This window comes from Burkholderia sp. ABCPW 111, from assembly GCF_000773065.1.
GTDB classification, from domain to species: domain Bacteria; phylum Pseudomonadota; class Gammaproteobacteria; order Burkholderiales; family Burkholderiaceae; genus Burkholderia; species Burkholderia savannae.
The window spans coordinates 56,336-113,580 of sequence record NZ_JPWT01000002.1 but is presented as its reverse complement, the minus strand read 5'-3'; the positions used below and the strand labels follow the sequence as shown (position 1 = coordinate 113,580).

Annotated in this window: 53 protein-coding genes and 1 pseudogene (2 of these 54 running past the window's edge); 14 read left to right on the top strand and 40 right to left on the bottom strand. The window is 66.8% G+C overall.

Features of this window, described 5'->3' with window-relative positions; all coding sequences use genetic code 11:
- Both X946_RS02090 and asd read right to left on the bottom strand, forming a co-directional pair.
- On the bottom strand, positions 1–756 hold the 5' portion of the coding sequence (locus X946_RS02090; RefSeq protein ID WP_038743543.1) for a FimV/HubP family polar landmark protein. 1,944 nt of this gene lie to the left of the window's left edge; 756 of the gene's 2,700 nt are visible here — the first part of the coding sequence; it begins with the start codon at positions 754–756; its stop codon lies off the left edge, out of view.
- A 135-nt stretch (positions 757–891) separates the two neighbouring features.
- Positions 892–2,013, bottom strand: a complete 1,122-nt coding sequence (gene asd, locus X946_RS02085; protein ID WP_038743541.1) for an aspartate-semialdehyde dehydrogenase — start codon at positions 2,011–2,013, stop codon at positions 892–894.
- Here asd and X946_RS02080 point away from each other — a divergent pair.
- Positions 2,012–2,170, top strand: a complete 159-nt coding sequence (locus tag X946_RS02080; protein WP_038743539.1) for a hypothetical protein — start codon at positions 2,012–2,014, stop codon at positions 2,168–2,170. The two genes, asd and X946_RS02080, sit on opposite strands and share 2 nt — an antisense overlap.
- A gap of 171 nt (positions 2,171–2,341) precedes the next feature.
- Here the strand turns inward: X946_RS02080 and leuB are convergent, their stop codons facing one another.
- The 5 genes from leuB to X946_RS02055 form a co-directional block, all read right to left on the bottom strand.
- Positions 2,342–3,409 (bottom strand): 3-isopropylmalate dehydrogenase, encoded by a 1,068-nt coding sequence (gene leuB / locus X946_RS02075; RefSeq protein WP_038743537.1) that lies wholly within the window; start codon positions 3,407–3,409, stop codon positions 2,342–2,344.
- Positions 3,410–3,500: 91 nt separating this feature from the next.
- On the bottom strand, positions 3,501–4,151 hold the full coding sequence (gene leuD / locus X946_RS02070; RefSeq protein WP_038743535.1) for a 3-isopropylmalate dehydratase small subunit: 651 nt from the start codon (positions 4,149–4,151) through the stop codon (positions 3,501–3,503).
- A gap of 77 nt (positions 4,152–4,228) precedes the next feature.
- Positions 4,229–4,378 (bottom strand): entericidin A/B family lipoprotein, encoded by a 150-nt coding sequence (locus tag X946_RS02065; RefSeq protein ID WP_198170049.1) that lies wholly within the window; start codon positions 4,376–4,378, stop codon positions 4,229–4,231.
- Positions 4,375–5,784: a 3-isopropylmalate dehydratase large subunit gene (leuC, locus tag X946_RS02060; protein ID WP_038743530.1), complete on the bottom strand. Its 1,410-nt coding sequence runs from the start codon at positions 5,782–5,784 to the stop codon at positions 4,375–4,377. Before leuC ends, X946_RS02065 begins: the two co-directional genes overlap by 4 nt.
- A 203-nt stretch (positions 5,785–5,987) precedes the next feature.
- Positions 5,988–6,515, bottom strand: coding sequence for an Lrp/AsnC family transcriptional regulator (locus X946_RS02055; RefSeq protein WP_038743528.1), 528 nt, complete (start codon positions 6,513–6,515; stop codon positions 5,988–5,990).
- 161 nt (positions 6,516–6,676) lie between these two features.
- Here X946_RS02055 and mdeB point away from each other — a divergent pair, with 161 nt between their 5' ends.
- Complete coding sequence (gene mdeB, locus X946_RS02050; protein WP_038743525.1) at positions 6,677–9,397, top strand: alpha-ketoglutarate dehydrogenase; 2,721 nt, start codon at positions 6,677–6,679, stop codon at positions 9,395–9,397.
- Between the two features lie 121 nt (positions 9,398–9,518).
- On the opposite strand, the gene X946_RS02045 is transcribed toward mdeB, so the two are convergent.
- From X946_RS02045 to X946_RS02035, 3 genes are all read right to left on the bottom strand, one after another.
- A complete protein-coding gene (locus tag X946_RS02045) occupies positions 9,519–10,763 on the bottom strand; it encodes a DUF1479 domain-containing protein (RefSeq protein ID WP_038743523.1) in 1,245 nt (414 codons plus the stop codon).
- 294 nt (positions 10,764–11,057) lie between these two features.
- Positions 11,058–11,375, bottom strand: a complete 318-nt coding sequence (locus X946_RS32980; protein ID WP_235363979.1) for a hypothetical protein — start codon at positions 11,373–11,375, stop codon at positions 11,058–11,060.
- Positions 11,376–11,595: 220 nt separating this feature from the next.
- A complete protein-coding gene (locus X946_RS02035) occupies positions 11,596–11,985 on the bottom strand; it encodes a VOC family protein (protein ID WP_038743521.1) in 390 nt (129 codons plus the stop codon).
- 75 nt (positions 11,986–12,060) lie between these two features.
- Here X946_RS02035 and X946_RS02030 point away from each other — a divergent pair, with 75 nt between their 5' ends.
- Entirely contained in the window at positions 12,061–13,032 is a 972-nt protein-coding gene (locus X946_RS02030) for a helix-turn-helix domain-containing protein (protein WP_038743519.1), read from the top strand.
- Positions 13,033–13,114: 82 nt separating this feature from the next.
- Here the strand turns inward: X946_RS02030 and gltA are convergent, their stop codons facing one another.
- The 7 genes from gltA to X946_RS01995 all read right to left on the bottom strand — a co-directional run bounded on the left by gltA (position 13,115) and on the right by X946_RS01995 (position 19,034).
- Positions 13,115–14,416, bottom strand: a complete 1,302-nt coding sequence (gene gltA / locus X946_RS02025) for a citrate synthase (RefSeq protein ID WP_038743515.1) — start codon at positions 14,414–14,416, stop codon at positions 13,115–13,117.
- A gap of 52 nt (positions 14,417–14,468) precedes the next feature.
- Complete coding sequence (locus tag X946_RS02020) at positions 14,469–14,741, bottom strand: FAD assembly factor SdhE (RefSeq protein WP_004528990.1); 273 nt, start codon at positions 14,739–14,741, stop codon at positions 14,469–14,471.
- 1 nt (position 14,742) lies between these two features.
- On the bottom strand, positions 14,743–15,444 hold the full coding sequence (locus X946_RS02015; RefSeq protein ID WP_038743513.1) for a succinate dehydrogenase iron-sulfur subunit: 702 nt from the start codon (positions 15,442–15,444) through the stop codon (positions 14,743–14,745).
- Between the two features lie 21 nt (positions 15,445–15,465).
- Complete coding sequence (gene sdhA, locus X946_RS02010) at positions 15,466–17,241, bottom strand: succinate dehydrogenase flavoprotein subunit (RefSeq protein WP_038743511.1); 1,776 nt, start codon at positions 17,239–17,241, stop codon at positions 15,466–15,468.
- 3 nt (positions 17,242–17,244) lie between these two features.
- Positions 17,245–17,613 (bottom strand): succinate dehydrogenase, hydrophobic membrane anchor protein, encoded by a 369-nt coding sequence (gene sdhD, locus X946_RS02005; RefSeq protein WP_038743509.1) that lies wholly within the window; start codon positions 17,611–17,613, stop codon positions 17,245–17,247.
- Positions 17,614–17,617: 4 nt separating this feature from the next.
- Positions 17,618–18,034, bottom strand: a complete 417-nt coding sequence (gene sdhC / locus X946_RS02000) for a succinate dehydrogenase, cytochrome b556 subunit (protein ID WP_038743506.1) — start codon at positions 18,032–18,034, stop codon at positions 17,618–17,620.
- Positions 18,035–18,233: 199 nt separating this feature from the next.
- Complete coding sequence (locus X946_RS01995; protein ID WP_081989283.1) at positions 18,234–19,034, bottom strand: GntR family transcriptional regulator; 801 nt, start codon at positions 19,032–19,034, stop codon at positions 18,234–18,236.
- 298 nt (positions 19,035–19,332) lie between these two features.
- Here X946_RS01995 and X946_RS01990 point away from each other — a divergent pair, with 298 nt between their 5' ends.
- From X946_RS01990 to acnA, 5 genes are all read left to right on the top strand, one after another.
- Entirely contained in the window at positions 19,333–20,316 is a 984-nt protein-coding gene (locus X946_RS01990) for a malate dehydrogenase (protein WP_038743502.1), read from the top strand.
- Positions 20,317–20,516: 200 nt separating this feature from the next.
- The gene (locus X946_RS01985; RefSeq protein WP_038743500.1) at positions 20,517–21,536 is read left to right on the top strand and encodes an HpcH/HpaI aldolase/citrate lyase family protein; all 1,020 of its coding nucleotides are present in this window, start codon (positions 20,517–20,519) and stop codon (positions 21,534–21,536) included.
- Between the two features lie 148 nt (positions 21,537–21,684).
- Positions 21,685–22,194, top strand: a complete 510-nt coding sequence (locus tag X946_RS01980) for a hypothetical protein (protein WP_038743498.1) — start codon at positions 21,685–21,687, stop codon at positions 22,192–22,194.
- Between the two features lie 78 nt (positions 22,195–22,272).
- Positions 22,273–23,724, top strand: a complete 1,452-nt coding sequence (locus X946_RS01975; protein ID WP_038743496.1) for a bifunctional 2-methylcitrate dehydratase/aconitate hydratase — start codon at positions 22,273–22,275, stop codon at positions 23,722–23,724.
- Between the two features lie 47 nt (positions 23,725–23,771).
- Positions 23,772–26,489 (top strand): aconitate hydratase AcnA, encoded by a 2,718-nt coding sequence (gene acnA / locus X946_RS01970; RefSeq protein WP_038743494.1) that lies wholly within the window; start codon positions 23,772–23,774, stop codon positions 26,487–26,489.
- A gap of 236 nt (positions 26,490–26,725) precedes the next feature.
- On the opposite strand, the gene X946_RS01965 is transcribed toward acnA, so the two are convergent.
- The 7 genes from X946_RS01965 to X946_RS01935 form a co-directional block, all read right to left on the bottom strand.
- A complete protein-coding gene (locus X946_RS01965; RefSeq protein ID WP_052144975.1) occupies positions 26,726–27,121 on the bottom strand; it encodes a hypothetical protein in 396 nt (131 codons plus the stop codon).
- 102 nt (positions 27,122–27,223) lie between these two features.
- Entirely contained in the window at positions 27,224–27,724 is a 501-nt protein-coding gene (locus tag X946_RS01960) for an inclusion body family protein (RefSeq protein ID WP_038743491.1), read from the bottom strand.
- A gap of 294 nt (positions 27,725–28,018) precedes the next feature.
- On the bottom strand, positions 28,019–28,393 hold the full coding sequence (locus X946_RS01955; protein WP_038743862.1) for a DUF2784 domain-containing protein: 375 nt from the start codon (positions 28,391–28,393) through the stop codon (positions 28,019–28,021).
- A 481-nt stretch (positions 28,394–28,874) separates the two neighbouring features.
- Positions 28,875–29,309 carry a hypothetical protein gene (locus X946_RS01950; RefSeq protein ID WP_038743489.1) on the bottom strand — a complete coding sequence of 145 codons (435 nt, stop codon included), beginning with the start codon at positions 29,307–29,309 and terminating at the stop codon, positions 28,875–28,877.
- 122 nt (positions 29,310–29,431) lie between these two features.
- Positions 29,432–31,051 carry a tyrosinase family protein gene (locus X946_RS01945; RefSeq protein ID WP_038743487.1) on the bottom strand — a complete coding sequence of 540 codons (1,620 nt, stop codon included), beginning with the start codon at positions 31,049–31,051 and terminating at the stop codon, positions 29,432–29,434.
- Between the two features lie 51 nt (positions 31,052–31,102).
- Positions 31,103–31,852, bottom strand: a complete 750-nt coding sequence (locus X946_RS01940; protein ID WP_038743485.1) for a DJ-1/PfpI family protein — start codon at positions 31,850–31,852, stop codon at positions 31,103–31,105.
- Entirely contained in the window at positions 31,839–32,534 is a 696-nt protein-coding gene (locus X946_RS01935) for a hypothetical protein (protein WP_038743482.1), read from the bottom strand. Before X946_RS01935 ends, X946_RS01940 begins: the two co-directional genes overlap by 14 nt.
- Positions 32,535–33,373: 839 nt before the next feature.
- Between X946_RS01935 and X946_RS36525 the strand changes: the two genes are divergently transcribed.
- Together X946_RS36525 and X946_RS01925 are read left to right on the top strand one after the other, a co-directional pair.
- The gene (locus tag X946_RS36525; protein ID WP_038743480.1) at positions 33,374–33,508 is read left to right on the top strand and encodes a hypothetical protein; all 135 of its coding nucleotides are present in this window, start codon (positions 33,374–33,376) and stop codon (positions 33,506–33,508) included.
- A gap of 360 nt (positions 33,509–33,868) precedes the next feature.
- Positions 33,869–35,617, top strand: a complete 1,749-nt coding sequence (locus X946_RS01925) for a S53 family peptidase (RefSeq protein WP_038743478.1) — start codon at positions 33,869–33,871, stop codon at positions 35,615–35,617.
- 126 nt (positions 35,618–35,743) lie between these two features.
- Here the strand turns inward: X946_RS01925 and X946_RS01920 are convergent, their stop codons facing one another.
- The 4 genes from X946_RS01920 to X946_RS01905 form a co-directional block, all read right to left on the bottom strand.
- Positions 35,744–36,583 carry an ABC transporter permease gene (locus X946_RS01920; protein WP_038743860.1) on the bottom strand — a complete coding sequence of 280 codons (840 nt, stop codon included), beginning with the start codon at positions 36,581–36,583 and terminating at the stop codon, positions 35,744–35,746.
- 28 nt (positions 36,584–36,611) lie between these two features.
- A complete protein-coding gene (locus X946_RS01915) occupies positions 36,612–37,871 on the bottom strand; it encodes an ABC transporter permease (protein ID WP_038743858.1) in 1,260 nt (419 codons plus the stop codon).
- A gap of 108 nt (positions 37,872–37,979) precedes the next feature.
- Positions 37,980–39,026, bottom strand: a complete 1,047-nt coding sequence (locus tag X946_RS01910) for an ABC transporter substrate-binding protein (protein WP_038743476.1) — start codon at positions 39,024–39,026, stop codon at positions 37,980–37,982.
- A 74-nt stretch (positions 39,027–39,100) separates the two neighbouring features.
- Complete coding sequence (locus tag X946_RS01905; RefSeq protein WP_038743474.1) at positions 39,101–40,213, bottom strand: ABC transporter ATP-binding protein; 1,113 nt, start codon at positions 40,211–40,213, stop codon at positions 39,101–39,103.
- A 108-nt stretch (positions 40,214–40,321) separates the two neighbouring features.
- On the opposite strand from X946_RS01905, the gene pdxR reads away from it, so the two are divergent.
- Entirely contained in the window at positions 40,322–41,851 is a 1,530-nt protein-coding gene (gene pdxR, locus X946_RS01900) for a MocR-like pyridoxine biosynthesis transcription factor PdxR (protein WP_038743473.1), read from the top strand.
- Between the two features lie 174 nt (positions 41,852–42,025).
- Here the strand turns inward: pdxR and X946_RS01895 are convergent, their stop codons facing one another.
- The 5 genes from X946_RS01895 to X946_RS01875 all read right to left on the bottom strand — a co-directional run bounded on the left by X946_RS01895 (position 42,026) and on the right by X946_RS01875 (position 48,005).
- Entirely contained in the window at positions 42,026–43,060 is a 1,035-nt protein-coding gene (locus X946_RS01895) for a lipase secretion chaperone (protein WP_038743470.1), read from the bottom strand.
- A 3-nt stretch (positions 43,061–43,063) separates the two neighbouring features.
- Positions 43,064–44,158 carry an esterase/lipase family protein gene (locus X946_RS01890; RefSeq protein ID WP_038743468.1) on the bottom strand — a complete coding sequence of 365 codons (1,095 nt, stop codon included), beginning with the start codon at positions 44,156–44,158 and terminating at the stop codon, positions 43,064–43,066.
- Positions 44,159–44,488: 330 nt separating this feature from the next.
- Positions 44,489–46,669: a TonB-dependent copper receptor gene (locus X946_RS01885; protein WP_038743466.1), complete on the bottom strand. Its 2,181-nt coding sequence runs from the start codon at positions 46,667–46,669 to the stop codon at positions 44,489–44,491.
- An 87-nt stretch (positions 46,670–46,756) separates the two neighbouring features.
- Positions 46,757–47,146 carry a DUF2946 domain-containing protein gene (locus X946_RS01880; RefSeq protein WP_038743464.1) on the bottom strand — a complete coding sequence of 130 codons (390 nt, stop codon included), beginning with the start codon at positions 47,144–47,146 and terminating at the stop codon, positions 46,757–46,759.
- 322 nt (positions 47,147–47,468) lie between these two features.
- On the bottom strand, positions 47,469–48,005 hold the full coding sequence (locus X946_RS01875) for a cytochrome b (RefSeq protein ID WP_038743462.1): 537 nt from the start codon (positions 48,003–48,005) through the stop codon (positions 47,469–47,471).
- Between the two features lie 275 nt (positions 48,006–48,280).
- On the opposite strand from X946_RS01875, the gene X946_RS01870 reads away from it, so the two are divergent.
- Positions 48,281–48,916, top strand: a complete 636-nt coding sequence (locus X946_RS01870; RefSeq protein ID WP_038743460.1) for a Pr6Pr family membrane protein — start codon at positions 48,281–48,283, stop codon at positions 48,914–48,916.
- A 99-nt stretch (positions 48,917–49,015) separates the two neighbouring features.
- Here X946_RS01870 and X946_RS01865 read toward each other — a convergent pair whose 3' ends face one another.
- The 4 genes from X946_RS01865 to gndA form a co-directional block, all read right to left on the bottom strand.
- Entirely contained in the window at positions 49,016–49,765 is a 750-nt protein-coding gene (locus tag X946_RS01865; RefSeq protein ID WP_198170050.1) for a peptidoglycan DD-metalloendopeptidase family protein, read from the bottom strand.
- Positions 49,766–50,086: 321 nt separating this feature from the next.
- Positions 50,087–50,398: a cupin domain-containing protein gene (locus X946_RS01860; protein ID WP_038743457.1), complete on the bottom strand. Its 312-nt coding sequence runs from the start codon at positions 50,396–50,398 to the stop codon at positions 50,087–50,089.
- Positions 50,399–50,815: 417 nt separating this feature from the next.
- Positions 50,816–51,148 carry a DUF4148 domain-containing protein gene (locus tag X946_RS01855; protein ID WP_038743454.1) on the bottom strand — a complete coding sequence of 111 codons (333 nt, stop codon included), beginning with the start codon at positions 51,146–51,148 and terminating at the stop codon, positions 50,816–50,818.
- 199 nt (positions 51,149–51,347) lie between these two features.
- Positions 51,348–52,763, bottom strand: coding sequence for an NADP-dependent phosphogluconate dehydrogenase (gene gndA / locus X946_RS01850; protein WP_038743453.1), 1,416 nt, complete (start codon positions 52,761–52,763; stop codon positions 51,348–51,350).
- Here gndA and X946_RS29810 point away from each other — a divergent pair.
- Positions 52,752–52,886: pseudogene (locus X946_RS29810) on the top strand (6-phosphogluconate dehydrogenase); the annotation flags it as partial. The gene gndA and the pseudogene X946_RS29810 overlap by 12 nt on opposite strands.
- Positions 52,887–53,141: 255 nt before the next feature.
- Here X946_RS29810 and X946_RS01845 read toward each other — a convergent pair.
- Genes X946_RS01845 through X946_RS01835 form a run of 3 tightly spaced genes read right to left on the bottom strand, consistent with a single transcriptional unit; the run spans position 53,142 to position 56,158 of the window.
- Positions 53,142–53,777 (bottom strand): DUF938 domain-containing protein, encoded by a 636-nt coding sequence (locus X946_RS01845; RefSeq protein WP_038743451.1) that lies wholly within the window; start codon positions 53,775–53,777, stop codon positions 53,142–53,144.
- 30 nt (positions 53,778–53,807) lie between these two features.
- Complete coding sequence (locus X946_RS01840) at positions 53,808–54,737, bottom strand: NAD-dependent protein deacetylase (protein WP_038743449.1); 930 nt, start codon at positions 54,735–54,737, stop codon at positions 53,808–53,810.
- Complete coding sequence (locus tag X946_RS01835; protein WP_038743447.1) at positions 54,734–56,158, bottom strand: purine-cytosine permease family protein; 1,425 nt, start codon at positions 56,156–56,158, stop codon at positions 54,734–54,736. Before X946_RS01835 ends, X946_RS01840 begins: the two co-directional genes overlap by 4 nt.
- A 755-nt stretch (positions 56,159–56,913) precedes the next feature.
- Between X946_RS01835 and X946_RS01830 the strand changes: the two genes are divergently transcribed.
- Positions 56,914–57,245, top strand: partial view of an acyltransferase family protein gene (locus X946_RS01830; protein WP_038743445.1) — the start only. Its footprint extends 1,657 nt past the window's final position; 332 of the gene's 1,989 nt are visible here — the first part of the coding sequence; the start codon lies at positions 56,914–56,916; its stop codon lies off the right edge, out of view.

Sequence of the window (57,245 nt, the reverse complement as noted above, 5' to 3'; positions counted from 1 at the left end):
GGGAGCGAGCAGCGCCTCCGCGCCCGCCGCCGACGCGCCGTTCGCCCCCGCCGGCGCTTGCTGGATCGAGCCGCTCCAGACGTGCGCGCTGGCGACACCGGACGAAGCGGCGGGCGCCGCCGCCTGAGCGGCCGCGGACGAAGCATGCGCCGACGCCGCGCCGGGCGCCGACTCGCCGTTCACGGTCGACGCGGAACCGGCTGCGCCGGAAGCCGCCAACGCCGCCAATGACGTTGCGCCGCTTGCCGCGGCGACGTGCGACGCCGCCGACGTCGCCACCGGATGCGAGGCCGCTGCGGCCGACCCGGCCGACCCAGCCGACGCGGCCGCATGCGACGCCGCGAGCGCCGCCGACGCGAGCGCGCCGCCCGCCGCCGCGCCGCTTGCGGCCAAGCCGGCCGCCGCGCCCGTCGCGTCGAGCGCGGGCACCGTCAATTGCGCGCCGATCTTCAAGCGGCTCGGATCGCGCTTCATGAACGCCTGCGGATTCGCGTCGAAGAGCGCGCGGCCCGCGCGGGCCAGCACGGCGGGATCGTGCGACTGCGTGACGGCGACAGCAATGTCGTTGAGCGACTGGCCGGGTCGCACGGTGATCGTGAGCGGCGCGGCCTGGTCGCCCGCGGCGGCGCTCGCCGCATCGGGCGCCGCGTGCGCAGCCGTCGCGCCGGCGAGCGCGAGGATGGCGACCGCGACGGCGCGTCGCGCGCTCGGCAGGCCATCGGAGATCGTCGTCGAAGAAAGGAATCGAAGCGTCATCGGCTTGGTCGCCGCGGCGTTACGCGGCCTGGGTTCGCGTTTGGAATAAGACAAAATCGGACCGCAAATAAAAAAAGCGTCGCGTGAAACGCGACGCTTTCGGGTTGTGTACGCGTCGTAATCGCGTAGTTTACTTTACTTGTCGAGCAGAATGCGCAGCATCCGGCGCAGCGGCTCGGCCGCACCCCACAACAATTGATCGCCGACGGTAAATGCCGACAGGTATTCGCCACCCATCGCGAGCTTGCGCAGGCGGCCGACCGGCACCGACAGCGTGCCCGTCACCTTCGCCGGCGACAGATCGCGCATCGACGCTTCGCGCTCGTTCGGCACGACCTTCACCCAGTCGTTCGCCGACGCGAGGATGCCGTTGATCTCGTCGAGCGGCACGTCCTTGTTCAGCTTGATCGTGAGCGCCTGCGAGTGGCAGCGCATCGCGCCGATCCGCACGCACAGGCCGTCGACCGGAATCGAGCCCGGCTCGCCCATCGCCGGCTTGCCGAGGATCTTGTTCGTTTCCGCGCCGCCCTTCCATTCTTCCTTCGACATCCCGTTGCCGAGATCCTTGTCGATCCACGGAATCAGCGAGCCCGCGAGCGGCACGCCGAACTGGCTCGTCGGCATCGCGTCGCTCGTCATCGCGGCGAGCACGCGGCGATCGATGTCGAGGATCGCCGACGCCGGATCGGCGAGCTGCGCCGCAACCGCGCCGTTCAGCGTGCCCATCTGCGCGAGCAGCTCGCGCATGTTCTGCGCGCCCGCGCCCGACGCGGCCTGGTACGTCATCGCCGTCATCCAGTCGACGAGGTTCTCGCGGAACAGGCCGCCCAGCGCCATCAGCATCAGGCTGACCGTGCAGTTGCCGCCGATGAAGTTCTTCGTGCCGTTGACGAGCGCGTCCTTGATCACGTTCAGGTTCACCGGATCGAGGATGATCACCGCGTCGTCCTTCATCCGCAGCGACGACGCCGCGTCGATCCAGTAGCCGTTCCAGCCGGCCGCGCGCAGCTTCGGGAACACGTCGTTCGTGTAGTCGCCGCCCTGGCACGTGATGACGACGTCGCACTTCTTCAGGTCGTCGATGCTCGTCGCATCCTTGAGCGTGGTCTCGTTTTTCGCGAACGACGGCGCCTTGCCGCCCGCGTTGCTGGTGCTGAAAAACACCGGCTCGATCAGATCGAAATCGCCTTCTTCCTGCATGCGCTGCATCAGCACGCTGCCGACCATGCCGCGCCAACCTACGAGACCTACGTTCATGACTAACCCTTTGCTGGAGCTTCCCCGCCTTTTCCGCCCCCGGCGCGACCGCGCGGGGAAACAGGCGGGCACGACGGACGACGATCAGATTTTCGTGATCGTTTTCGTGATGATGATTTTGCCGATGACGATGGCGCGCGCACCCGCACGGGCTTGATTGCCGTGGAGTTTCGAGACCGGGGAGATCAGGGAAGTCGCCATCGTTCGAGTCTACACAAACCTCGGTGGCCGCACAACGGCCGCTAAAACCGGACGGACCCCGTTTTCGGAGCCGCCCGTCCTTGTTGCGACGACGCGCCGCGTCGAACGCGCGGCGCGCTCGCGGCGCTTACAGCGCCGCGACGACCGCGTCGCCCATCGTCGCCGTGCCGACCTTGTTGCAGCCCGGCGTCGCGATGTCGCCCGTCCGGTAACCCGCCTCGAGCACCTTCCTGACCGCACGCTCGATCCGGTCCGCCTGCTCGGCGCGGTTCAGCGAATAGCGCAGCAGCATCGCGGCCGACAGGATCGTCGCGAGCGGGTTCGCGACGCCCTTGCCCGCGATGTCCGGCGCGGAGCCGTGCGACGGCTCGTACAAGCCCTTGTTGTTCTTGTCGAGCGACGCCGACGGCAGCATGCCGATCGAGCCCGTCAGCATCGACGCCTCGTCCGACAGGATGTCGCCGAACATGTTGCCCGTCACGATCACGTCGAACTGCTTCGGCGCCTTCGCGAGCTGCATCGCCGCGTTGTCGACGTACATGTGCGACAGCTCGACGTCCGCGTATTCCTTCGACACGTCGATCATGATGTCGCGCCAGAACTGCGACGTTTCGAGCACGTTCGCCTTGTCGACCGACGTCAGCTTCTTCGCGCGCTTGCGCGCGGCCTGGAACGCGACGTGCGCGATGCGGCGCACTTCCGGCTCCGAATAGCGCATCGTGTCGAAGCCCTCGCGCGCACCGGCGAACGGGCCGTCGGGCGCCGCGCGCACGCCGCGCGGCTGGCCGAAGTAGATGTCGCCGTTCAGCTCGCGCACGATCAGGATGTCGAGGCCCGCGACCAGCTCGGGCTTGAGCGGCGATGCGTCGACGAGCTGCGGATAGCAGATCGCCGGCCGGAAGTTCGCGAACAGCTCGAGATGCTTGCGCAGGCCGAGGATCGCCTGCTCGGGGCGCAGCGCGCGCTCGAGCGAGTCGTATTTCCAGTCGCCGACCGAGCCGAACAGGATCGCGTCCGCTTCCTTCGCCAGCTTCAGCGTCGCATCCGGCAGCGGATGGCCGCTCGCCTCGTAGCCGGCGCCGCCGACGGGCGCGGTTTCGAGCTCGAATTTCTCGTCGAGCGCGTTCAGCACCTTCACCGCTTCGTTGACGATTTCCGGACCGATGCCGTCGCCGGGCAGCACTGCAATCTTCATGCGAAATTCCTGACTAGATGGAGGATTGGTTTCGGGCGAAGCGGGCGCGCCGCCGTGCCCGGCCGCGCGCTCGCGCGAGAAACGAAAAACGTCAGCCGATCAGCCGGTTGTTGAGCCACGGCTGCTTCGCGAGCCGCTCGGCTTCGAACTGGCGGATCTTGTCCGCGTGGCGAAGCGTGAGCCCGATGTCGTCGAAGCCGTTCACGAGGCAGTACTTGCGGAACGCGGTGATCTCGAACGGATACTCGCGGCCGTCCGGCGCGCGCACGACCTGCGCCTGCAGATCGATCGTCAGCTGATAGCCGTTGAACGCGTACGTCTCGTTGAACAGATGGTCGACCTGCTGCTCGCTCAGCACGATCGGCAGCAGGCCGTTCTTGTAGCAGTTGTTGAAGAAGATGTCGGCGAAGCTCGGCGCGACGATCGCGCGAAAGCCGTACTGCTGCAGCGCCCACGGCGCGTGCTCGCGCGAGCTGCCGCAGCCGAAGTTCTTGCGCGCGAGCAGGATCGACGCGCCCTGGTAGCGCGGCTGGTTCAGCACGAAATCCGGATTGAGCGGCCGCTTCGAGTTGTCCTGGCCGGGCTCGCCGTGATCGAGATAGCGCCACTCGTCGAACGCGTTCGGGCCGAAGCCCGTGCGCTTGATCGACTTCAGGAACTGCTTCGGAATGATCGCGTCGGTGTCGACGTTCTCGCGATCGAGCGGCGCCACGACGCCGGTATGCACATTGAATTTTTCCATGATCCGTCAACCAGATTGGAGGCCGGCCGCGCGGGCCGGCGAAATCGAATCCCGAGTCGGCGCGCTCACGCGCGCCGTCAGTCCGCCGCGCGCTTGATCGCGCGGCCGGCGGCGTTGATGTCCTCGCCCATGCCCGCGACCGTGTTGCAGCCGGCAAGGCCGAGCACGAAGCCCGTCAGCGCGAGCAAGGCGGCGACGCGCCGGAAGATCGAAGCCTTCATGCTCACCCCAGCTTGCGAATGTCGACGAAGTGGCCTTCGATCGCCGCCGCCGCCGCCATCGCCGGGCTGACGAGGTGCGTGCGGCCGCCCTGGCCCTGCCGGCCTTCGAAGTTGCGGTTCGACGTCGACGCGCAGCGCTCGCCCGGCTCGAGCCGGTCGGCGTTCATCGCGAGGCACATCGAGCAGCCCGGCTCGCGCCATTCGAAGCCGGCTTCCGTGAACACCTTGTCGAGCCCTTCGCGCTCGGCCTGCGCCTTCACGAGGCCCGAGCCCGGCACGACCATCGCGAGCCGCACGTTCGACGCGACGCGGCGATTCAGCTTCTTCACCACGTACGCGGCCGCGCGGATGTCCTCGATGCGCGCGTTCGTGCACGAGCCGATAAAGATCTTGTCGACCTTGATCGCCTCGATCGGCGTGTCCGGCGTGAGCGCCATGTACGCGAGCGCGCGCTCCATCGCGTCGCGCTTGACCGGGTCCTTTTCACGCTCGGGATCGGGCACGCGGCCGTCGATCGACGTGACCATCTCCGGCGACGTGCCCCACGTGACCTGCGGCACGATCTCGGCCGCGTTCAGCTCGACGACGCGGTCGAACTGCGCGCCTTCGTCGGACGTGAACTGGCGCCAGTACTCTGCGGCTTGATCCCATTCCGCGCCCGTCGGCACGAACGGGCGGCCCTTCAGGTACTCGACCGTCGTGTCGTCGACGGCGACCATGCCGGCGCGCGCGCCCGCTTCGATCGCCATGTTGCAGACCGTCATCCGGCCTTCCATCGACAGCGCGCGGATCGTCGAGCCGCCGAATTCGATCGCGTAGCCGGTGCCGCCCGCGGTGCCGATCCTGCCGATGATCGCGAGCACGATGTCCTTCGCGGTGCAGCCGCGCGGCAACTGGCCCTCGACCTTCACGAGCATGTTCTTGCTCTTTTTCTGCAGCAGCGTCTGCGTCGCGAGCACATGCTCGACTTCCGACGTGCCGATGCCGTGCGCGAGCGCGCCGAACGCGCCGTGCGTCGACGTGTGCGAATCGCCGCACACGATCGTCATGCCCGGCAGCGTCGCGCCCTGCTCCGGGCCGATGATGTGCACGATGCCCTGGCGCACGTCGTTCATCTTGAACTGGGTGATGCCGAACGCGTCGCAGTTCGCGTCGAGCGTGTCGACCTGCAGCTTCGACACCGGATCGGCGATGCCGTGGCTGCGGTCCGTCGTCGGCACGTTGTGATCGGACACCGCGAGATTCGCGCTGATTCGCCACACCGGGCGCTGCGCGAGCTTCAGCCCCTCGAACGCCTGCGGGCTCGTGACTTCGTGCAGCAACTGGCGATCGATGTAGAGCAATGCGGTGCCGTCCTCTTCGGTGTGGACGACGTGCGAATTCCACAATTTGTCGTAGAGAGTCTGTGCCATGGGTATGCGGGGTCGTTATAACGGCGAACAAGCGTTCGATGCGCTCGATTATGCCACGCGACGCGCGCATTTTTATACCAGGCAAACGAAAAAACCTATAAAAAACAGTGAGTTGAGTGGTACAGCCGATACGGGTATCAGGATTACCCGGCAATATTCGGATGCGCGCGCAGCGCCGCAGACGCACGCGCGAGCGGCGTCGCTCACACCCATTCGTTCGATTCGTCGTCGTCGCCCGCGAGCGTGAGCCCGCCCGCGGGCAGCGGCAGCGCGGTCCGGTAGCGGACTTGCTTGAGCGCGAAGCTCGACCGGATGTTCGACACGCCGGGGATCGTCGTCAACTGATCGAGGATGAACCGCTCGAGGCTCTTCATGCTCGGCACGACGACGCGCAGCAGGTAATCGGCGTCGCCCGACATCAGATAGCACTCCATCACCTCGGGCCGCTTGTCGATCGCTTCTTCGAAGCGGCGCAGCGCGTCCTCGACCTGCTTTTCGAGGCTCACCTGGATGAACACGTTGATCCGCAGCCCGAGCGGCTCCGGATTCAGCAGCGTCACCTGTTGCTTGATGAGGCCGAGCTTCTCGAGCGCGCGGACGCGGTTGAAGCACGGCGTCGGCGACAGATTCACCGCGCGCGCGAGCTCGGCGTTCGTGATCCGCGCGTTCTGCTGCAGTTGGTTGAGGATGCCGATGTCGATCCGGTCCAGCCGGCGGGAAGGAGCGCTCATAGTGCAAATTTTCTGAAAACGACGATTTTTCAGGAATTACCACGTTACACGAAACCAAAATTCGAGCCAAAAGAGATGCACATTCTGCGGCGCGGTGGATAACCTTGACGGCTGTTGCTGCCGTTGTCGCTTCCCAGTTTCCGCCCCGCCCGGAGCCCCGCATGAACGACTTATCGAACGGTATTCGCCCGGTCAGCACGGCCGCGCGCCGCCACGACGACACCGATCCGCAGGAAACCGCCGAATGGCTCGACGCGCTCGACGGCGTCGTCGAGCATGCGGGCGCCGAGCGCGCGCAGTTCCTGCTCGCGCAGCTCGCCGAGCACGCGGCGCGCCGCCGGCTCGCCGCGCCGCACGCGAACGCGACGCCGTACGTGAACACGATCCCGCTCGACGCGCAGCCGCCGTATCCGGGCGACCTGGAGCTCGAAGCGCGCCTCGCGGCGGTGCTGCGCTGGAACGCGCTCGCGATGGTGGTCCGCGCGAACCGCGCATACGGCGAACTCGGCGGGCACATCGCGAGCTACGCGTCGGCGGCCGATCTGTTCGAGGTCGGTTTCAACCACTTCTTTCGCGCCGCGGGCGGCGCGTCGGGCGGCGATCTCGTCTACTTCCAGCCGCATTCGTCGCCGGGCGTCTATGCGCGCGCGTTCCTCGAAGGCTTCCTGAGCGAGTCGCAGCTCGAGCACTACCGGCGCGAGATCTCCGGGCCGGGCCTGTGCTCGTATCCGCATCCGTGGCTGATGCCCGACTTCTGGCAGTTCCCGACGGGCTCGATGGGCATCGGCCCGATCAACGCGATCTATCAGGCGCGCTTCATGCGCTATCTGCAAAACCGCGGCCTCCTGCGCACCGACGGCCGCAAGGTGTGGGGCTTCTTCGGCGACGGCGAGATGGACGAGCCCGAATCGATCGGCGCGCTGTCGCTCGCCGCGCGCGAGGGGCTCGACAATCTCGTGTTCGTGATCAACTGCAACCTGCAGCGGCTCGACGGCCCGGTGCGCGGCAACGGCCGTATCGTCGACGAGCTCGAATCGCAGTTCGCGGGCGCCGGATGGAACGTGATCAAGGTGCTGTGGGGCTCGGACTGGGACGCGCTCTTCGCGCGCGACGCGACGGGCGCGCTCGCGCGCGCGTTCGCGCAGACCGTCGACGGCCAGTTCCAGACCTTCTCCGCGAACGACGGCGCATACAACCGCGCACGCTTCTTCGGCCAGGACGACGCGCTTGCTTCGCTCGTCGCGCATCTGCGCGACGAGGACATCGACCGGCTGCGCCGCGGCGGCCATGACGCGCGCAAGCTGTACGCCGCATACGACAGCGCGCTGCGGCACGAGGGCCGGCCGACCGTGATCCTCGCGAAGACGATGAAGGGCTTCGGCATGGGCGCGATCGGCCAGGGCCGGATGACCACTCATCAGCAGAAGAAGCTCGACGTCGAGCACCTGCTCGCGTTCCGCGACCGTTTCCGGCTGCCGCTGTCCGACGACGACGTCGAGCAGCTCCGGTTCTACAAGCCCGCGCAAGACAGCCCGGAGATGCGATATCTGCATGCGCGCCGGGCTGCCCTGGGAGGCTGCCTGCCCAGAAGGCGGGCGGCGGCGACGGCCATGACCGTGCCGTCGTTGCCTTCCTGGGGGCAATTCGCGCTCGACGCCGACGGCCGCGAGATGTCGACGACGATGGCGATCGTGCGGATGCTGGGCGGCCTGCTGAAGGACGCGGCGCTCGGGCCTCGCATCGTGCCCGTCGTGGCCGACGAGGCGCGAACGTTCGGGATGGCGAACCTGTTCCGGCAGGTCGGCATCTACTCGCCGCTCGGCCAGCGCTACGAGCCGGAAGACCTCGGCTCGATGCTCTACTACCGCGAGGACACGCGCGGACAGATCCTCGAGGAAGGGATTTCGGAGGCGGGCGCGATGTCGTCGTGGATCGCCGCCGCGACGTCGTACAGCGTGCACGACCTGCCGATGCTGCCGTTCTACATCTATTACTCGATGTTCGGCTTCCAGCGGATCGGCGACCTGATCTGGGCCGCCGCCGACCAGCGCGCGCGCGGCTTCCTGATCGGCGCGACGTCCGGCAAGACGACGCTCGGTGGCGAAGGGCTCCAGCACCAGGACGGCACGAGCCATCTCGCCGCGTCGACGGTGCCGAACTGCCGCGCGTGGGACCCGGCGTTCGCGTACGAAGTCGCGGTGATCGTCGACGAAGGGATGCGCGAGATGGTCGAGCGGCAGCGCGACACGTTCTACTACCTGACCGTCACGAACGAGAACTATGCGCAGCCGTCGCTGCCAGCGGCGCGCGCCGACGCGGTTCGCGACGGCGTTCTCAAGGGCATGTACCCGCTCGACGCGGCGGCGCTGCCCGCCGCGCGCGTGCAGTTGCTCGGCTCGGGCGCGATCCTCGGCGAGGTGCTGGCGGCCGCGCGCATGTTGCGCGACGACTGGCAAATCGACGCGGCCGTCTGGAGCGTGACGAGCTTCACCGAGCTGCAGCGCGACGGCATCGCGGCCGAGCGCGCGCAGCGCCTCTTCGACGCCGACGAAGCGCACGAACCCGCGACGCCCTACGTCACGTCGGCGCTCGCCGCGACGCAAGGGCCCGTGATCGCCGCGACCGACTATGCGCGCGCGCTGCCCGAGCTGATCCGCGCGTACGTGCCGCGCCGCTACGTGACGCTCGGCACCGACGGCTTCGGCCGCAGCGACACGCGCCAGGCGCTGCGCGCGTTCTTCGAGGTCGATCGCGCGTCGATCGTGATCGCCGCGCTGCACGCGCTCGCCGACGACGGGATTGCGACGCGCGCCGTCGTGCGCGATGCGATCGCGCGGTACGGCAAGCAGGACGCGTCGCGCACGCCGCCGTGGGAACGGTGACGGTGCCGGCGAGGCGCGTGCGGGCCGGCGCATCTCGACGGCAAACGGACGACGGACGCGGCGGCGGCGACGCGTCGGCGCGACGGCACGAATCGGCGGCGCGGCCCCCCGCCGCCGCGGTTCACGAGCCGAACCCCATCTGCTCGCGCCCCAGCTCGGTCAAATCGCCCGCCTGGGCACGCCCGGCGAAATCGGTCTCGAAGTGATCGGCCGGAAAATCCGGCGGGCTCTCGCCGCGCAGGAAGCTCGGCAACTGCCGCTTCAGATACGCGTCGTTCTTCGCGCAGCCGGGCGCCGACGCGATGTACATCACGTTGCTGTAGCTCGTCCCGCGATGCGCGTCCTCGACCGCGTGCACGACGTCGCCGTGCCAGAACACCGCGTCGCCCGGCTGCATCTGCGGAATCGGCACGAGCGCGGCGAGCAGCGGCGCATGCCACGCCGGCAGCACCGACAGCGCGCGGCCCGGCTGCGCGCCGCACAGGTCGTCGTCCGGCACGTCGTCCTGCAGCGCGCGCAGCACGACGTAGGCCATCGCGTTCGCGATCGGGATCAACTGCAGCGTGCCGTCGCCCGGCCCTTGCGGCGTCAGCGCGGTCCAGCCCTGAAACGTGCGGAACATCGAGCAGACGGCGGGCGACGGAATCTCCTCGACGTCCGGCCGGAACGCCGCGTCGAACGGATCGTACGCGCGCCAGTCGCCCGCGAGCACGTGCCGATAGACGCGCCGGAAATTCGTCCCGAGCCAGCGCTCGACGGAGCCGCCGTCGACGTGCGGCGACAGCCCGAGCGACGACGAGCCCGGCGGCCGCCGGCGGATGCGGTCCGCGTAGGCCGGCACGCGCGCCGGATCGAAATGCACGCGCCCTTCGCTCTGCGCGCGCCACAGACGGTTCAGGAACACGCGCGCCTGCGTCAGCTCGGGCGACTGGCGCGCGGCGATCTGCGGCTTCGACCAGTAGATGCCGTAGATCTGCGGCTTGCTCGACGCGAGCGTGCCGAAATAGCGGTCCTCGGCGCGATGCGCGAGCTTGTCGTCGAGCCGGTTCGACTCGACGTACGCGGCGATCTCGTCGTTCCAGTCGCTCGCCCGCCGTTCGTCGAACACGCCGCGAATCACGCACGCGCCGCGCGTTCTCAACGCGGCGAGCGACGCCGGATCGACGCGGCCGGCGGCAATGTCGGCGAAGCGCAGCACGGCGATCGTGTCACGGCCTTGCGCGCGATCGGTCAGGATCGCGTCGGCCTGCCGCGCGATTTCGCCTTCGAGCTCGCGAAACACCCGAGCGCGGTTCGGCAGCGCGGCGCGCAGCACCGCTTTCGTCGTGCGGATCGCCGCCGGGAGGTCGTCGATAGGGAACGGCATCGGATGTCTCCTGGATCGGGTTCTGGATGGTGCGGCGTGCTTTGACGCGCCCATTCAGCGTAGATCGCCCGATCCGCTCGAAGCGATGCAATCGCGCCGACTATCGATACGATGACGCCAATCGCCCGGACAGGCGTCCTGCGAAGGCCCACGTGACGGCCGCGCAGCTCGGCGCGGGCGTGGAAGCGGCGACGCGTGCGCGACGGCACGACTCGCGCCGTCGCGACGAACGCACCCGGTGGAGCGCGGGCGGCTTGTCCGCCGCCGCTCGCGTGGAGAAATCGCGCCGCGCGATCAGCGCGCCATCGTCGGCGGCGCGAACATGTAGTGTTCGCTCGAGAACATCGCCGCGCGATGCTCGTCGCACAGCGATCGGGCCGTCTCGCGCGAACGGGGCGTGCTCGACGCCGCCGCGGCGTTGTAGGCGGCCATCGCGACGAGCGCGCGCACCCAGCCTGACGACGCGCCGTCCTGCGCATGGATGGGGACGGGCTGCGCCCATTGCCGGCAGTCGGCCGCCGCCGATCGCTCGGGCATCGCACGCGCGGCCCTCAGCACGTTGTCCTCGGCAACGCCGGCGGCCGCGCCCTCGATCGACAGTGAACAGACCAACGCCGCCACAAGCCCCATTGCGCGCATATGCCGTACCCCGCAAGAAAAATGTAATGTCGCCATTCTAGACGCGTGCGCACGGCGCCGTTTGCCATTTTGCCGCGCGCAGCGACGGCCGCTCTCCCGCGCATGCGAGCGCCGTCGCCGCGCGCGCGGCGGCCGTCGAAAGATCTTGCGAACACGTGCTCGCGTTCCCGCCGCCGTTCGGCGGCGCGCACACTTACTCCGGCTCGTGGCAGCATACGCACAGCTTGTTGCCGTCGAGATCGCGAAAGTACGCGCCGTAGTAGTTCGGATGGTAATGAGGCCGCAAGCCGGGCGCGCCTTCGCTCGCGCCGCCCGCCTGCAGGGCGAGCGCGTACACGCGGTCCACTGTCGCGCGGTCGGCCGCGAGGAACGCGGTCATCTGGCCGTTGCCGGGCGCGGGCGGCGCGCCGTCGAACGGCCGGCCGATCAGGAACAGCGGACGCGGCGCATCGACGGGCTTCCAACCCGTCCAGCCGTGCGGATCGCGAAACTTGAGCTCGAGCCGCAGCGCGTCCATCAACGGCTCATAGAACGCAAAAGCGCGTTCGATATCGGTTACGCCCATGCAGACATGTGAAAACATTCGCGTGCCTCTCGTGTCGTCGAGATTCGGCGATGATGCCACGCGCGCGCGCCGCGCGAGCGGACGGAGGCCGGCGTGAAGCCGCGCTACGAACGGGTCGCGATCCCCGACGGCTGCTCGGTCCGCGTCTTTCGGCGCCGGCTCGCGCAGATTCCGTACGAATGGCATCACCACCCCGAATACGAGCTGACGCTCACGCTGAACAGCCGCGGCAAACGCTTCGTCGGCGATCATGCCGCCGATTACGCGGGCGACGACCTCGTGCTCGTGCCGCCGAACCTGCCGCATACGTGGGCGTCGGACGAGCGTATCGACCCGGATGCGCCGCTCGTCGCGCTCGTCGTGTGGTTCGACGGCGACTGGGCGCAGCGCGTCGCCGCCTGCTGCCCCGAATTCGCCGGCCTGCGCACGCTGCTGCGCCGGGCCGCGCCCGGGCTCGCGTTCGGGTCCGACGCCACGGCCGAGATGCGCGCGCGGCTGCCCGCGCTCGTCGATCGCGCGCCGCGCGTGCGGCTCGCGGCCGCGCTCGACGTGCTCGCTTTGCTCGCCGACGCGCCGGCGACGCCGCTCGCGACCGCCGCCGCCTACCGCGCCGCCGACGACGCGGCGCTCGCGCCCGAAGCCGAGCGGCTCGACCGCGTGCTCGATCTGCTCGACCGCCGCTTTCACGAGCCGCTGCGCGTCGCCGAGCTCGCGGCGGTCGCGCACCTGTCCGAGCGCTCGCTGCAGCGGCGCTTCGCGCAACACGTCGGCGAAAGCATCGGCCGCTATCTGCAGCGGCTGCGGCTCGCGCACGCGGCGCGGTTGCTCGCGTCGACCGGCTGGCCCGTGTCGCTCGTCGCGACACGCTCCGGCTACGCGAATCTCGCGAACTTCAACCGCCAGTTTCTCGCCGCGCGCCGGATGACGCCGCGCGCCTACCGGCAGTTCCTCGCCGGGCCCGGCCGCACGCCCGACGAAGCGCCCGCGCGCGACGCAAGCATCGACGTGCGCCCGCCTTCGCTCGAGCGCGGCTCGTCTAGCGGCAAAACGCGTCGCCGAAAATAAAACACCCCGACGGGCAAACCGTCGGGGTGTTCGATGCAGCGTGGTGCGCGGCGGGCTAGCCGCACGCCGCGCACGCCGTCGATCAGCGCTGACCGATCGGCTTCGCCGTACGCGGCGTTTCGCCGATGAACAGCTGCCGCGGACGGCCGATCTTCTGCTCGGGATCGGCGATCATCTCGTTCCACTGCGCGATCCAGCCCACCGTACGCGCCATCGCGAAGATGCAGGTGAACATCGAAGTCGGGATGCCCAGCGCGCGCTGGACGATGCCCGAGTAGAAGTCGACGTTCGGGTACAGCTTGCGCGACACGAAGTATTCGTCTTCCAGCGCGATCTTCTCGAGCTGCATCGCGAGCTTGAACAGCGGGTCGTCGTGCAGGCCCAGCTCGTTCAGCACTTCGTAGCACGTTTCGCGCATCAGCTTCGCGCGCGGATCGTAGTTCTTGTACACGCGGTGGCCGAAGCCCATCAGCTTCACGCCCGAGTTCTTGTCCTTCACCTGCTTGATGAACTCGGGAATGTTGTCCGGCGTGCCGATCTGCTCGAGCATGTTGAGCGCGGCTTCGTTCGCGCCGCCGTGCGCCGGGCCCCACAGACACGCGATGCCGGCCGCGATACACGCGAACGGGTTCGCGCCCGACGAGCCCGCGAGACGGACCGTCGACGTCGACGCGTTCTGCTCGTGGTCGGCGTGCAGGATCAGGATGCGGTCGAGCGCGCGCACGAGCACGTCGTTGACCTGGTATTCCTCGCACGGGTTCGCGAACATCATGCGCATGAAGTTCGCGCTGTACGACAGATTGTTCTGCGGATACACGAACGGCTGGCCGATGCTGTACTTGTACGCCATCGCGACGAGCGTCGGCAGCTTCGCGATCATGCGGATCGCCGACACTTCACGGTGGCGCGGATCGTTGATGTCGAGCGAGTCGTGGTAGAACGCGGACAGCGCGCCGACCGCGGCGACGAGGATCGCCATCGGGTGCGCGTCGCGGCGGAAGCCGCGGAAGAAGAACTGCATCTGCTCGTGCACCATCGTGTGCTTCGTGACGGTGGCGACGAACTCCTTCTTCTGCGCCTCGTTCGGCAGCTCGCCCTTCAGCAGCAGATAGCAGGATTCGAGGAAGTCCGCGTTCTCGGCGAGATTGTCGATCGGGTAGCCGCGATACAGCAGCTCGCCCTTGTCGCCGTCGATGTACGTGATCGCCGAGTTGCACGACGCCGTCGACATGAAGCCCGGGTCATACGTGAACTTGCCGGTCTGGCCGTACAGCTTGCGGATATCGATCACGTCCGGGCCCATCGTCCCCTTGTAGATCGGCAGTTCGACGCTCGGCGAATTATCGCTGAACGATAGCGTGGCTTTAACATCAGACGGGGTCATGACACATCCTCAATCGAAAATAGAAACGGATTCGATAACGGGCACAACGCTCTCAAACGCTGCGCAGCATCTCCAGCAGCCTGGACATGTCCGGGCCGGCAAGGTCGCCTTCTGGTTCCTTGCGCGCGAGCAGCAAGTCCATCAGGTCGTTGTCGCTTAGATCCAGCAGGCGCGACAGTGCGCTCACGTCTGCGTCGCTGAGGTCGTGCTCGTGTCTGGCAAAGAAACGCTCGAAAATCAGATCGTTCTCCAGCAGACCGCGCCGCGCGCGCCAGCGAAGCCGCGCGCGGCGATGCGGGTCGGATTGATGCGACGATTCGCTCATGTCAGACCGCGCGGCGCACCATCAATTCCTTGATCTTGCCGATCGCCTTCGTCGGGTTCAGGCCCTTCGGGCACACGTCGACGCAGTTCATGATCGTATGGCAGCGGAACAGACGGTACGGATCGTCGAGGTTGTCGAGGCGCTCGCCCGTCGCGCGATCGCGGCTGTCCGCGATGAAGCGATACGCCTGCAAGAGGCCCGCCGGGCCGACGAACTTGTCCGGATTCCACCAGAAGCTCGGGCACGACGTCGAGCAGCTCGCGCACAGAATGCACTCGTACAGGCCGTCGAGCTCGTCGCGCTCTTCCGGCGACTGCAGACGCTCCTTCTCGGGCGGCGGCTCGTCGTTGATCAGGTACGGACGGATCGAATGGTACTGGTTGAAGAACTGCGTGAAGTCGCAGATCAGGTCGCGCACGACGGGCAGGCCCGGCAACGGACGCAGCACGATCTTCTGCGGCAGGTCGTTCAGGTTCGTCAGGCACGCGAGGCCGTTCTTGCCGTTGATGTTCATTGCGTCCGATCCGCACACGCCTTCGCGGCACGAGCGGCGGAACGACAGCGTCTCGTCGACCGACTTCAGCTTGACGAGCGCGTCGAGCAGCATCCGCTCGTGCTGGATCTCCAGCTCGTACGACTGCATGCGCGGCGCGGCGTCCTTGTCCGGATCGTAGCGGTAGATTTCGAAAATGCGTTTGGCCATTTCAGATTCCTTTGCGCTGGCTTAGAACGTACGCGCCTTCGGCGGCACGGACTCGACCGTCAGCGGCTTCATTTGGACGGGCTTGTAGTCGAGGCGATCGCCTTCGCTGTACCAGAGCGTGTGGCGCAGCCAGTTCTCGTCGTCGCGGTGCTCGTAGTCGCTGTGCGCGTGCGCGCCGCGGCTTTCCTTGCGCGCTTCCGCCGACACCATCGTCGCGCGCGCGACCTCGATCAGGTTCGCGAGCTCGAGCGCTTCGACGCGCGCGGTGTTGAACACCTTCGACTTGTCCTTCAGGTGGACGTTGGCGGCGCGCTCCGTCAGGCCCGCCATCTGCTCGACGCCTTCCTCGAGCAGCGCGGACGTGCGGAACACGCCGGCGTGCTTCTGCATCGTCGCGCGGATGTCGTTCGCGATGTCCTGCGTGTACTCGCCCGACGTCGACTTCTCGAGCTTCGCGAGGCGCGACAGCGAGAATTCGGCGGCGTCCGCGGGCAGCGGCTTGTGCTCCTTCTGGTTCTTCACGTGCTCGACGATGTGGTTGCCGGCCGCGCGGCCGAACACCACGAGGTCGAGCAGCGAGTTCGTGCCGAGACGGTTCGCGCCGTGCACGGACACGCACGAGCATTCGCCCACCGCGTAGAAGCCGTTGACCGGCTCCTTGTGGTCGCGCGACGTGCCGACGACCTGGCCGTGAATGTTGGTCGGAATGCCGCCCATCTGGTAGTGGATCGTCGGGACGACCGGAATCGGTTCCTTGATGCAGTCGACGTTCGCGAACTTCAGCGCGATCTCGCGGATCGACGGCAGACGCTTCATGATCGTCTCGGCGCCGATGTGCGACAGGTCGAGCAGCACGTGATCCTTGTTCGGGCCGACGCCGCGGCCTTCCTTGATTTCCTGGTCCATCGAGCGCGACACGAAATCGCGCGGCGCCAGATCCTTCAGCGTCGGCGCATAGCGCTCCATGAAGCGCTCGCCGTTCGCGTTGCGCAGGATGCCGCCTTCGCCGCGCACGCCTTCGGTGATCAGCACGCCCGCGCCGGCCACGCCGGTCGGGTGGAATTGCCAGAATTCCATGTCCTGCAGCGCGATGCCCGAACGCGCGGCCATGCCGAGGCCGTCGCCCGTGTTGATGAACGCGTTGGTCGACGCCGCGAAGATTCGGCCCGCGCCGCCCGTGGCGAACAACGTGGTCTTGCCTTCGAGGACGTAGACGTCGCCCGTTTCCATTTCGAGGGCCGTCACGCCGAGCACGTCGCCGTCCGCGTCGCGAATCAGGTCGAGCGCCATCCATTCGACGAAGAACTGCGTCTTCGCCGCGACGTTCTGCTGATACAGCGTGTGCAGCAGCGCGTGGCCGGTGCGGTCGGCCGCCGCGCACGCGCGCTGCACCGGCTTCTCGCCGTAGTTCGCGGTGTGGCCGCCGAACGGACGCTGATAGATCGTGCCGTCGGCGTTACGGTCGAACGGCATGCCGAAGTGCTCGAGCTCGTACACGACGTTCGGCGCTTCGCGACACATGAATTCGATCGCGTCCTGGTCGCCGAGCCAGTCGGAGCCCTTGATCGTGTCGTAGAAGTGGTAGTGCCAGTTGTCTTCGCTCATGTTGCCGAGCGACGCGCCGATCCCGCCTTGCGCGGCGACCGTGTGCGAACGGGTCGGGAACACTTTCGACAACACGCAGACGGAGAGGCCCGCGCGCGACAGTTGCAGCGACGCGCGCATCCCCGAGCCGCCCGCGCCGACGATCACCACGTCGAACTTGCGACGCGGCAGGGAAGTTTTGATTGCAGCCATTCTTTAAACTCTCCAGAGAATCTGCGCAGCGTAGCCCGCGCACGCGAGCAGCCAGACGATGGTCAGCGATTGCAGCAGCAGGCGCACACCGACGGGCTTGACGTAGTCCATCCAGATGTCGCGCACGCCGACCCACGCGTGATAGAAGAGCGAAAGCAGCGTGACGAAGGTCGCGAGCTTCATCCATTGCGTCGCGAAGATCGACGCCCAGCCCTCATACGAGAAATCGCGCGCGGTGAAGAACCAGACGAGCAGAATGACGGTGTAGATCGCCATCACGCAGGCGGTGACGCGCTGCGCGAGCCAGTCGCGCAGACCATAGTGAGCGCCGACGACGAGGCGCTTCGAGCCGATACGGTTATTCGCTGCCATTTTCTTAGAATGCTCCGAACAGTTTGAGCGCGACGGCGATCGTGAGAATGCTCGACACCGCGAGCACGACGACCGACGTCTTCTTGCCGCGTTCCTTCGACACCGCGTCGTGGTTCATGTCCATCAGCAGATGGCGAATCCCGGCGCAGAAGTGGAACAGGAACGCCCACGACAGCGCGAGGACGATCAGCTTGACGATGATGTTGGAGAGGAACGCCTTGAAGACCTCGAAGCTGAGTTCGGACGTCAGGCTCTGGTCGAAGAGGTACAGCAGGAAAGGAAGGAACAGGAACAGCAGAGCGCCGCTGACCCGGTGCAGAATCGAAACCCGAGCCGCGAGCGGCATACGGTACTTGAGCGTGATGTCGCCGAACCCGATGTTCCGGTACTCCGGCCTCGGCTTTCTTACTGTTTCAGACATGCTAGACCCCTACTATGTTGTCACACTAATCCGTGATTTTAGCGCCTTTTTATTTCGCGCTGCAGCGAAAGCTCTGCTCTGGAGCGTTGCATTTCACGGTATAAACGCTTCACGAAACGTGCTACGCACATGGGGCACGCAATTACCTGTCGTTTCGCCTTACCTTGATTCAGGCTACGCCTTACCCTGAACCCGAATCTCAGCTCAAATCGTTCTGATAGTAGTACCCGGTTGTGACATACCATCCGCGCCGCACTTCGACGGGACGATCGCCATACGTGTACGACACGCGCTCGACCGACAAGAGCGGGAAGCCGGGCGGCACGCCGAGCAGATCCGCGACGGCGGGCTCGGCCGCGATCGCGCGGATCTTCTCGCTCGCGCGGATCATCCGGGTGCCGAACTCGCTCTCGAACATCGCGTAGAGCGGCCCCTTGTAATCGCTCAGGCGCTCGAACGTGAGCCCGCGGAACATCGCGCCCGGCAGCCAGATCTCGTCGAGCACCGTGTCGACGCCGTCGAACTCGAGCACGCGCCGCACCTGGACGACGGGGTCGGCCGGCTTCAGGTCGAGCTGGCGCGCGATCTCGGCGGGCGCGCGCATCCGCCGGCATTCGAGCAGGCGGCTCACGTGCGGATGCTCGGCGCCGTCGTCGGCAAGCAGGCGCAGAAACCGGAATTGCGCGCGTTCCTCGCTGTGGGTCGCGACGAACGTGCCCTTGCCCTGGCGGCGCACGAGCAGGTTGTCGGCCGCGAGCTCGTCGATCGCCTTGCGCACGGTGCCCTGGCTTACCTTGTAGCGGCCGGCGAGCTCCACTTCGCTCGGGATGATCTCGCCGGGCTTCCACTCGCCCGCCTCGAGGCTCTGCGTGATGAGCGCCTTGATCTGCTGATAGAGCGGGCTGAAAGTCGGCGAAGGCGCGGCCGCGGCCTCGCCGCCGGGCTGCGTGGAGCCGGCCTGGCCGTTCGGATTGGGTGCGCTCGCCTGATTGGAAGTCATGGCGCGCATTTCATCACGAATCGCGCTTTTCCGTCTAGAATTTTCCCTGCAAAACATCTGTCTTATATAAGACATAAGATACTGTTTGACTTTACCCGTGCCGGCTCCTAAACTCCGGGGCGAGCAAGGGTTCGCGGGGCTGCGGCGCGTCCCGGGCCACGTGCCTCTGCCTATCTTCAGGCGTCGTCGCGCATGCATGCCGCGAGTCCTCCGCCCTGCTTTAAAGCAACGCTTCGCGTAACGCGCATAAAATGGCGTTTTCCCTAGCGTCCCACGCTCAATGTCCTGGAGATTTTCAATGGCTAAGCCCGCAAAGCGCGTTGCCGTCACCGGCGCCGCAGGTCAAATCGCTTACTCGCTGCTGTTCCGCATCGCGAACGGCGACCTGCTCGGCAAGGATCAGCCGGTCATCCTGCAACTGCTCGACCTCCCGCAAGCTCAAGCCGCCGTCAAAGGCGTCGTGATGGAACTCGACGACTGCGCGTTCCCGCTGCTCGCGGGCGTCGTGATCACGGACGACCCGAAGGTCGCGTTCAAGGACGCCGACGTCGCGCTGCTGGTCGGCGCCCGTCCGCGCTCGAAGGGCATGGAGCGCAAGGATCTGCTGTCGGCGAACGCCGAGATCTTCACGGTCCAGGGCGCGGCGCTGAACGCGGTCGCGAGCCGCGACGTGAAGGTGCTCGTCGTCGGCAACCCGGCGAACACCAACGCGTACATCGCGATGAAGTCGGCGCCGGATCTGCCGAAGAAGAACTTCACCGCGATGCTGCGCCTCGACCACAACCGCGCGCTGTCGCAGCTCGCCGCGAAGTCGGGCAAGCCGGTCGCGTCGATCGAGAAGCTCGCCGTGTGGGGCAACCACTCGCCGACGATGTACCCCGACTTCCGCTTCGCGACCGCCGAAGGCGAATCGCTGCTGAAGCTGATCAACGACGACGTCTGGAACCGCGACACGTTCATCCCGACCGTCGGCAAGCGCGGCGCGGCGATCATCGAGGCGCGCGGCCTGTCGTCGGCGGCGTCGGCGGCGAACGCGGCGATCGACCACGTGCGCGACTGGGTGCTCGGCACGAACGGCAAGTGGGTCACGATGGGCATTCCGTCGGACGGCTCGTACGGCATCCCCGAGGACATCATCTACGGCGTGCCCGTCACCTGTGAAAACGGCGAGTACAAGCGTATCGAAGGCCTCGAGATCGACGCGTTCTCGCGCGAGAAGATGGACGGCACGCTCGCCGAGCTGCTCGAAGAGCGCGACGGCGTCGCCCACCTGCTGAAGTAAAGCGCTTCGTCCGGGCCCGCCGCGCCGCGGCGGCCCGGACGGCCGGCGAGCCGGGCGTCGCGCCCGGCCGCGCCGGCCACCCGAATCGATCCGATTCGCACGGGCTTTACGCCCGGCGCCGCACGCCGGCCGCCGTCGCAGAGCCCGCACGAATCCGATTTTCACGCTGGCCCCGATCCTGACCTGACGCAGAAGAACCGATGTCCGCGCTCACTCCCGCAGAAGTGCTGTACGAAGGCGTTGCGCCGCCCGCGATCCCGCCATGCTGCGACCATTACGCGGGCAGCGAAAAGCTGATGCTGAAATCGCTCGCGCTGCAGGCGGAGCTCGGCCCCGTCTTCGACATCACGCTCGACTGCGAGGACGGCGCGGCCGTCGGCCGCGAGGCCGAGCACGCGGCGCTCGTCGCGGCGCTCGTCGGCGGCGATGCGAACCGCTTCGGGCGCGTCGGCGCCCGGATTCACGACATTTCCCATGCCCACTGGCGCGACGACGTCCGCATCATCCTGCGCGCGGCGCGCCCGCCCGCCTACCTGACGCTGCCGAAGGTCGGCGGCGCGGCCGACGCGGCCGAGATGTGCGCGTTCATCGAGGCTTCGCGCGTCGAGCTCGGCATCGCGCAGCCGATCCCCGTCGACGTGCTGATCGAGACGCACGGCGCGCTCGCCGACGCCGCGCGGATCGCCGCGCTGCCGGGCGTCGCGACGCTGAGCTTCGGCCTGATGGACTTCGTGTCCGCGCATCACGGCGCGATCCCGGACGACGCGATGCGCGCGCCCGGCCAGTTCGACCATCCGCTCGTGCGCCGCGCGAAGCTCGAGATCGCGGCCGCGTGCCATGCGCACGGCAAGACGCCGTCGCACAACGTGACGACCGAGGTGCGCGAGATGCGCGTCGTCGCGAGCGACGCGCGCCGCGCGCGCGAGGAATTCGGCTATACGCGGATGTGGAGCATCCATCCCGCGCAGATCCGCGAGATCGTCGCGGCGTTCGCGCCGCGCGCGGGCGAAATTGCGCGCGCGACCGAGATCCTGCTCGCCGCGCAGGCCGCCGACTGGGGGCCGACGCGCCACGGCGACGCGCTGCACGACCGCGCGAGCTACCGGTACTACTGGTCGGTGCTGCGCCGCGCGCGCGCGGCCGGCCAGCCGCTGCCGGCCGCATCGGCGCCGCTCTTTCGCGGCGAAGACGAACGCACGACGGGGCAACACGAACGATGAACGGTGCACGGGGCGCAAAAACTGAATTCGACGGGCCAAATAGGTGAAAATAGCGGCCGCTGCGCGCTTCCGGGGCGCGTGCAGTTCAACCCGGTGGACGAGCTGTGCGTCCGCCCTTTCAACCGATTAAACGTAAGGTTCTGACTCCATGAAGAAACTGCTGATCGCCACCGTCATCGGCGCTCTGTCCGCTACGATGCTCGCCGCGGCGCCGAGCGCGTTCGCTCAGGATTCGTCCACCACCGCGAAGAAGGCCACGCCGAAGCGCCCCGCGCCGAAGCGTCACCTGATCCCGCGCAGCAAGAAGGCGCAGGCGCGCGCCGCCGCGAAGACCGATCCGATGCCGGAAGGCGCGGTCAAATGGTCGTGCAAGGACGGCCTTTCGTACGACCTGGCCGGAGACATGAAGCGCGACCAGATCGTCACGGTCCACTGGGCCAACAAGAATTACAAGCTGCCGCGCCAGCAGACGACGACGGGCGCGGACGTGTTCTACGACCCGGCAAGCGGCATGAAGCTCGTCGTGATCCCGACGAAGGGCATGCTCTTCAGCGACAAGGACGACAGCCGCCTCGCCGACGAGTGCCAGACGCCCGAAATGGCGGCCGGCAACGCCGTCGCGCCGACCCAGTCGAACGAGCTGAAGCCGGCGAACTGAGGTCGATCCCGACAGCAACCATCTTGCATGGGACCAGAGTCGGCGCCGAAGCGCCAACACTGGTCGACAGGAGCTTCGATGTCCGCCCCGATCCCGAACGTCCGGCCAGAGCCGGATTCAGTGCTAGTCGATATCGCCGACTACGTGCTGAACCATCGCATCGACAGTGCGCTCGCGCTCGAAACCGCGCGCCACTGCCTGATCGATACGCTCGGGTGCGGGCTCGAAGCGCTGTCGTATCCCGCCTGCACCAAGCTGCTGGGGCCGATCGTGCCGGGCACGATCGTGCCGCACGGCGCGAAGGTGCCCGGCACGCCATTCCAGCTCGATCCGGTGCAGGCCGCGTTCAACATCGGCGCGGCGATCCGCTGGCTCGACTTCAACGACACCTGGCTCGCGGCCGAATGGGGCCACCCGTCCGACAACCTCGGCGGCATCCTCGCGACGGCCGACTGGCTGTCGCGCACCGCGATCGCGGCCGGCAAGCGTCCGCTCGCGATGAAGGACGTGCTCGTCGCGATGATCCACGCGCACGAGATCCAGGGCTGCCTCGCGCTCGAGAATTCGTTCAACCAGGTCGGCCTCGACCACGTGCTGCTCGTGAAGGTCGCGTCGACCGCGGCCGTCGGCCGCCTGCTCGGCCTCACGCGCGACGAGCTGATCAACGCGCTGTCGCTCGCGTTCGTCGACGGCCAGGCACTGCGCACTTACCGCCACGCGCCGAACACCGGCTCGCGCAAGTCGTGGGCGGCGGGCGACGCGACCTCGCGCGCGGTGCGCCTCGCGCTGATCGCGAAGACGGGCGAGATGGGCTATCCGTCCGCGCTCACCGCGAAGACCTGGGGCTTTTACGACGTGTCGTTCGGCGGCAGGCCGTTCCGCTTCCAGCGCCCGTACGGCACGTACGTGATGGAAAACGTGCTGTTCAAGATTTCGTATCCGGCCGAATTCCACGCGCAGACGGCCGTCGAGGCCGCGATGGCGCTGCACGCGCAGCTCGCGGCCGCCGGCCGCTCGACGGACGAGATCCGCCGCATCACGGTGCGCACGCACGCGGCGGCGATCCGCATCATCGACAAGCAAGGACCGCTCGCGAACCCGGCCGATCGCGATCACTGCATCCAGTACATGATCGCCGTGCCGCTGCTGTTCGGCCGCCTCACGGCCGCCGACTACGAGGACGCGGTCGCGGCCGATCCGCGGATCGACGCGTTGCGCGCGAAGATCACGTGCGTCGAGGACCCGCAGTTCACGAAGGATTACCACGATCCGACGAGGCGCTCGATCGCGAACGCGCTCGCGGTCGAGTTCGACGACGGATCGACGCTCGCCGAAGTGGCGGTCGACTATCCGATCGGCCACATGCGGCGGCGCGCCGACGGGATTCCGCTCCTCATCGACAAGTTCAGGGCGAATCTCGCGCGCCGGTTCCCGGCGAAGCAGCAACAAGCGATTCTCGACGTGTCGCTGGACCAGGCAAAGCTCGAAGCGATGCCGGTCGATGAGTACGTCGATCTGTATGTGATCTAGCCGTCAAATACAGAGTTCTTTCCTAGCCTTAAACCCAGGAAATCACCATGGCCCACAATCTCCACAAAACACTCAAGGAATTCGACAGCGGTTCCGGCAAAGGCAAGTTCTACTCGCTGCCGAAGCTCGGCAAGGAACTGAAGACGAAGATCGAGCGCCTGCCGGTCTCGATCCGCATCGTGCTCGAATCCGTGCTGCGCAACTACGACGGCAAGAAGATCACGGAAGAGCACATCGAGCAGCTCGCCAACTGGAAGCCGAACGCGAAGCGCGTCGACGAAATTCCGTTCGTCGTGTCGCGCGTCGTGCTGCAGGACTTCACGGGCGTGCCGCTGCTCGCCGACATCGCGGCCATGCGCGGCGTCGCGAAGCGCGCGGGCAAGAATCCGAAGAAGATCGAGCCGCTCGTGCCGGTGGATCTCGTCGTCGACCACTCGGTGCAGATCGACTACTTCCGCCAGAAGGACGCGCTCGACCTGAACATGAAACTGGAATTCCAGCGCAACAACGAGCGCTACCAGTTCATGAAGTGGGGCATGCAGGCGTTCGACACGTTCAAGGTCGTGCCGCCGGGCGTCGGCATCGTTCACCAGGTGAACCTCGAGTACCTCGCGCGCGGCGTCCACAAGAAGAAGGACGACGGCGACGCCGTCTACTACCCTGACACGCTCGTCGGCACCGACAGCCACACGACGATGATCAACGGCATCGGCGTGGTCGGCTGGGGCGTGGGCGGCATCGAGGCGGAAGCCGGCATGCTCGGCCAGCCGGTGTACTTCCTCACGCCCGACGTCGTCGGCGTCGAGCTGAAGGGCAAGCTGCGCGAAGGCGTGACGGCCACCGACCTCGTGCTCACGATCACTGAAATGCTCCGCAAGGAGAAGGTCGTCGGCAAGTTCGTCGAATTCTTCGGCGAAGGCACGAAGACGCTCGCGCTGCCGGACCGCGCGACGATCGCGAACATGGCGCCGGAATACGGCGCGACGATGGGCTTCTTCCCGGTCGACGAGAAGACGATCGACTACTTCAAGGGCACGGGCCGCACGAAGGCGGAAATCGCCGCGTTCGAGAACTACTTCAAGGCGCAGGACCTGTTCGGCATTCCGAAGGCGGGCGAGATCGACTACACGAAGACGCTGACGCTGGATCTGGCGAGCGTCGCGCCGTCGCTGGCGGGCCCGAAGCGTCCGCAGGACCGCATCGAGATCGGCAACGTCAAGTCGACGTTCACCGATCTGTTCTCGAAGCCCGTCGCGGAAAACGGCTTCGCGAAGAAGGCGGACGACCTCGCCGCCGAGTACAAGACGAGCAACGGCGTCGCCGTGAAGAACGGCGACGTGCTGATCGCCGCGATCACGTCGTGCACCAACACGTCGAACCCGAGCGTGCTGCTCGCCGCCGGCCTGCTCGCGAAGAAGGCCGTCGAAGCGGGCCTCACCGTCGCGCCGCACATCAAGACGTCGCTCGCGCCGGGATCGCGCATCGTCACCGAATACCTGACGAAGACGGGCCTGCTGCCCTACCTCGCGAAGCTCGGCTTCGAAGTCGCCGCGTACGGCTGCACGACCTGTATCGGCAACGCGGGCGACCTCACGCCCGAGCTGAACGAAGCGATCACGAAGAACGACGTCGTCGCGGCGGCCGTGCTGTCGGGCAACCGCAACTTCGAAGCGCGCATCCACCCGAACATCCGCGCGAACTTCCTCGCGTCGCCGCCGCTCGTCGTCGCGTACGCGATCGCCGGCAACATCACGAAGGATCTGATGACCGAGCCGGTCGGCCAGGGCAAGGGCGGCCGCGACATCTACCTCGGCGACATCTGGCCGACGAGCGAGGAAGTCCACGCGCTGCTCAAGTACGCGCTCGATCCGAAGAAGTTCGAGGAGAACTACGCGCAGCTCACGAAGAAGGGCGACCTCTGGAGCAAGATCGAGGGCGAATCGGGCCAGGTCTACGACTGGCCGAAGTCGACGTACATCGCGGAGCCGCCGTTCTTCGGCACGGAATTCTCGATGGAGCCGGCCGACGAGATCGTCACGGTCAAGGGCGCGCGCGCGCTCGGCATCTTCGGCGATTCCGTCACGACCGACCACATCAGCCCGGCAGGCTCGATCAAGGAAGATTCGCCGGCTGGCAAGTGGCTGAAGGAGAACGGCGTGCAGAAGGCCGACTTCAACAGCTACGGCTCGCGCCGCGGCAATCATGACGTGATGATGCGCGGCACGTTCGCGAACGTCCGGATCAAGAACCTGATGATCCCGGCGAAGGCCGACGGCTCGCGCGTCGAGGGCGGCCTGACGATCCACCAGCCGAGCGGCGAACAGCTGTCGATCTACGACGCGGCGATGAAGTACGTCGCCGCCGACACGCCGACCGTCGTGTTCGCGGGCGAGGAATACGGCACGGGCTCGTCGCGCGACTGGGCCGCGAAGGGCACGCAGTTGCTCGGCGTGAAGGCCGTGATCGCACGCAGCTTCGAGCGTATCCACCGTTCGAACCTCGTCGGCATGGGCGTGCTGCCGCTGCAGTTCAAGGGCTCGGACAGCATCCAGTCGCTCGGCATCACCGGCGACGAAACGTACGACATCGAAGGGCTCGGCGACGACTTCAAGCCGCAACAGGACGTCACGCTCGTGATCCATCGCAAGAACGGCGAAACGAAGCGCGTGCCGGTGCTGCTGCGCATCGATACGCCGATCGAAGTCGACTACTACAAGCACGGCGGCATCCTGCCGTTCGTGCTGCGCTCGCTGCTCGCAGCGTAAGCATCCTGTTTTTGCAGGGGCCGCGCAACGCAGCAATGCGTGCGCGGTCGATTTGAAGCCCGGCCTGGCCGGGCTTTTTTTTCAAGCGCCGCCGCGCATGCTTCGAGCGGCCGGCACATGGCCTCGCAGCGCATAGGCATCGACATCGGCATCCGCGTCGACACCTCCGGCGCACGCTCGCCGGCACCCGCGAGCGTCGCGAACGCCCCGCGCGCCACGATCCGTTTGCGCGCCGACTACGACGACTCGTCGCCGCGCGCCTCGATCCGGACCCGCCACGTAAAGTGCGCCAGCGACGTGCATGCGCGATCGGCGATCATGAAATCCACGTCGCAATCGGTCGAGCCGACAGCCACGATCGGCACGCGCCAGACATGCTCGATGACGTCCCGCGTTTCCGGATGCTCCGGATCACCCGGATTCGGCACGACGATCGTCGCGTCGCGCGTCAGCAGCTCGATCGGGCCGACGACGCCCGCATCGTCGGGCGTCATTCGATAGAACAGCACGCGCTTCTCGCCCAGATACGACAGCGCGCCATCGCGCAGATGAAGCGCGTCGCCGGGCATGAGCGGCGCGACAATCCGCCCGTCGTCGCGGCCGAGCGCCGGCTCGGCGCCGCCGCGAATCACGTAGAGATATTTGCTGTCATGCGCGATCGCACCACGCAGCGCGACGGCGACGGCGACCGGCGGAATCGGATTCCCGCCCTCGCGAGCAAGAACGCGTCGACGTCAGTACTTGATCGTGATGGACGGGTCCCACTGATGGCAACCGCAAATCTGGCACCGGCGGTCGAGAATCATGAACTGGAAGTGATACGTCACGCTCCCGCGCTTCAGCACTTCGGACGACCAGAAGTAGTTCCGCACCGTCTGGCATTTCGGTTTCGTCGGGTCCGACGTGTTCGGCACCGGCAGCGACGTCTCCGCCATGCGCGGCGTCGGCGTCGTGATCAGATCGCTGCCCTGGTCGGCGACGAACTTGTAGAAGATCACCGGCTTTTCGAAGCCGAGCGAGATGCTCTGCTCGCGCCACCGGATCAGGTCGCCGACCTCCGCCTTCAGATTCAGCTCGCCGCCGGCCTGCCCCGAGATCGCGTTATCGTTGTTGGTGATCATGTAGATGTACTTCGGATCGCTTAGCAACGGATTCGCCGAATTCATCGCATTCGGATGATTCTGCAGGATGGTTTCCGGATCGACTGCGACGAGCACATCGGTCACACGTGACATGGCGCCTCCAAGTAGTCATGGGTAGCCAGTCAACGCGAACATGCGTGTCGACGATCGAATCGCATCCTACGTATGACGAAACATTCGCATGCCGCATCCATCGAGGTACGAACCGCCGGCGGCTGCGTCCAACTACGAAAGCTCACAGGCGCGTTTTGCCGATATTCGGCATCGGCGCCGCTCGCTCAACGAAGACGAGCATCGATGCCGTCGACGATCCGGTCTGCGATCTGTTCTGCGATCGCCGGTCGGCCGCGCATGCAACGGGTCGAACGGGTGCTGCCGTTGCGGCAACTATCGGTTCCTGCGCGCGGGAATCCGGCGCCACGCGAGCCACACGATCAGCGCGAACAGCACGTATGCGACGGTGAACACCCACGCCGGCAAGTCGTAGTACAGCAGCCGTCCGACCCAGCGCTGCACGAAGCCCTGCGCGCTCGGCGCGCCGGCGCGGAGCCGATCTTCGAGCACGGTCAGCGGGCAATCGACGCCGAGCGCCGCCAGCGCGGCGACCACGCCGATCGCGAGCAGATGCACGAGCCGGAACGTCCGGTCGCGCACCCATCGCCAGCCGAGCGCGGCGCCCGCCCAGATCGCGACGAGCCCGCCGACGATGAACAGCACGATCAGCGCATGCACGACGAGTACGGTATCGGCGAGCCAGGTCATCGCGTCCTTTGCCGCGGCGGCGGGCGTTTCGCGCAGGCGGGCGCCGCGCATCGAGGCGCCGCCCCGCCTCGGTCATTCGTTCCAACGACGTCGGCGCGTGGCCGAGGCGGCGGCAACCGGCCACGTCGATTCCCCATCCGATGACGGCGGGAAGACGAACCGGATCGTTCAATACGCGCGCCGCGGCAAGAGAGGAGCCGCCGTGTCGCGCCGTGCCGCGCACGGGCGTCGTGGCATCCGCCTAAGAAGCATACGCCGATGCCCGAGCGCATCGACGCAGCGATCGACGGCCGGCTTCGACGATCCGCAGGGACTCTGCGACGGCATCGCGCCCGCGCACGTTTGCGCCGCGCACGGGCGGGAGAAAGTGATGAGCGTTGAACGGCCCCGCGACGCGCCGACATGCCGACGCGTGCGAGGCCGGCGCCTGGCCCGGCCGAGCCCGCCGCCGTTGACAGGCGAGAATCGGTCGATTCGGCCGTCAGCTCGCCGGCTTGTCGAGCACCGCGTACCACGAGCACACGACGCCCGCGGGCGCCACGCCGCCCGCTCCATTCGAATGCGGCGCGGTGCGCACGATCGAGCCGGCGAGCGCGGGCCGCTGCTTGACGCCGTTCGGCCAAGCCGGGCTCAGGTAGCCGACATAGTCGTAGATCCACTCCTCGCCGCCCACTTTGCCGCGCCCCTGGAACCTCACGGTATTGGGCGCGCCGTAGTCGATGTAGCCGCTCAGCGTCAGCTCCCAGCCGTCGCCGTAGATGCGCCCCTTGAAGACGCCCATCGGCGCCTTGTCGATCTGGATGTTCGCGCGGCCGAACTCCAGCTTGTCGAAATCCGTCGACAAGTCGGGATTGTTGATCAAGCTGCGGTACGTCCAGATGCCCGCCAGGCTGCCGATTTCCGGGTCGTAGCTCATGTTCGCCCTCCTTGGTCGCGCCCGGCTCGGCTGTTGGGCCGAGCCCGGGTGCATACGTAAAAGAATCGCCGGCGAAGATGCGAGCGACATCGCCGCCGTCGTTCGGCCGCACTCGGCCGCCTTCAGTCGCTCACCTCGAACCGCGGCTGCAACGAGGACACCGTATCGATGGCCGCCTTCGCCGCACTCGGCACGCCGCCGCCGCGATGGATGATTTCCACCCGGAACACCGCTTTCGGCACGTCGTCGGCCGGAATCATGCTCAGCGGGAAGTGCGCGACGACGTCCAGATGCGTCAGGCAGTTCGCGCAATGCACGACGTTCCAGCGGCTCAGGATCGCCTGGTGGCCGACGTAATACTCGCGCGTCTTGCCGTTCGGATCGGCCACCGTCGCGTACACCTTCATCACGAACGAACCCTGGAATTGCGCGCGATCGATGCCCGTCACCGTCAGCTTCTTCGTGCTGTTTCCACTCGGCGCGGCCAGCATCGTCTGCTTCAGCTCGGACGTGACGTCGTCGAGCGAGCCCGGGCCGTACGTGAATCCGAGCTGGTGCTCGATGTTGACGCAGTCCTCGGACGTGTAGATTCCGCCGTCGGGCTTCTTGAACGGATTGAGCGGCGTCTGGAGGTTGAGCGACTCGCCGGGGGCGAAGCCGGGCGTCGGGCCCTGCGAATCGCTCGCGTTCGTGCCCGGGTAGTTGCGGATGATGTCGAGATGGTCGGTGTGGCCCGTCTGCTTCTGCCAGACCCAGAACATGCGATCGACATTGCAGTGATGGAAGAAGAAGATCGGGTCCATGCCGGCCGTGTTGTTCTCTCCCATGTCGCCGTTCGCGCCGGCAATCTGCCCGACTTCGTCGCCGGGCCCACCGCCGAAATCGAAGCCGCCGACGGCCAGATGGATGTCGTTGTGCGGCGATTCGACGGGCGTGACGAGGCCCGGGTTCGAGCTGTTCCACACGGACGCCGAAGTCGTGTTGGAAAACACCGTGTAATTCGGCGCGGACAGGCAGCGGATGTATTCTGCATAGACGCCGTCGCGAGTCGGATTGGGATCGTCCGGCGTCGGCGAGTTGCCCTTCAGCCACGCCTTCACGTTGCTGTTGAGCAGTTCGGCGTTCTGCTCCGGCGACGGGAATTTCGCGTTGTGGATCTTCGTCTGCTCGAGCGCCTCCGGCGTTCCGACAAGGCCGGACAGCGGATAGCGCACCGTGACGTACCCCTTCGGCTTCTCGTAGATGTTGCCGTCGCCCGGCAGGCGATCCGACAGCGCTTCGGGCAACACGAACGAGCGCAGCGGATTGTCGATCTTCTTGCCGTCCAGCTCGAACGTCTCCTGAGTCAGGATCGACGGGATGCCGTGCTCGAGCGTGTACTTGTCCGTTTCGTCCCAGAACGGCATCGACACGCCCGGCACGATGCTCTGCAGCGCTTCCTCGAGCTTGTAGACGTACACCCGGTGCCAGGTCGGGAACAGCACGTTGCCGTGATTGCAATAGCCGCCCCAGTACGGATAGATGTCCTCGGGCGGCAGATCGTCGACCGGCTTCCGATACTGGAACGGCTCGCCGTGATAGCCGCCGAGCGAGAAGAACGATTTCAAATCCGACGCCGGCAACGCCTGGATGCCGGCCCACGCGCGCACGAGATCCTCGAGCGGCTTCTTCTCGCCCTTGTCGTACAGCTTCTGAAGATCGCGCACCGACCGGCGCACCCTCAATCCATTCACGTTGGACATGTCCACTCCTTCTGTCGTGTAGCGTTGCGGGCCCTCGGCGTGCCGCGGGATTCACCGATGACCGAGCCGTTCGGCGAGCACCCGGGCGATGGTCTGCGCCATGCCGGGAAACGCGCACGTGCCGCCCTCGCCCGGCGCGAGCACGGGCGGGCGAGCGACTGAAGGATCGCCATCGGAAAATGGGGGAATGGGGTTGTACTGGATGCTGAGCTGGACCTTGCGGGCGACGAGCTCGCCGGACAGCAGCGCGATGATTTGCAGCGCTTCATCGAGCCCCGACGATATGCCGCCGCCCGTGATGCGCGTGCGATCGACGACGTAGCGCGGATAGCCCGGCACCACGTCGATGCGCGGAAACAGCGCGAGGCAGGAGCGAAACGCCCAATGCGTGGTCGCCTTGTAGCCGTCCAGATAACCGGCCGCGGCGGCGAGCAGCGCGCCCTCGCACACCGAAGCCGCATAGTCCGCCAACGCCGCCTGCCGCGCCAGGAAATCCATGCGCGCCGAATCGAGCATCAGGCGCTGCAACTCGGCGGGCTCGCCCCCCGGCACCCAGAGCAGATCGATGTGCTCGCAATCGCGAAAGCTCGGCAGATCGCCGCCGAGCGTCACACGGTCGCGCGTCGTGATGGACGGCCCGTCGAGCGAGATCAGGTGCGTTTCGCGACGCGGCGCGTCGGGGTTCACGTCGGGCTCGATCCGCGCCATCCAGTCGAACAGTTCGTGCGGCACCGCGACGTCGAGCAGATCCACGCCGTCATAGACGACGATGCCGATTCGATAGAGATCAGTTGATCGCATGGCTTGCCCTCGTTGTCTTCATCGCATCGACCATCGCCCGCGTCGCCGCGTGATGGAACATCATGCCGACCAGCATCGAGCAGACGAGCCCGTGCGCGCCCCACGGCCAGCCTGCCAGATCGGCCCATGTCTTCAGCAGCATCGCCGACAGGTTCATCGCGAACATCATCGTGCCGAGCGCGACGACGACGTCGACGATCCGCCTCGGCAAGCGGACTCGCCGCTTTCGCTCGCCGCGCGCGCCGCACAGGATGCTCAACCCGAGCATCGCCGCAGTCGTGAACGGGAACAGGCGAACGTGCAGCGCCCAGCCCTCGACGAAAGACGCGCCGCTGCACAACGCGAGCACCGCTTCCGGATAGGTCGACGCGAAATCCGCCAGCAGTGCGCCGCTCAACGCGATCGCGCCCGCTATCGGCGACACGTCGGGCGACACGTCGGGCAACACGTCGCCCGGCACATCGGGCATTGCGTCGTGCGACACGTCGGCGCGCGCGTCGGGGCAAGCGCGCATCGCCCCGACGCCGGCGAACGCGATCGCGGCCACGGCGTTCCATGGCGAGAACACCGGCGCGTGCGACACGGCGACGGGCAGCACGCAAGCGGCCCAGCCCGCCAACGCGTGCCAGGCGGCGCGCGACGAGCGTGCCCGAACGAAGCCGATGCTGGATGCGCGGAACATCTGAAGATCCCCGTCATGTATTTTTCGTGTGGCACGACCGCATACGTGCGTCGTCGTGATTCGGGTCGTGCGATTTCCGCCAGCGGCGCTTGTCTCGTCGAAGACGGGTGCCGCGCACGACCTTCTTCGACGGCGAAGCATTCGCGCCGAGTCATTGCGCGTCGAATCGATCAAGCCAGGCGTGCATGCGGCTTCGTCCGCGACGAGCGTCCCATGCGAGGCAGATATCGTCGATGCGTGCGGCCCCGTTTCGTCGGCGTTCCGGCTTTTGTCTTCTCCTTCTGCTTCCGGTTCGGTGGGGTCTCGCCGACGCGGTTGAGCGCACTCGCGCAGCGCGTCGCGAAATCGCCGGCGGCCGCACGGATGCGATGCTTCGTCGAAGGCCGTCCGGCCTTTCCCCGATCGTTCGTTCGAATGCCGAAACATCGCCGTTCGACGCATTCCAGATCAATCTAGACGGCGGCAAAGCGAATACCCAACTGCCAGAATTGGTAGGCGCGATCGGCGCGGTGCGCCGCCGATCGCGCCCGCGCCGCCCGCGCCCTCTTCACGTAATGGACGTACCGCTCACGCGCGGCATGCGGGCGTCGGCATGCGTCCCGCGCGCACGGATATCGAAAGTCTTCCTAACGATGCGCTTCGTTAAAAAGTCCTCACGGCGAGCGCATGCGTTGGCGTCGGCGCGCCTGCGTCGATGCGTCAAACATCAGACCAAGGGAAAACCCTATAATGAGCGCTTCGGCGCGCAATGCATCCAGTCACTCGCGCCCATGTATCGAGCCACGCGCGGAGGCAGGTTCCGCGCCATTTGTCGACGCGGCCGTTGCCGCGAATCCGTCATGAAGCGAATCGGTGCGTTCTTCATCGCGAGCTGGTCAGCGGCCGCGATGCTCTACCTGGGACGGCACTCGGTGCCGATGATCGCGATGAGCGGCATCGTCGTGTTCGCCGGTTTCGACCTGCTTCGTCCGTGAGCCACGGCGGCGCGCAGGCGCGCATCGGCAACGGCGTTTATCGACGCCGTGCTGTCGGCCCCGCCCGTCGCCACGACGCAAACTACTAGAAGAACCCGTCGAAAATCAGAGATGTCGCGCGCACGCGTCACACTCTTTCATTCATCATCCTAATAAATTTCATTCGCCGTCCTTTTTCCTTTCATCATCCGTTCATCACTCAGATAGTGAACGGGCGTGTCATTTTTTCTCTGTCAACAGTGACAGCTATTCGAACTGTCAGTTACCGGACAGCGGAGTGCTCGCATACGCTTAGCGCGCTCTCGTCCCCACAAGGGACAGAGCTTGACAACGTCGCACTCTCTCAAAAGGACACACTCGATGAACAGGACCGCCGATTTTGCACTCACCCTCTCCCCGCTGTGCAGGCGCCTTGCCTGCGTGTGGCCGCTCGCGTTCGCCGCCGGCGTCGCATACGGCGCGACGGATTGGGTCGATACGCACACCCAAGCTTTCTTGAATCACGCGCAGATCGAGACGCTCGCCCGCAACGCGAACGCCGCGTCGCTCGAAGTCGCGCCCGGCGAAGCGGCGCACGTCGTGGTCAGCCTGAAGCTGCGCAATGCCGAGCAACTGAAGGCCGTCGCGCGCAACGTCAACGATCCGCATAGCTCGCAGTACCGGCAATTCATCACGAGCGCGCAGTTCCTGTCGAACTACGCGCCCACCAACGCGCAGGTGAAACAAGTCGTCGACTATCTGCGCAAGAGCGGCTTCGTCGACATTCGCGTCGCGCCGAACCGCATGCTCGTCTCCGCGCGCGGCACCGCGGGCACGGTAAAGCAAGCGTTCAACACGTCGCTCGTGCACTTCGAATACGCGGGCCGCTCGGGCTTTGCGAACGCGTCGAGCGCGCAAGTGCCGCGCGCGCTCGGCGATGTCGTCGGCTCCGTGCTCGGCCTGCAGAACGTCGCGCGCGCGCGGCCGCTCTCGAAGATCGGCGCGATCGCGAAGCCGCAGGCGCTCGCGTCCGGCACGGCGACGGGCCACTATCCGTCTGAATTCCCCGCGCTCTACGACGCGACCGGCGTGCCGACCGCAACGAACGCGACGGTCGGCATCATGACGATCGGCGGCGTGTCGCAAGCGTTGTCGGATCTGCAGCAGTTCACGAGCGCGAACGGCTATCCGGACGTGTCGACGCAAACCGTACAGACCAACGGCTCGGGCGGCAACTACGGCGACGATCAGGAAGGCCAGGGCGAATGGGATCTCGACAGCCAGTCGATCGTCGGCTCCGCGGGCGGTCAGGTCGGACAACTGATCTTCTACATGGCCGACCTCAACGCGTCGGGCAACACCGGCCTCACGCAGGCGTTCAACCAGGCCGTGTCGGACAATGCGGCGAAAGTGATCAACGTGTCGCTCGGCTGGTGCGAGACCGACGCGAACGCCGACGGCACGCTCTCCGCCGAGGAGCAGATCTTCACGCAGGCGGCCGCGCAGGGCCAGACGTTCGCGGTGTCGTCGGGCGACGAAGGCGTCTACGAATGCAACAACCGCGGCTATCCGGACGGTTCGAACTACTCGGTATCGTGGCCCGCGTCGTCGCCGCACGTGCTCGCGATCGGCGGCACGACGCTCTACACGTCGTCGTCGGGCGCGTTCTCGAACGAGACCGTGTGGAACGAAGGGCTCGACGGCAACGGCAAGCTGTGGGCGACGGGCGGCGGCATCAGCACGATCCTGCCGAATCCGTCGTGGCAGTCGGGCAGCCACCGCAAACTGCCCGACGTGTCGTTCGACGCCGCGCAAAGCACCGGCGCCTACATCTACAACTACGGCCAGTTGCAGCAGATCGGCGGCACGAGCCTGTCCGCGCCGATCTTCAGCGGCTTCTGGGCGCGAATCCTGTCGGCGAACGGCGCGAACCTCGGCTTCCCGGCCGCGCGCTTCTATCACTCGATCCCGACGCACGCGTCGCTCGTGCGCTACGACATCACGTCCGGCAACAACGGCTATCAGGGCTACGGCTACAACGCGTCGAAGGGCTGGGACTACCCGACCGGCTGGGGCAGCATCGACATCTCGAACCTGAACCAACTGATCCGCTCGGGCGGCTTCAATTGAACCGGCGTTCGTGGGCGAGCGCGGCGCGCAACCGCGCGGCGCTCGATTGACGGCAGGCGGCAGGCGACAAGCGACAAGCGCGGCGCGACCGGAGGCGCGCCGCGCCTGCTTCCGAATACCACGGCCTCAACTCACCGCGCGCTTCGCATTGCGCCCGCGCAGCCATTCGAGCGCAAGCAGCAGACAGGTCGAGAACACGATGAGGATCGTCGCGAGCGCGGCGATCGTCGGGCTGATGTTCTCGCGAATGCCGGTGAACATCTGGCGCGGCAGCGTCGTCTGGTCGGCGCCCGCGAGGAACAGCGTGACGACCACTTCGTCGAACGACGTCGCGAACGCGAACAGCGCGCCCGACATCACGCCCGGCGCGATCACGGGCAGCGTCACGCGAAAGAACGTCGTCAGCGGATTCGCGCCGAGCGACAGGCTCGCACGCACGAGATTCTGGTTGAATCCCTGCAGCGTCGCCGCGACGGTCGTCACGACGAACGGCACGCCGAGCGCCGCATGCGCGCAGATGAGCCCCGTGTACGTGTTCGCGAGGCCGAGCGGCGCGAAGAACAGATACATGCCGACGCCCACCACGACGACGGGCACGATCATCGGCGACAGCAGCACCGCCATCAGCAGGCCCTTGCCGCGAAAGTCCGCCTTCGTGAGGCCGATCGCGGCGAGCGTGCCGAGCACGGTGGCGACGAGCGTCGCCGCCGGCGCGACGATGAAGCTGTTCTTCGCGGCCATCCGCCACTCGTCGGACGCGAGCAGGTTCTCGTACCAGCGCATCGAGAAGCCCGGCATCGGATAGACGAGGAACGTGCTCGACGAGAACGACAGCGGCACGATCGCGAGCACGGGCAGGATCAGATACAGCAGCGTCAGCACGACGAGGCCGCGCAGCGCGAAATACCACGCGCGCTCGACCACCGACATGTGCGGCGCAAAGAGCGGCTTCGCAAGCAGTTTCATGTTCGTTTCCCTGTTCACCCGTCTTCGCTCAACCGAGGCTCGGTTGCGAACGCGTGAAGCGGCCGTACACCGCGTAAAGCACGAGCGTCGCGGCGAGCAACAGGCCGCCGAGCGCGCACGCCATCCCCCAGTTGATCGTCACGTTCGTGAAGTACGCGACGTAGTAGCTGACCATCTGATCATTCGGACCGCCAAGCAACGCGGGCGTGATGTAATAGCCGATCGCGAGGATGAACACGAGCAGCGCGCCCGCGCCCACGCCCGGATAGGTCTGTGGCACGTACACGCGCCAGAACGCGGCGAACGGATGGCTGCCGAGCGACACGGCCGCGCGCTGATAGCTCGGCGGAATCGACTTCATCACGCTGTAGAGCGGCAGGATCATGAACGGCAGCAAGATGTGCGTCATCGAGATGTACACCCCGACGCGATTGAACAGCAGCGCGAGCGGCTGCGAGATCAGCCCGACGTCGATCAGCGCGCGATTGACGAGCCCCTCGCTTTGCAGCAGCACGATCCACGCGGCCACGCGCACGAGCACCGACGTCCAGAACGGAATCAGCACGAGAATCATCGCGAGATTCGCGCGGCGCTCGGGCAACGTCGAGATCCAGTATGCGAGCGGATAACCGAGCGCGAGCGCGAACAGCGTGACCGCGAAGCCGATCAGCAGCGTGCGGCCGAAGATCGCGAGATAGATCGCTTGATCGGGATCGGCGGGCACGACGCTGCCGAAGCCGTCCTGCCGGTGGTCGAGCGCCGCGAGCAGATAGAACGGCGAATAGCGGCTGCCGTTCTTCGCGATCGCCTGCCAGTACGCCGGATCGCCCCAGCGCTCGTCGAGCTCGATCAGCTTCGCGCGTACCTGGGCCGGCGCGAGCGGCGCGTTTGCGTCACGCGTCAACGGCATCGCGCGCGCGGTCTTCGCGACGAGCGACCGATAGCCGGGAATCTCGGTGTTCAGGCGTCGCGCGAGCGCGCCCATCGCCTCGCCGTCGGCGATCCGCGTGAGGTCGGCGGCAAGCGCCGCGTACGCGGCATCGGCAGGCGGCGCCTTGCGGTCCCAGCTCGACAGCGCGGCCACCGTGTGCGGCAGCGCGGTTGCGATCTCGGGATTCTGCACGGCGCGCGTGAGCAGCGCGCCGATCGGCACCACGAACACGAGCAGCAGGAATATCGCGAGCGGCGCGACGAGCAAGAGCGCCGTCGCGCGCTTCCTGGCCTCGGCCGCTTTCAGTTCACGCTTGAGCGATTGAGCCGGCGGCGCCGACTGCGTAGCGATCGTCATCGTATTCAACGGTTGTCTCCGGCCGAAACGCCGTTCGAAGGAACGCCGCGCGCGCCGCACCATGATCGCGGCGCGCGCGGCCGGTGGCTTCATCGGCTCATGCGGCCGTCACTTCGACGCCCACGCGGCAAAGCGCTGCTCGAGCTCGTCGCCGTGATCGGTCCAGAACGTGATGTTCTGCAGTACCGCGTTCTTGCCGTTCGCCGGCGAATTCGGCAGGTTCGCAAGCGTCTTCGCGTCGAGCGCCTTGATCGCGGCGACGTTCGCGGGGCCGTACGAGATGTGCTGCGCATAGGCCTGCTGCGGCTTAGGCGAGAGCGTGTACGCGATGTACTGCTCGGCGAGCGCCTTGTTCGGCGAGCCTTTGGGAATCGCCCAGTAGTCCAGATCGTAGATGCTGCCGCTCCAGACGACCTTGAGGTTCTTCCCTTCCTTTTGCGCGGCGCCGATCCGGCCGTTGTACGCGGTCGACATCACCACATCGCCCGCGACGAGAAACTGCGGCGGCTGCGCGCCCGCCTCCCACCACTGGATGTTCGGCTTCAGCTCGTCGAGCTTCTTGAACGCGCGGTCCTGGCCCGCCTTCGTCGCGAGCGCCTTGTAGACGTCCTTCGGCGCGACGCCGTCCGCCATCAGCGCGAACTCGAGGTTGTAGCGCGCGCCCTTGCGCATCCCGCGCTTGCCCGGGAATTTCTTCACGTCCCAGAAATCGGCCCAGCCGGCGGGCGCGCTCTTCAGCTTGTCCGCGTTGTACGCAAGCGCCGTCGACCAGACGAAGAAACCGACGCCGCACGTTTGCGGCGATTCGGGAATCAGATCGGACTGCTTTGCGATCTTCGTCCAGTCGAGCTTCTCGTACAGCCCTTCGTCGCAGCCGCGATTCAGATCGCCCGATTCGACCTCGACGACGTCCCAGTTCACGTGCTTCGCCTCGACCATCGCCTTCACCTTCGCCTGCTCGCCGTTGTACTCGACGGCCGTGACCTTGTTGCCGGTCGCCCTCTCGAACGGCTGGTTGAACGCGGCCTTCTGCGCGTCGCCGTTCGCGCCGCCGAAGTTGACGACGGTCAGCTCGGCCGCGCCCGCCGCCGTGCAGAACGCGGCGAGCGACAGCAGCGCGACCGCGCGGCGCGGCGTGGAGAACGTGTGGTCCATGATGTTTCCTCTCGTGACAGGTGATGAAGCGTGGTTGTTGTGCGAAACGCGATGCGTGGCGCGCGGCCTCGCGATCATGCGAAAACCCGCAGATGCTCGGGCCGGAACTCGAGCGAGATCGGCGCGCCCGGCGTGAACGCGTCGAGCGCACCCGTGCCGAGCGGCACCTTGACGAAGCATTCGTCCTGCCCCGGCAGCGCGCAGCGCATCCGCACGTGGTCGCCGAAGTAGATGAGACTGCGCGCTTCGCCGGACAGCGCGTTTGCCGCACCGTTCGCCGCACCGTGCGCCGCGCGGCCGTCGCCCGGCGCGACGCTCATCCGCTCGGGGCGGATGCACGCGACGCCCGCCGCGCCCGCTTGCGCGCTGCCTGCGTTCAGGCCGACGAGACGCGTGCCGTCGTCGAGCCGGAATTCGCAGAACTCGCCGTTCACGCTCGCGACGGTGCCGCGCAGCCGGTTACTGTCGCCGATGAAATTCGCGACGAATTCGTTGCACGGCGATTCATAGAGCCGATCGACGGTGTCGAGCTGCTGCACGACGCCCTTGTCGAACACCGCGACGCGATCGGACATCGTCAGCGCCTCGCCCTGATCGTGCGTCACGTAGACGAAGGTCAGCCCGAGCTTTTCGTGCAGCGCCTTCAGTTCGTACTGCATGTGTTCGCGCAGTTGCTTGTCGAGCGCGCCGAGCGGTTCGTCCATCAGCACGAGCTTCGGCTCGAACACGAGCGCGCGCGCGAGCGCGATCCGCTGCTGCTGGCCGCCCGACAGCTGCGCCGGATAGCGCTTCGCGAAGCGCTCCATCCGCACCATCTCGAGCGCGGCGGCGACGCGCGTCTTGCGCTCGGCGGCGGGCATCCGGCGCACGCTCAGCGGATAGTCGACGTTCTGCGCGACGGTCAGATGAGGAAAGAGCGCGTAATTCTGGAACACCATGCCGATGTGGCGCTTATGCGGCGGCACGTGGTTCAGCAGCTCGCCGTCGAGGCGAATCTCGCCGCCCGTCGGGAATTCGAAACCCGCGAGCATCATCAGGCACGTGGTCTTGCCCGAGCCGGACGGCCCGAGCAGCGTCAGGAATTCGCCGCGCCGGATGTCCAGATCGAGCGATTTGACGACGAGCGTTTCGCCGTCGTAGGTCTTGCGCACGCCGCGAAAGCTGACGATCGCATCATCGGTCTTCATCGTCCCGTCCCCTTTTCGTCCTGGCTCGATATTTCGAGATGCGATTCACTATACGGCGCACACGGTCCTACAATAGGGAACCATTTCAATATTTTCGGTAGAACCACTTTGGACACCGTGATCCTCTCCGACTGGCTCGCCGCGCGGCTCGAGCGGCACTCGGCCGAGCCGATGTACCGGCAACTGCTGCGCTTGATGCAGCAGGCGATCCTGTCGGGGGAGCTCACGCCCGGCACCAAGCTGCCGAGCTCGCGCACGCTCGCGACCGATCTCGCGATCGCGCGCAATACCGTGCTGCACGTGTACGACCAGTTGACGACCGAAGGCTACGTGCTGACGACGACGGGCAGCGGCACCTACGTCGCCGATACGCGCCCCGACGCCGCGGCGATGCGCGCACAAGCCGGCGCGCACACGCACGCGTCGGACGAGTCGCTCGCCGCGCGGCAGCGCGCGCACGGCGCGCTGTCGACGCGCGGCGCGCAGCTCATCGAGCACGCGGGCGTGTCGCGCCGCCAGTGGGGGGCGTTCATGCCGGGCGTGCCTGACGTGTCGGAGTTTCCGGCGCGCACGTGGAGCCGCTTGCAGGCGCGGCTGTGGAAGGAAGCGAATCCCGAGCTGCTCACCTACGCGCCGGGCGGCGGCTACCGGCCGCTGCGCCGGGCGCTGTCGGACTATCTGCGCGTCGCGCGCTCAGTCAAATGCTCGCCCGACCAGATCATCATCACGACCGGAATTCATCAGTCGATCGACCTGTCGGTGCGGCTCCTCGCGGACGTCGGCGATCGCGCGTGGGTCGAGGAGCCATGCTACTGGGGCGTGCGCAGCGTGCTGCAAGCGGCGGGCCTCGTGCTCGCGCCCGTGCCCGTCGATCACGAAGGGCTCGCGCCGCGCGCGCAGGATCTGAAGCATCCGCCGCGGCTCGCGCTCGTCACGCCGTCGCATCAATATCCGCTCGGCATGGTGATGAGCCTCGCACGGCGGCGGATGCTGCTCGAATATGCACGGCAGCATCAATGCTGGATCATCGAGGACGATTACGACAGCGAGTTCCGCTACGGCAGCCGGCCGCTCGCGTCGCTGCAGGGGCTCGACGACGCGGGCCGCGTGATCTACGTCGGCAGCCTCGGCAAGATGCTGTTCCCGAGCCTGCGGCTCGGCTACATGGTGGTGCCCGAGCATCTCGTCGAAACGTTCAGGACGGGGCTGTCCGAGCTGTATCGCGAAGGACAGCTGATGCAACAGGCGGTGCTCGCCGAGTTCATCATGGACGGCTATCTGACGTCGCACGTGCGCCGGATGCGCGCGCTGTACGGCGAGCGCCGGCAGTTGCTGATCGATGCGATCCGCGCGCGCTTCGGCGACGCGCTGCCGGTAATGGGCGACGAAGCGGGCCTGCACCTCGTGATCGGACTGCCGAACGGCTGCGACGATCGTGCGATCACGCAAACCGCGTTCGACGCGGGCGTGATCGTGCGTCCGCTCACCACGTATTACAACCATGCGCAGACGGCGCGCGAGGGCTTGCTGCTCGGCTATGCGTGCGTGCCGAACGAGCGTATCGCGCCTGCGTTCGATACGCTCGCGCAAACAATCGAAGTGCATCTGGATCGAAGCGGGAAGCGGCGTGTCGCGTGATGTGCGTGATGTGCGTGATGTGCGTGATGTGCGTGATGTGCGTGATGTGCGTGATGTGCGTGATACGCGTGATGCGCGGCAGACGCGGCATAACCGGGCACGCGCGCGCCCCGCTCTCGAACGAGGGATGCGCACACGCACGCGCGCATGCCGCATGCGCGCATGCCCGACGCGCTATTGCGTCTGCGTCGCCGCGCCGCCGCGATCGAGCGACGCCGCGCGCAGCGCCTCGCCCGGCTCCGTGAAATAGCGCTGCCGCAGCTGCGCGACCTGCGCGTCGCGATCCTGCGGCGCCAGATTCTGCGCATCGATCTGCGCGCGCTGCGCCGCATACTCGTCGTACTTCGCACGCCACGCGTCATTCGCCTGCTGCATCTTCGCGACGCGATCCGCGGCTTGCGCGCCGAGCGATTGCGCGAGCTGCGCGCGCATTTCGTCGGGCGACGCCCCCGACTTCTGCAGTTGCGCGATCTGCGCGATCGCATCCTTCTGCTGCTTTTCACGCGCGAGCTCGGTGCGTTGATCGAGCGGCAACTGCTGCTCGAGCGCCGCGAGGCGCGCGGCCTTCTGCGCATCCGTCAGCGACGCGTCCTGCATGATCCTCAACCGCGCGAGATCGTAGCGCTGCCGCTGCTGCTCGGCGCCGAAGAACGGCGCGCTCCAGTCGCCGAGCGTGCGGCTCGCGATCGACGCGCGCTGATCGAGCGCGAGCTGCATCGTCGCGAGATCGAACTTGTTGCCGGGCGCGCCGCCGTCCGGCAGCTTCGCGAGCTCGGCGAGATATGCGCGATAGCGTTTCCACACGTCGAGCGCCTCGCCCTGCGCGACCGTGCCGTCGAGCTGCGCGGCGATCTCGCGCGAGACGAGCGCATCGAGCGCCTGCGGGCTCAGCTCGTTCTGCGCGCTCAGGCAGTAATCGAAGAAGTCGCGCACCGCGCGCACTTTTGCGAGATGGCCTTGCGCATCGAGCGGCAAATGCGGCGCGGACGAGCCCGCCAGCGACTTCGGCAGCGCGTTCGCGCCGGAACCCGCATCGGCGCCCGCCGCCGCGACGGCGGGCGCCGATGCGGCGGCGGCGGGCGCGACGCCGGCCGCGCCGGCATCGTGCTTCGCCGGCGCGCCGACGACGTACCAAACCGCGCCGGCCGCAACGACGCCGGCCGCCCCATAGAGCGCGACGCGTCGCGCGATGCCGCCTTCACCCTTCATCGATCACACACCCTGCGTCTTCAGCCGGTTCGCATGCGTGCGGATCACCGCAACCGGGTCTTCCGCATACGCGCCGCGCACGCCGAGCAGCTGATTGATCTCGTCGAGGTGATTCCACTTGTAGCTCGTGCTGAGCACCTGGCCGTACAGCGAGCTGCAACGCGACACGAGTCCGTCGTTCGCGCCGGAACCGCGATTGATCATCACCGTGCCGGAGCCGAGCATCGCGAGCGTCGACGGATCGAGCGCATTCGCCGGATCGACGACCGGAATCGTGCTCGTATCGGTCGCGCCCGTCACGCCGAGAATCGACACCGTCGGCTGAATCGCCGTGCCGCCCCACGAATACAGCAGATGCGTGTTGCCGCCGACCGTCTCGGTCGGCGCGCCCGTCTGGCACGAGCCCGGCGCGCCGAGCCCCGCGCTCGGATAGTTCTGGTTGTAGGTTGCGGTCTGCGCCGTCGTGAGCGTCTTCAGCGCGGCGAGCGCGTTCTGGTTCGTGTTGTTGTTGCTGCTCGTCAGGATGCCGAACACATTGACGAACGCGGCGATCACCGACGACGACAGGCCCGTCGGATCGTAAGCCAGCACGGTCTGCACGAAGTCGGCGAACTCCGAGCCTCGATGCGGCGTGCCGATCGTCGTCACCGACGCGACGAGCTGCGGCGCGACCGCAGCAACGTAGCGCGAGGTGAGCCCGCCCTGGCTGTGGCCGATCAGGTTCACCTTCGACGCGCCCGTCGCGGCGAGCACCTGCTGCACGTACGCGAGCAGTTGCTCGCCGCGGCCGTTCGGCCCGTCGTCGCTCTGGAAGCCGGACAGGTTCGCGACGTAGACGGTCGCGCCGTGCGCCTGCAGATCTTCCTGGATGCCGTACCAATATTCGAGAACGTTCGCGTATTTGTCGGTGCCGGTCAGGCCGTGCACGAGGATGATCGGGTATTTGGTCGCCGCGTAGGTGTCCACGGCTGTCGTCGCCGCCGCGGCGGATTGCATGCCTGCAAGCGAGAGGAAGATTCCGATGCTCGCGGCGGGCGCCGCGCTCATCGCGAATGCAACGGCTGCCGCTACTGCTTTGGATCGCATCGATCTGGCCATGTACGTCTCCTGTTGTTTGAATCGTATCGGATGGGGATATCGCTTCTGTTCGCATGACTACGTTTCGCACCGCGCGAAGACGCAGCCCGCACGCCGACACAGTTGCACGGCCCAACGATGCTGCCTAGGGCTCGATGACGATCTTTGACGATTTAAACGAACGCCCCCCCTGCGTCGGCTAACGGAGTGAAGCATGCCTAACGAAAATTTTCCGTCGGTTAGACGCGGCTCTCTAATCGATTGACGCTAGCGGCGATGCGAAGCGGGTAGACCGCCCGCATCGCGGATGCTGCACCGCGATGCGGGGGAAAGGAAGGGACCGGCGAAAGCTTAGAGCTTGGTGCTCAAGCGGACCCAGGCGGTGCGGCCGGGCTCCGTGACGGGCATGTTCGCCGGGTAGCCGAAGCCGGCGTTGCCCGCGAGGTTCAGGTGCTCCGCATAAGCCTTGTCGAGCACGTTGTCGATGCCGACGGAGATCTGCACCGCCTTGCTCACGTTGTACTGCGCGTGCAGCGACAGCACGCCGAAACCGGCGCTCGGGCCGAAGTCCTTGCCGACGACGTTGCCCTCGTTCAGGGCATAGCGATGTTGCGGCGCAACGACTCGCCACAACCCGCCCGCCGACCACGGCCCGCGCGAGTATTCGACGCCCAAGCGCGCTTCGAGCGGCGGCATCTGCGGCAGCGGCGCGCCGCTTTGCACGTTGCGTCCCCACGCATACGCGAGCGACGCATCGAAGCGCCACGGCGCGAGCGGTCGCCACGAAGCGCCGACTTCGCCGCCCATGATCTGCGCGTTGACGTTCGTCGCCTGGGTCGTCTGCCCCATCGGGCCCGTCGCGTAGTCGAACAGGATGAAATCCTGCACGTAGCCCGCATACGCGGACACCCACGCGTCCAGCTTGTCGCTCTTGTACTGCGCGCCGACGTCGAGCTGCGTCGTCTTCTCGGGCTCGATCGCCGAGAACGCGTTGACCGATCCGGCTGGCCCGCGCTTCGCCGAGAACAGTTCCCAATAATCAGGAAAGCGTTCCGTGTGACCGATTCCCGCGTACCACGTGACGGGCAGCGACGCGAGATCGCGCTCGTAGCGCACGAAGCCGCTCGGCAGCACGCGCGAGCGCAGATCGTCGAACGTCGGGTTGCGCATGCTCATCATCATGCCGCTGATCATCGCGCGCTTGTCGCGCGCAGCCGCGTAATCGATTCGCGCGCCGCCGATCACGCGCGACGCATCGCTCGCATACCAGGTCAGCTCGCCGAACGCGCCCGCGTTCCACATGTTCGCCTGCGGATTCCACGGCATGTCGCCGTAGTTCTGCATTCCCATCGCCGAGCGCGAATCGAGGCGGTTCGACTGCGCGTCGACGCCTGTCACGAGCTTGAACGCGTCGGTGAAGCGCAGCGTCGCCGCGACGCGCGCGCCGAGCGTGCGGCGACGCACTTCGGACGCCATGCGCATCGGCATGCTGCTCGTCGGATCGGGCATGCGCAGCGTGTAGTTGTCCATCACGTGATCGGCTTCGTTGTAGAAGACCTGCGCCTCGATCCGGTCGAGCACGTCGCCGATGTGCTTCTTGTCGAACTTCAAGCCGAACGTCTCGCGCCGGAAGTGCGCGCCGTCCATCCCACGGCCCGCGTAGCGCGCGTAGCCGTCGCCCGTGCCCGCCATCAACTCGAGCCGCGTGTTGTCGTCGGGCGTCCAGCCGAGCGCCGCGTCGGCATTCCATTTGTCCCACTGCGACGGCACCGTGCGGCCGTTGCCGTCCTCGTAATCCTGCGAATGCGCGTGGTTCGCGCTCACGCGGCCGTAGAAGTCCGGCGTGCCGGCCGTCACGTCGACGTTCTGGTCGTTGCGCCCGAACGAGCCGCCCACGACGCTGCCCTCGAAGCGCATGCCCGGCGTCTTGAAGCGCGGCGTCACGCGCTCGAACAGTACCGTGCCGGCGGACGCGCCCGGTCCGTACAAGACGGTCTGCGGCCCCTTGACGACCGTCACCTTGTCATAGCTCTCGGGCGCGATGTACGACGTCGGCGCGTCCATCCGGCCTGGGCACGCGCCGAGCGTCGGCATGCCGTTCGCGACGATGTTCAGGCGCGAGCCGAACATCCCGCGCAGCACCGGATCGCCGTTCGTGCCGCCGCTGCGGATCGACGCGAAGCCGGGAATCGTCTTCAGATAATCGGCGCCGTCGCTCGCGGGCAGCGGCTGGCGCGGCGTTTTCGGATCGGTGACGACGACGAGCGGCGTCGATTCGGGCGCCGCGACGACCTCGATCGTCGGCAGCACGGGCGCGTCCGCCGGCGTGCTGGTCGGCGTATTGCTCGTCGTGCTGCTCGTCGCGCCGGCCGCATCGTGCCGGTGTCCCGGCCCGGCCGTCTGCGCGACGGCCGGCGCGAGGTGGAAGGCGCCCGCCGCGAGCGCGGGGACGGTCAGGCTGATCGCGCGCCGCCGGCGGCGCGCACGGTCTCCACGCGCGGCGTGCGCGTGACACAAGAACTTGGATGTCATGAATCGAAACTCGAAAGACGCCCCTTCCGCGCGATCGTCGGATCGAACGGATGCGGGGACGGCATGAACGGAAATGAAATCAGGCGTTCAGGCGTCTTTCGGCGGGGCGCGCGGATAGGCGCGCGTGTAGCGCTCGAGCGAAGGCTCGACTGCGCGAGAGAAGACGGCCGGCGCGACGGCCGCCACGTGCGCGGAGAAGACGGAGGGCGCGGCCACGCCGATCGCCGGGCCGTGCGCGAAGAATGCGCAATATCCGCAGGCGTCGAGATGCAGCGCATGGTGCGCGCCGCCGTGCGCTGCATCGCCCGGCGCGACGCCCGCTTCGACCGCCCGAGCGTGGTGCTCGTCGCCGCAGATCACGGCATCGGAACGCGCGGCGAGCCGCGCGTTCGCCTGCGAGACGAGCGGCGCGACGATCGCCAACCAGATCGCAAGCATGCCCAGCCAGGCAGTCAGTTTGCGGAATCGGTTGGACATGGCGCGGTGTTGCGTAAAGGGAATGTAAAGCCGCCCGAATGTTACAGAATGTTTGCGGGCTTGGATAGCGCGAAACGGTCGCGGTCGCGGTCTCCGCCGCAGGCGCAGGCGCCGTCGCCGTCGCAGGTGCAGGTGCAGGTGCAGTCGCGGGTGCGGGTGCGGGTGCGGGTGCGGGTGCGGGTGCGGGTGCGGGTGCGGGTGCGGGTGCGGGTGCGGGGCTGCAGCGGCTGCGGGGCTGCAGCGGCTGCGGCTGCAGCTGCGCGCCAGCCGCGCACGCGCATCGTTGCATCCGCAACGATGCGCGCCGTGAAGACCAAGCGCGTCAGAACGTCATTCTGCGCAGCGTCTCGTCGCGCTTCACGAAGTGATGCCAGAGCGCGGCGAGCGCGTGCAGGCCGATCACGTAATAGAACACGTTGCCGATCAATTCGTGCGCTTCCTTGATCGCCGGGCGCAGGCCCGGATTCGGGCTGAACAGCGTGAACGACCAGTCGATCCATGCGAGCGTCACGGGCTTGCCGCCGAAGTTCAGCGTCATGATGCCGAGAAGCGGCTGCGCCACGATGAACACGTACAGCGCGAGATGCGCGAGCTTCGCGAGCAGCGCGAGCCACGCCGGCTGCGGCAATTCGTCCGGCGCGCGGCTCGCGAAGCGCCAGACGATCCGCAGCGCCGCAAACGCCAGCACGAGCGCGCCGGCAAGGTAATGGACGTTCGACCAGAACACCCGGCTGTCGGTGCCCTTCGGCCCGCGCACCTCGATCGCGAGATACGCGAGCGCGACGAGCAGGAAGATCGCCCAATGGAAGAAGACGGCGGGACGGTTGTAGCGCGCCTGGCCGGCAAGGATGCGATTCATGATTCGTCTCGTTCGTATTGAGGGGGACCACTGCATCGCGCGCCGTATCGCGCGCGACGTCATCGGATTGTAATGACGCGCGATGCGTGGGCCATGCGGCTGAATCAAGTTTCCGCGCGATCGCGGGCCGAGGATCGCCGCTCGCATGACGCTCAGGCTCGGGTAGAGCCGCATGTCGGCGTAGCGATGCTTGAACTATTCTCGATTCAATATTCGAGCGGTCGGGCACGGTTGTGCCACGACGCCCGCGTCATCGCAACACGCAAGGCCCCATCATGCAGAAAGCCGCTTTTGTCTCAGCCTACAGGCTCGCTGGCTGCGGGCTGATCCTTTCCGCGACGTGCCATAGCATCGCACTCAGATGGAACGCGCCGACCTTTCGGCTCGACAATTTCCTTAGCTACTTCACCCAACTCAGCAGCCTGTACACGGCCATCGTGCTGCTCGCGGGCCTGTGGCTCGCGGCGAAGCCGCCGTCACGACGATACGAGTCCGCGCGCGGCGCCGTCGTGCTCTACATGGCGATCACGGGCATCGTCTACGAGTTGCTGCTTGCGCATCTGGACGCGGTGCATCACGCGACGCCTTATTACACGAACTGGATCTTGCATCGGATCATACCGGTCGCGGTGTTTCTCGACTGGCTGTACGTCGCGCCGCGCGTGCGGATCGACTGGTCGCAGCTCGCGCGCTGGCTTGCGTTTCCGGTCGCGTATCTCGGCTATACGCTCGTGCGCGGCGCGCTCATCGACTGGTATCCGTATCCGTTCGTCGATCCGCGCACGCACGGCTATATGATGGTCGCCGCGTACAGCGGCGCGATCGCGGCGGGCAGCCTCGGATTCGCCGCGCTGATCGTGCTGCTCGGCAACCGTGCCGGCTCGCTCGCGCCGCAGACGGAGCACGCCTGACGACGTTGCCGCGCATTCGCGCGCCGCGGATCGCCGGCCCGACGCGGCAGCGCCGCGAAGCAGGCCGCGCTCCGCTCGGCTAGCGGCGCGCGCGGCCGTTCAGTAGCCGTTACGTGGCAGCAGCCCGAGCGGATCGACGGCCTTGCCGTTGCGCCGCACTTCGAACTCGAACGTCGAGCGGCCGCTCGCGTCGGTCGACATCTCCGCAACCGGCTCGCCCGCGCTCACCGCGTCGCCCTCGCTGACGAGCAGCTTCTCGTTGTGCCCGTACGCGGTGATGAGCCCGTTCTCGTGCTTCAGGATCACGAGCGGACCATAGGCGGCAACGCCCGATCCTGCATACACGACGCGCCCGGGCGCGGCGGCGCGCACCGTGCGGTCGCCGCCCGTCGCCGTGATTACGATTCCGTGGTTCTTGCCGGCGCCGAACGGCGCTGTCACGGTGCCGTGCGCGGGCCACGCGAGCGCCGGCGCAGCCGCTTCCGGCTGCGCGGCGGCGGGCGGCGGCGCAAGCGTCGTCGTGCTCGGCGGCGGCGCGACGCGCAGCACCTGGCCGGGCGCCAACATGTCGGTCGGCGCCAGGTGGTTCCAGCTCGCGATATCCAGCGTGCGCTGCCCGAACGCGGACGCGATGCTCGCGAGCGTATCGCCCGAATTCACACGGTAATAGCCGGCCAGCACGCCGGACGATGCGCGTGGCGCCGGCTGCTGCGGCACGTGCGTCGGTTGCCACGAATCGGTCCACGGCGTCACCGTGCAACCGCCGACGAGTGCCGCGCCCGCCGCGACGAACATCGCGCGCACCGTCCAGCCCACGTCGGGCCGTTCGACGAACAGAATTCTTCTCAAGCGTACCTCCATCAATTCACTTCACTGCGGCCACGCGCCCCACCGTTCCGACCTTCGCGCGCGATCGGCCAAATCGCATCGGGCCGCGCCGCGCAAGCCGCCCCGAGTCCGACCAGGCCATATCGAGCCCGGCCGGGCAGGCCAGGCCGCGTCACGCCGAACTGCGTCCGGCCACACCGCGTCATGCCGAGCCGCGTCCTGCGAACCGGGCCGCAACCGACCGCATGGGCCGACATGCATCGGGACGAACCGCGCCCGGCCGCGCTGCGCTCGACCGGGCCAGCGCACCGCGAATCGCGACCTGGCCATCCCGATCGGACCTCAAACGCTGCCTTCGGTTTCGACGACGAGAATCCGCGCCTCGCCGATCGGGCACGCGACGTGTTCCGTCCCCGTCGACGCGAAGAAAATGTCGCCCGCGTCGAGAACGGCCACCTGCTCGCCGCCGGCGTCGCGATAGCGCATCTCGACCTGGCCGTCGAGCACGACGAACACCTCCTCGCCGTCGTTCACGTGCCATTTGTACGGCTGATCCGCCCAATGCAGGCGGGTCGTGATGCCGCGCATGTTGGCGATGTCGACGGCGCCCCACGCGCGCGGCGCGGTGAAACTCTTGCTGCGGATGATCTTCATGGGCAGGTCCGTGGGCGTCGCCGCGGCCGGTGCGACAATTGCACGGCCCAGCCGGACGGATAGTAACTCGCCCGACCTGCCCGATGTAAATTGCCCGGGGTCGGCCGGTCGGCCAACCCTGTCCGGCAAGCAGCGCTTGCGCGCCGCGAGGAGCGGCGTCGCGCCAACAACTGCCGGCCCGTCGGCCGCCCGGATCGGGTCGGGCCGCGTATGCCGTATATGAATGCCCTGGCCTTTGGGCCGCGCCGAAACAGCAACCGACGCCGGCCGGCGCGCCGCCGCGCATTTTCCCGCCCCAAAAGACTCAGCCCGCGCGCTCCATCGAATGGAACGCGCGGGCTGAGTGGACTGCCATGCGCCGGCCTGGATTCGCCGCGCCCGCGTTCAACCGCGGCGCGCGACGGACGACCGTGCCGCTCAACGGCCCTTGTAGACCGGTGCGCCGTCGGCGATGCGCTTGACCTTGTTCGGCGCGCCGGCTTCGGCGGCGGCCGCCGGCTGGGCACCGTAACCGCTCGTGTCGGCTTGCGCGGCAACATTTTGTTGGCCGTGGATCTTGGCTTCCGCAGCCTGGATTTCCTCGGGGTAATTCACGCGGTCGGCGGCCGGGTTGTAACCCGCTTGCTCGAGCTGGATCAGCTCGGCCTTGACTTGCGCGCGAGTCACCGGCCCGTTCGATTGCTGAGCGAACGAAACGGCGGGAACGGCGAGAGCGGCGGCAACTGCGACGGTAGCGATAAGCGATTTCATGATCAAACCTCCGTGACTTTTTTTGCTTCGCCGCAAGCACCATGCGAGCAGCGATTAATCACAGTCTAGTCACGGACACACTTAGGGAAAACCATGGATCAACGAAAACACTGTTTCGCGAGAGACAACAATCACCGCCTCACTCTAGAGAAGCCCTACTAATAACAGTGGCGAGTGCAACAATTACCGATCCCAGGTGTCATTCGGCCCAGTTCGCGTGGAAGCTACCCGGCTTGTCGGTGCGCTCGAACGTGTGCGCGCCGAAGAAATCGCGCTGCGCCTGCACCAGGTTCGCCGGCAGGCGCGCCGACCGATAGCTGTCGAAGTACGCAACCGCCGACGCGAACGCCGGCACGGGCACGCCCGCCTTCACCGCGGCGATCACGACGTCGCGCAGCGCGGACTGGTAGTTCGCGGCGATGTCCTGGAAGTACGGATCGAGCAGCAGATTCGCGAGCGCGGCGTTCTTCGCGTATGCGTCCGTGATCTTCTGCAGGAAGCGCGCGCGGATGATGCAGCCCGCCCGGAAGATCTTCGCGATCGCGCCGAGATCGAGATTCCAGCCGTATTCCTTCGACGCCGTGTCGAGCTGCGCGAAGCCTTGCGCGTACGAGATCACCTTCGACAGATACAGCGCGCGGCGCACCGATTCGACGAACGCGGCGCGATCGCCTTCGAGCGGCGCGGGCGCCGGCCCCGTCAGCACTTCGCTCGCGGCGACGCGCTGATCCTTCAGCGACGACAGCACACGCGCGAACACCGATTCGGTGATGAGCGGCAGCGGCACGCCGAGGTCGAGCGCGTTCTGGCTCGTCCACTTGCCCGTGCCCTTCTGCGCGGCGCGGTCGAGAATCACGTCGACGAGGTGCTTGCCGGTCTCGTCGTCCTTCTTGCCGAAGATCTTCGCAGTGATCTCGATCAGGTAGCTGTCGAGCTCGCCCTGATTCCATTCGGTGTAGACCGCGCCGAGCTCGTCGTTGGTCAAGCCCGCGACCTGCTTGAGCACCGCGTAGCTCTCCGCGATCAGCTGCATGTCGCCGTATTCGATGCCGTTGTGGACCATCTTCACATAGTGGCCCGCGCCGTCCGGCCCCATGTACGCGACGCACGGCTCGCCGTCGGCGGGCGCCTTCGCGGCGATTTGCTTGAGAATCGGCTCGACGAGATCGTACGCGTCGCGCTGGCCGCCCGGCATGATCGACGGGCCGCGCAGCGCGCCCTCCTCGCCGCCCGACACGCCCGTGCCGATGAAGTGCAGGCCCGCCTGCGCAAGCTCCTGGTTGCGGCGGATCGTGTCGGTGAAGTGCGTGTTGCCGCCGTCGATCAGCACGTCGCCCTTGTCGAGCAGCGGCTTGAGCGCCGCGATCGTTGCATCGGTCGCTTCGCCCGCCTTCACCATCAGGAGGATGCGGCGCGGCGTCTCGAGCGACGCGACGAACTCCTCGAGCGTGTGGGTCGGCACGAGCTTGCGATCGGGAAATTCGGCGATCAGTTCGTCGGTCTTCTCGCGGCTGCGGTTGTAGACCGACACCGCATAGCCACGGCTTTCGATATTCAAGGCCAAATTGCGCCCCATCACCGCGAGACCGACCACACCGATTGCTTGTTTACCCATTGTTCAATTCTCCGGAAAAAACAGGGCGCGACCCACCGGGGCCGCGCGCATAGGCGCAAGGATAAGGGAAACCGCGCGAGTGCGCCCGGGAACGGGAGGCGTTCGGAGACGATTCGGCGGCGATCGATCACCCGCGCGGCGGCGGCTAAAGGACCGTTCGACTGTGGCTCGACGGCGGTTCGACGCGGGTTACGCGCGTCGATCCAGCGTGAAACGACGCCGCGTCGGCGGCATTGCGGCGTCGCTTCGGGGTGCTTCCGAGTATGTGCGTGAACGGATCGCGTTGCGCCCGCGACGACCGAAGGGCCACGCCGCTACGCTCGCGTCGCGCTCGCGCGCTCGACCCTCGCGCGAGCGCCGCGATGCCGCACCCGCGCATCACGAGCCTGAATCACGCGCCTGCGTGCGCTTGCGGAACACGACACTCAGATTGTTCGCCGGCATCTCCACGATCTCGTCGAGCGCGAGGCCCGCCGCCCGCCCGAGCTCGACCACCGCCTCCAGATCGCGCACGCCCCACGCCGGATGGCGGCCGCGCAGTTGCGCATCGAACCGCGCGTTCGATTCGGCCGTGTGCGCGCCGCCCCGGCGATACGGCCCGTACAGATACAGCACGCCGCCGTCGGGCAGCAGGCGCGCCGCGCCGTCGAAAAGCGCGCACGCGGCCGCCCACGACGCGATGTGGATCATGTTGATGCAGACGATCGCATCGGCGGCGGCGAGCGGCCACGGCTCGGCGCATACGTCGAGCGCGAGCGGCGCGCGCAGGTTCGGCAGCGCGGCATCGGCCGCCCACGCGTCAATCGACGCGCGCGCGGCGGCTTCGGTGTCGGTCGGCTGCCAGACGAGGTCGGGCAACGCGGCCGCGAAATGCACCGCGTGCTGGCCGGTGCCGCTCGCGATCTCGAGCACGGTGCCGCGCGCGGGCAGCACGCGCTTGAGCACGTCGAGAATCGGCTCGCGATTGCGTTCGGCGGCGGGCGCCCATTGGCGCGAAGCGGAATCGATCGGCATGACGAAGCGAAACGGTGTGCGTCGGATATGTCAAACGTGAGGCGAGCCGCGCGCATCGCGCGCGCCGCTTGCCGCGAGCCCGAGACGGGCGGCGAGCGCCGCGAGCGTCTGCCCGCACGACGCTTCGACCTTCAGCGTCAGCAGCGGATCGGCGCGCGTGTGCCCGAGATTGATCGCGGCGATCGGCTTGCGCCGATCGTCCGCCCACACGCAGAACCGGTAGCCGGAATACACCATTAGCGACGAGCCCGCGACGAGCATCGCGTCCGCCTCCTCGAGCGAACGCGCGGCGGCCGCCACGCGCTCGCGCGGCACGTTCTCGCCGAAGAACACGACGGCCGGCTTCAGCAGCCCGCCGCACGCGGGGCACGCGGGCACGCGAAACGTGTCGAGCGCGCGCCATTCGAGATGCGCGTCGCCGTCGGCGGCCGGCTCCGCTTCGGCATCGAGCAATGCGGGATTGTCCGCTTCGAGAATGTGCTGGATCGCCGCGCGCGCGTGATGCGCGCCGCAATCGAGGCAGGTGACGCCGCCGATGCCGCCGTGCAGCTCGATGACGTCGGCGCTGCCCGCGCGCTGATGCAGCCCGTCGACGTTCTGCGTGACGAGCCGCGCGATCCGCCCCGCCGCGCCGAGGCTCGCGAGCGCATGATGCGACGCGTTCGGCTGCGCGCGCCCGACCACCGGCCAGCCGAGCATGCTGCGCGCCCAATAACGGCGGCGCGCGTGATCGGATTCGAGAAACTCGCGGTACTGGATCGGCTGCGAGCGCATCCATGCGCCGTTGCGGTCGCGATAGCCGGGAATGCCGGAATCGGTGCTGATGCCCGCGCCAGTCAGCACGAAAAGGCGCGGATGGCGCTCGACGAACGCGTGCAGCGCGTCGAGCGCGTGCGATTCGGCTGGGGGAGCCGCGCCCGAAGGCGAAAGCGGCGGCGACGAAACGGCGGAATCGGTCATGACAAAGAGGGCTCGTCCGGCAGGATCAACCGCTCGGGGACGTGCGCGGTCTGCCTGCGTGCCGTCACATAATACAGAACGCCGGGCACGACGAGGCCGATGATCCACGAAATGTCGGTGCCGCCCAGCTTCGCGACGAGCGGCCCGGTATAGAACTCGGTCGCGATGAACGGCATCTGCACGAGCACGCCGAGCGCGTAGACCGACACGCCCGCGACGTTCCAGCGCCCGTAGCGGCCGTCGGGATCGTAGAGGGCGGGCACGTCGTAGCGCTCCTTCGTCACCCAGTAGAAATCGACGAGGTTGATCGCGCTCCACGGCGTGAAGAACGCGAGCAAGAACAAGATGAATGCGGAGAAGTCCTTCAGGAACGCGTGACGGCCGACGAGCGCGAGCCACGCAACCGCGGCGACCATCGTGAGCACGTATGCCATGCGCGCGCGCTGTGAGATCTGCGCGCGCCCGGAAAAACCGGTGACGATCGTCGCGACCGACATCACGCTGCCGTACGCGTTGAGCGTCGTGATCGTCAGCTTGCCGAACGCAATCGCGAAATAGAGCAGCGCGGCCGCCGCGCCGCCCGCGCCGAGGCTCACGATGAACTGCACTTCGTGGCCGGCGAACTGCTTGCCCGCGAGCGCCGCGGCGAATACGCCGAACACCATCGACGCCTGCGCGCCGAGCACCGAGCCGAGGCCGATCGCCCAGAACGTGCGGCGCGCGGACGTCGCGCGCGGCAAATAGCGCGAGTAATCGGCGACGTACGGCCCATACGCGATCTGCCACGACGCGGACAGCGAAATCGCAAGCAGGAAGCTCGCCAGCGAGAAATGCCGGATCGCGAGCAGCGCGCCGATGTCGTGCCCGGCGAGGAGCCGCGCGAACATGTAGACGAACGCGATCACGCCAACCACGCTCGACACGCGGCCGAGCGCGTGAATCGTCCGGTAGCCGAACACCGCGAGCACGACGACGACAGCGATGAACGCAAAGATGCCGACCGTGTCGTCGACGCCGACGAGTTGCGCGAGCGCCTGGCCGGCGAGCACGGTGCCGCTCGCGGAGAAGCCGACGTACATCAGGCAGACGAGCACGAGCGGAATCACCGCGCCGTAGATGCCGAACTGCACGCGGCTCGAGATCATCTGCGGCAGGCCGAACTGCGGGCCCTGCGCGCCGTGCAGCGCCATCACCGCGCCGCCGAGCAACTGGCCGAGCGCGAGCCCGACGAGCGACCAGAACACGTCGCCGCCCAGCACGACCGCGAGCGCGCCGGTGACAATCGCCGTTACCTGCAGATTCGCGCCGAGCCAAAGCGTGAACTGGCTCGACAGCTTGCCGTGACGTTCGTGGTCGGGAATGTAATCGATCGTGCGGCGCTCGCGCAGCGGGCGGCGTTGAGCGTCGATGGCGTTCGGCATGGTGGCGGGTCCGGGAATGGTCTGAGGTTCGGAGCGCTCACCCTAACCGCCCAAAATTGTATAGACAACTCTTTCGGAGGCTCGGGTTTATACCGAGGCAGGCGATCGCGCACCACACCTTTATCGGACGATGCAACGTACGCTGCGGCAAAGTTCGTTGTCGTTCAAGACGCCGATCGAGTGCGAATTTCATCGTCTTTCATTCCATTCGCCCACCAAGGGCTGAGCGTCGTTTCGACATTCAACCGGCAAGCACGTGCACGATCGCGCGCCGACTCGACGAGCGCACATCGATAACCATTTGTCGAAGGAATGAATTTGCAGGAAACAAGAAACGTGATTGTTTGATTTTTACGTTCGGGAGCCAATCTCGACATTCGTGACTTCGAATTTACTTCACATATGAATTTCGGTTATTTCGCGAAGCATGAAACAAAATCATCGACATGTATCGGCCGTTGAGCGGTCGGCTCACTCGCCGTCACGACACGATTCGCCGGCTCGGTTCATTTCGATATAAGGAGCAGCGCTCGACAATCCGCCTTATCCCGCCGAAATAAATGTGTAAGAAATATTCCGAACACATCCCCCTAACCATCCCGGTTTCCTAAAGGATCGAACATCATTACATATGAAGTTATTACATTTCATTACAATTTAAGAGGTGCCAATCGCAGTGGGAATGGCATGATTCCGCACGAGGGACGAAGCAGCTCACTATTCGCATTACAAATCGATTACCCCTCCGACCCGTTATGTCCAACACCCCCCCGAAAGTTTCGTCACTGATATACCGGCCTGACATCGATGGATTACGCGCAATAGCCGTCACGTCGGTTTTGCTTTTCCACGCATTTCCCGGAGTGGTTTCGGGCGGATTCGTCGGCGTCGATATTTTCTTCGTCATCTCGGGATATCTGATCACGAGCATCCTCGTCGACGAAGTACGCGGCAATCGGTTCAGCATCGCCACGTTCTATGCGCGTCGCGCGCGCCGGATCTTCCCCGCGCTGGTCGCCGTGCTCGCGACGGTCCTGGTGATAGGCTGGGGCGTGCTCGTCACGGACGAGTTGCGCGAGCTCGGCAA

Bases quoted from the DNA above. Each gene is read 5' to 3' on its own strand.
- X946_RS02080 (WP_038743539.1), top strand. From the start codon at position 2,012: ATGACTAACCCTTTGCTGGAGCTTCCCCGCCTTTTCCGCCCCCGGCGC.
- asd (WP_038743541.1), bottom strand. From the start codon at position 2,013: ATGAACGTAGGTCTCGTAGGTTGGCGCGGCATGGTCGGCAGCGTGCTG.
- leuB (WP_038743537.1), bottom strand. From the start codon at position 3,409: ATGAAGATTGCAGTGCTGCCCGGCGACGGCATCGGTCCGGAAATCGTC.
- leuD (WP_038743535.1), bottom strand. From the start codon at position 4,151: ATGGAAAAATTCAATGTGCATACCGGCGTCGTGGCGCCGCTCGATCGC.
- leuC (WP_038743530.1), bottom strand. From the start codon at position 5,784: ATGGCACAGACTCTCTACGACAAATTGTGGAATTCGCACGTCGTCCAC.
- X946_RS02055 (WP_038743528.1), bottom strand. From the start codon at position 6,515: ATGAGCGCTCCTTCCCGCCGGCTGGACCGGATCGACATCGGCATCCTC.
- mdeB (WP_038743525.1), top strand. From the start codon at position 6,677: ATGAACGACTTATCGAACGGTATTCGCCCGGTCAGCACGGCCGCGCGC.
- X946_RS02045 (WP_038743523.1), bottom strand. From the start codon at position 10,763: ATGCCGTTCCCTATCGACGACCTCCCGGCGGCGATCCGCACGACGAAA.
- X946_RS02035 (WP_038743521.1), bottom strand. From the start codon at position 11,985: ATGTTTTCACATGTCTGCATGGGCGTAACCGATATCGAACGCGCTTTT.
- gltA (WP_038743515.1), bottom strand. From the start codon at position 14,416: ATGACCCCGTCTGATGTTAAAGCCACGCTATCGTTCAGCGATAATTCG.
- X946_RS02020 (WP_004528990.1), bottom strand. From the start codon at position 14,741: ATGAGCGAATCGTCGCATCAATCCGACCCGCATCGCCGCGCGCGGCTT.
- X946_RS02015 (WP_038743513.1), bottom strand. From the start codon at position 15,444: ATGGCCAAACGCATTTTCGAAATCTACCGCTACGATCCGGACAAGGAC.
- sdhA (WP_038743511.1), bottom strand. From the start codon at position 17,241: ATGGCTGCAATCAAAACTTCCCTGCCGCGTCGCAAGTTCGACGTGGTG.
- sdhD (WP_038743509.1), bottom strand. From the start codon at position 17,613: ATGGCAGCGAATAACCGTATCGGCTCGAAGCGCCTCGTCGTCGGCGCT.
- sdhC (WP_038743506.1), bottom strand. From the start codon at position 18,034: ATGTCTGAAACAGTAAGAAAGCCGAGGCCGGAGTACCGGAACATCGGG.
- X946_RS01995 (WP_081989283.1), bottom strand. From the start codon at position 19,034: ATGACTTCCAATCAGGCGAGCGCACCCAATCCGAACGGCCAGGCCGGC.
- X946_RS01990 (WP_038743502.1), top strand. From the start codon at position 19,333: ATGGCTAAGCCCGCAAAGCGCGTTGCCGTCACCGGCGCCGCAGGTCAA.
- X946_RS01985 (WP_038743500.1), top strand. From the start codon at position 20,517: ATGTCCGCGCTCACTCCCGCAGAAGTGCTGTACGAAGGCGTTGCGCCG.
- X946_RS01980 (WP_038743498.1), top strand. From the start codon at position 21,685: ATGAAGAAACTGCTGATCGCCACCGTCATCGGCGCTCTGTCCGCTACG.
- X946_RS01975 (WP_038743496.1), top strand. From the start codon at position 22,273: ATGTCCGCCCCGATCCCGAACGTCCGGCCAGAGCCGGATTCAGTGCTA.
- acnA (WP_038743494.1), top strand. From the start codon at position 23,772: ATGGCCCACAATCTCCACAAAACACTCAAGGAATTCGACAGCGGTTCC.
- X946_RS01960 (WP_038743491.1), bottom strand. From the start codon at position 27,724: ATGTCACGTGTGACCGATGTGCTCGTCGCAGTCGATCCGGAAACCATC.
- X946_RS01955 (WP_038743862.1), bottom strand. From the start codon at position 28,393: ATGACCTGGCTCGCCGATACCGTACTCGTCGTGCATGCGCTGATCGTG.
- X946_RS01950 (WP_038743489.1), bottom strand. From the start codon at position 29,309: ATGAGCTACGACCCGGAAATCGGCAGCCTGGCGGGCATCTGGACGTAC.
- X946_RS01945 (WP_038743487.1), bottom strand. From the start codon at position 31,051: ATGTCCAACGTGAATGGATTGAGGGTGCGCCGGTCGGTGCGCGATCTT.
- X946_RS01940 (WP_038743485.1), bottom strand. From the start codon at position 31,852: ATGCGATCAACTGATCTCTATCGAATCGGCATCGTCGTCTATGACGGC.
- X946_RS01935 (WP_038743482.1), bottom strand. From the start codon at position 32,534: ATGTTCCGCGCATCCAGCATCGGCTTCGTTCGGGCACGCTCGTCGCGC.
- X946_RS36525 (WP_038743480.1), top strand. From the start codon at position 33,374: ATGAAGCGAATCGGTGCGTTCTTCATCGCGAGCTGGTCAGCGGCCGCG.
- X946_RS01925 (WP_038743478.1), top strand. From the start codon at position 33,869: ATGAACAGGACCGCCGATTTTGCACTCACCCTCTCCCCGCTGTGCAGG.
- X946_RS01920 (WP_038743860.1), bottom strand. From the start codon at position 36,583: ATGAAACTGCTTGCGAAGCCGCTCTTTGCGCCGCACATGTCGGTGGTC.
- X946_RS01915 (WP_038743858.1), bottom strand. From the start codon at position 37,871: ATGACGATCGCTACGCAGTCGGCGCCGCCGGCTCAATCGCTCAAGCGT.
- X946_RS01910 (WP_038743476.1), bottom strand. From the start codon at position 39,026: ATGGACCACACGTTCTCCACGCCGCGCCGCGCGGTCGCGCTGCTGTCG.
- X946_RS01905 (WP_038743474.1), bottom strand. From the start codon at position 40,213: ATGAAGACCGATGATGCGATCGTCAGCTTTCGCGGCGTGCGCAAGACC.
- X946_RS01895 (WP_038743470.1), bottom strand. From the start codon at position 43,060: ATGAAGGGTGAAGGCGGCATCGCGCGACGCGTCGCGCTCTATGGGGCG.
- X946_RS01890 (WP_038743468.1), bottom strand. From the start codon at position 44,158: ATGGCCAGATCGATGCGATCCAAAGCAGTAGCGGCAGCCGTTGCATTC.
- X946_RS01885 (WP_038743466.1), bottom strand. From the start codon at position 46,669: ATGACATCCAAGTTCTTGTGTCACGCGCACGCCGCGCGTGGAGACCGT.
- X946_RS01880 (WP_038743464.1), bottom strand. From the start codon at position 47,146: ATGTCCAACCGATTCCGCAAACTGACTGCCTGGCTGGGCATGCTTGCG.
- X946_RS01875 (WP_038743462.1), bottom strand. From the start codon at position 48,005: ATGAATCGCATCCTTGCCGGCCAGGCGCGCTACAACCGTCCCGCCGTC.
- X946_RS01870 (WP_038743460.1), top strand. From the start codon at position 48,281: ATGCAGAAAGCCGCTTTTGTCTCAGCCTACAGGCTCGCTGGCTGCGGG.
- X946_RS01860 (WP_038743457.1), bottom strand. From the start codon at position 50,398: ATGAAGATCATCCGCAGCAAGAGTTTCACCGCGCCGCGCGCGTGGGGC.
- X946_RS01855 (WP_038743454.1), bottom strand. From the start codon at position 51,148: ATGAAATCGCTTATCGCTACCGTCGCAGTTGCCGCCGCTCTCGCCGTT.
- gndA (WP_038743453.1), bottom strand. From the start codon at position 52,763: ATGGGTAAACAAGCAATCGGTGTGGTCGGTCTCGCGGTGATGGGGCGC.
- X946_RS01845 (WP_038743451.1), bottom strand. From the start codon at position 53,777: ATGCCGATCGATTCCGCTTCGCGCCAATGGGCGCCCGCCGCCGAACGC.
- X946_RS01840 (WP_038743449.1), bottom strand. From the start codon at position 54,737: ATGACCGATTCCGCCGTTTCGTCGCCGCCGCTTTCGCCTTCGGGCGCG.
- X946_RS01835 (WP_038743447.1), bottom strand. From the start codon at position 56,158: ATGCCGAACGCCATCGACGCTCAACGCCGCCCGCTGCGCGAGCGCCGC.